The organism is Adhaeribacter aerolatus (assembly GCF_007991635.1).
Classification (GTDB): domain Bacteria; phylum Bacteroidota; class Bacteroidia; order Cytophagales; family Hymenobacteraceae; genus Adhaeribacter; species Adhaeribacter aerolatus.
The window spans coordinates 1-57,671 of sequence record NZ_BJYS01000048.1 but is presented as its reverse complement, the minus strand read 5'-3'; the positions used below and the strand labels follow the sequence as shown (position 1 = coordinate 57,671).

The window sequence follows — 57,671 nt, the reverse complement described above, 5'->3', positions numbered from 1 at the left end:
AATCCAGATTTGTTTTAAATCCAGAAGCCCTTTGCTCTCAGAGCGAAGGGCTTTTTAATTGTCGGGGGCTGAAGCGTAAATCAGCTTACTTTAACTACCCCTGGCTTTTAAGCCCTCCATGTTAACCCCAAGAAGACGTTGTTTAAACTTATATTTTATTTAAATTTTTAAATTAGCATATTTGCAGCCCTTACGCCAACTTCAGGGTAATCAATTGAAGGCCTATGTATTATCAGCTAAAAACAGAGCGATAACATTACTTTCCTGGCAGGTTGCTTTGTTAATTTTATTCTACCGCTTGGCAAAAAAGCTAGGAGCCACCAAAAATTACCGGTATCTTTTCAAGAATAAATTGGAGTAACAACCGTTATAAATGCATCTATGCTGTACACTAATACCAACAAGTCACTTTATAATCCGACCCAGGAATTGGACCTGGAAAGTTGTACGGTATTAATTTACGGTCATCTCTCGTTTATGCAGGTGCTTTGGAACGATAGGGCTTCGGAAAAAGATTATAAAGCGAATGTTCTGCAGGTGCTCCAGATAGTAACGCGGCTTAAAATAAAATACATTCTCAGCGACGCGCACCGGCTCCAACACACCGACAACAATTATTGGTTTCTGCAGGTTTGTGTGCCCATTCTGGTAAAATCTAGCATAAGTAAAGTTGCCCGCATTGTGCCTTATAACCCAACGGCCATTACCCAAAATCAGAAGTTGGTAGAGGAAAAAGAGTTCAGGGCCCGCAGCCGGCCATTGGCTTTCGATTTCGAGGTATTCACCGATTTAGATGATGCCTTTCATTGGCTGGAAATAAAGCTACCCGCTCGCCTGGTTAATTACTAGGTTATTTTTTCTAACTGTTACGCTTACACTGCTCAAATTATAGCCCACTCCTAAATAAACATGCATCAGGCACCGGAACAATTTCTACTTTTACGGATTTAGGTTGCCAAATTGTTTAAAGCTGATCCTTTAGAATTTCCGGCCATCCAGCGGAAATAGTTTACCCGGCCTATTCCCATCGGGTTCCAAGTTTCCTTAAATTTCAAAAGTTCTTTTGCAAAAACAATTCGCCGCAGGCTTCCCAATGAGGTTTTTGGGTAAGATTATTTTGAATATAGTAAGTAGAAAGCTATAAGAAATAAGTTTTAAGTATATAAAATATTGAAATAGAGCACTCTATAAAAATTTGTATATCAAAGTAATTTTGTCCCTTTACTATTATACGAATATTAGGTGGTTTATGCGCTTCAAATATGGGGGTCATGTTAAGCTTGTCGAAATAGCTGAATCCACTTTTTATAATGGTAATAGTTCCTCCTTTCCAATGTTCAGGACAGTAGTATGCTTATAAGCGCTAATCCTGTTTTATAGTGGTATTACTTACGGATTAAGGCCTACCGCTTCCGGTTAAATCTGGCCCCAAACCTATTTGTTATCCAAATTCAAATCTGCGGTTTGCAACGATTATTTTAAAACAACCCACCCCTTAACTCTCGAATTGAGGCAAGCAGGCAACTGCTCCTTTAACGCCTAACTTTCTGTCACTTTCAGTTGCACCTTGCTTTTAAATATTTATTTCTCAGTAGAATAGCCACGCTCCCAAGTGCCACGCTAAGTCAGAATTCCGGTCCGTCTTCTATTCTATTTCCGGTACCCTTAAATAAAAATAAGGTCTTAATCTTAACTGCCAATCAAATTTCCCGTTTATACAGGGAGGTAACGGTAACTTTGGTTTACCAATATAGTTCAATTTTAAAGAAAAGACTATGAATAGAAGAGATGAGGAGAATAACCGCCGCGACCGGGAGAACCGGGGCGGTAACCGGAATATGGGCCAGGATCAGGAATCTATGTATAGAGGCGCTTACCGTTTCGACGACCACCGCACCACCCGCGACCAACACGGCGACCGCTACGATAACCATCGCGACGACCGGGGCCAGGCCAACCAGCGGAATACTTATGGTCACTCTAATAATTACGGCAATATGGGCAGCTATGGCGGGGCGCAGGGCTTTGGCTCTTCCCGGGGTGGCAATGGTCACCGCGAAGAAAACCGGTCCGGCTTCGATTCTACCAGCGGTCACGGCCGCCATACGGTACCGGGTAATAGCCGCCAGATATACGGCGCTTATTGGGATAAAAACAGCTTTAGCGACCGCGACCACGACCGCTTTTCGGAAGAGCACCGGGAACACCGGCAAGATCCTAACCGCGATTTACGCCGCGACGATAACAACCAGGAAGACAATAGCCGGTACGAAATATACGATACCAACCAGAGTTTTTATAACTCCATGCCCGAGCAAACTTCTATCAGTTACAATATAAACCACCGGATCGACGAGGACTTCCGGCGCGACGACGAGCGCAACTATGGTTCGCACCAGCGTCCGCGTAACCGGCAAGGCAGCGGCAACGATCAGGACCGCCATTACAGCACCGACTACAACGACAAGAACCAAGGAAACATGGCCGGTTCGCTAAGCTGGGGTTACGATGGCCACCGGGGCTACGGCGATGAAGACCGTCCCCGCCACTACGATCCCATGAGCGGCAGCGTTAACCGCGATCCCAGCCGCCGGAATGATCGCGATAATCGGGATGAGCGGAACCGACCACGGGGTGGTTACGATGGCAATAACCGCCACCGCAACGAGCGGGATGATAACCGGTAAAAACTTATAAAAAGAAGGGGCCTTGGTTTAATTAAATCAGGGCTCCTTCTCTTTTATATCCGATAGCCTAATTCCGAAAATATATACAATTTGAGGCAGAGCGCCTGTTTTTCCTAATTCCCGTCACGAAAAACCTAAACTTCAACTAACCGATTATTTATAAACGCTTTTCCCTTAAAATTTTCCCGCTTTTTCTGCACTCCCTGCACTCCCACCAATTTAATCTTTTTATACGTAGTGTCGTATGGCAACTAAAGTTAACTAAAATAATATGCAGGAAGAAAGACATATTTACGGCCAGAACGAAGATGAAGTATGGCAGCAGCTTGCCCAGGATTTAAACCAGAACCCAGATTTATTGCAATACCAGGCTATTATTCATCAGCAGAATAAAGAAATTACCCTGGATATAGACATAGACCTGGGCGGCGGATTTGAAGGCGGATTTGCCACTACCATATTCAGCGCTCCTTTCCGAAACCCCGATGGCTTTCGGTTTGCCTTACACGAAGAAAGCTTTTTCGATGACCTGGGTAAATTCTTCGGGATGCAGGACGTGGAAATTGGCTACCCAGAATTTGATGAACGCATTATTGTTAAGACCACCGACGAATCGCGGGTACGCACTATTCTAACCGACGATACGACCCGCAGCACCTTAGCTGGTCTTAAGGATTTCACCTTTGAGATAGTGTTGCCCGACGATGGCGATACCGAGGGCAGCGATTCGCGATTGGAATTAATTATTGAAGAAGGCATCACAGACCCGGTCCGTTTACGCCAGCTTTATCATATTTTCTTCGGCACCTTAAACCTGATAGATCCATTCAGCTTGTAAAATGCTGATGGCTTAATTAGTTAAAGGACTAATTTATAGCTCTTCTATTTCATACCTGAAAATATTAGCCGCAGTTATAAAGTTAATATTATCATAACGCCACCGCTCTCCTGCTTTCTAAACAAACAAGCATGTAGCCTCTCTACGCTACGCCTATGGCTTATTGCCTGGTGAGAGCAATTTAGCATGGGGCAGAAAAAGCTATCTAAAATGTTTCTCAAATTTTACAATCACATTACCGATGTTTCGCTATAGTTCGGGAAGCTGAACTTCTGATATCTCCAATTCAAACCGGTTATTTAGGAGGAAGCTTGTTTATTACCTGCAAACAAGTTTCCTCTTGCATGACTGTGGTAGTTTCCCTTAACCAATAATGATTCAACGCTTGCGCGACTACAGCTAATAATATGAGTAATATTTTTGTTAAAGTATTTATATGATATATATTACTAAAAATTTTAGCTTTAACAAAGACTTATTTTAGCAAAATCCCGTATATTTACCCCATGGGAACAGGAGAACAATATCTGAAAGGCCGGGGTGCGCAGTTTAATCCGGTTAATCCTTACCTAAAAAATATCTACGTAACAGAGCACCCGGAAGGACTGGATGAACCCTTCCTTCAGAATTCTCCGACCGAATTTTTTAAGGAACATCCTCGAAAAATAGTAAACTCTGTCGAAAGCCCTGACCTGGGTTTATCTTATTCCATGAACCCATACCAAGGTTGCGAGCATGGTTGTATTTATTGTTATGCCCGCAATACGCATCATTATTGGGGGTACGGTGCCGGTCTGGATTTTGAACGGAAAATTATTATAAAAGAAAACGCGCCGGCCGTGCTGGCGCAGCAACTCGAAAACCCCAAGTGGGAAGTACGGCCGATTATGCTAGCCGGTAACACCGATTGCTACCAACCCATCGAGCAAAAAATGAAGCTGACCCGCAGCTTGCTGGAGGTTTTGTACAGATACCGGCACCCTGTTAGCATAATTACGAAGAACACCTTAATTCTGCGGGATATTGACATTTTACAAAAACTGAATGCGCTGGATTTAGTACACGTTAATATTTCGGTAACAACCCTGGACGAAGGGTTGCGGCAGAAACTGGAACCGCGTACAGCCACCGCTACCCGTCGCCTGGAAGTAATCCGGCAGTTAGCTAATGTGGGTATTCCGGTAAATGTAATGGTTGCGCCTATTATTCCGGGCCTTACCGACCACGAAATCCCTCAGATTTTAGAAGCTGCGGCTGCGAACGGGGCCTCTTCGGCCGCCTACACAATTGTACGTTTAAACGGGGCTATTGGGGGTATTTTTACTGATTGGATAAACAAGACTTATCCCGACCGGGCTGGAAAAGTGTTAAAACAGATTGCTTCCTGCCACGGCGGCAACCTGAACGATAGTACTTATGGCCGTCGCATGACCGGCGAGGGCAAATTAGCCGAAGTAATTCATAATTTATTCCGGTTAAGCCGCCACAAGTATTTCAAAAACCGGGAAATGAAACCGTATCGGTACGATCTATTCTGTCCCCGGCGCGGCAATCAATTATCCCTATTTTAACGATTTTAAGATAAATCAAATAACCGGAATAGCAGATGCAGATTAATCCTGGGCATCAGTTTGCTCCATGTATTCCCAAACCCACTCCTCGCTGGCCCCAATTACTACGGCATAAACCAGCATAATGGTATAAACCACCGCCAGAATAATGCTCAACGGAATATTAAACAGGAAGGCGAATACAGTTGTTCTTACCGGATGAAGCTTGTTTTTCATCTTGGTAGAAGCATACAGGAAAAACAAAAGATTAAAGGCTATTGCTACCGCTACAAAATTTATCAGGTCTAACATGCGTTTAAAAAATGGTGTCTGCCGATTAATTATTTATCTTATTATGTTCAAGAGTTTGGAACTGGATAAACCTTTGATACTGCTTAACTAACCAAATATAAAAAATAAAAGTTTATAATATCAAGCTTTCGCTGAAACAAAATAAAAATTAAAACGTAACACGGTGAAAATCTATCAATTATAAAAACAATATATAGTATAATTAACTACAAACAAAAAGCCAGACTGTAAATAATCTGGCTTTTCTATAACTATATCTCTAGCGTAAAATATAAATCTTACCGTAATCTTTCTTAAAAGCCTTATCACCGGCTGTATTCCGATGCTTAAACTCTTCGGTGCCCGTATCCATTACTACCCGGTATAAGTAAACGCCATTGGCTAACCGGTCGCCAAATTCATCGGTTCCGTCCCAGGCAAATTCGCTTATATTATTGCCAATTTTCAATGGCCCCAGTTCATCTTTCATAATTTCGCGCACTACCTTACCCGTAACGGTCATTATCTGGATTTTCATATCCTGCGGAATGGTACTACCGGTTAAAGTAAAAACAAACCTGGTTTTGCTGGAAAACGGATTCGGGTACGGGTAAAAATGAGAAACTGCGGCTTCGTTAATTACCTCAAAGTTGATGGTATAAGGCTCAAAACCGGATTTGTTTTCGGCCGCATCCCGGCCCTGCACCCGTAGGGTATATACGCCATCAGGCAAGTTCTTCGGATTATATTCGAGCCGGAAATCGTTGTTTTTATCCGCCGCGAAATATTTTATGTCGTTGCCGGCCAGGTTAACCACCGTAAAATCAGAAGCACCGGGCGCTTTCACATACACTTCCATGTGACTCGGATCTTTCAGGAATGTATATTTATCTTCGTCCTTCAGCGTCATGCTAATTAACGGATTCGGCGAAACAATATCCCCATCGAGAATATGCCGGCCATCAAATACCACATCCAATACAGGGTGCAAATTAGCAGTTAAGGCAAATGGTACTTCCAGCGTATTATTAAAATAATATTGTTCCGGCCGCAGCATCGGGTTTTCCGCTACCGGGTTCACAGTTACCCGCAAGGTATAATTGCCGCTTAGGTTATTTGTGGGGAAAGTATATGGAATGACTACCGTTTCGTCTTTTACTACGGCTTTCAGTTTTACATCTTTGCTAAAGCCATTGGCGCCAATTAAGGTTACCCGGGCCAGTAACGAATCGGTAAAGCTATGGTTAGAAATATTCTGGAACGCAATTTCCGCATCAATTTTACCTTTCTGGGCCTGCGCTGCAAAACTGTTATATTTCTCCAATCCTACTACCTCGGGTCTTACCACACCTTCGGGCACGCCGGTATAATGCACCCGCCATTCTTCCAATTGTGGGGCGGTGGCCTCCACACTATCGGCGAGGGTTAAACTCAGTTGCAGGTACGGAAATACTTTCGCATCAATCGCCGAAAGGTCTAAAGTCCGGTCTTTTACATTTGCATAAATTACCTGTTCGTTTTTACCTTCTATATTCAGGCCGGTTACTTTAAGCGTATACTTGTCGCGGCCCCCGCCATTATTCCTAACGGTATGAAACAGCGTTTGCCAGTTGGCTGCCGGGCCAATAAGCGTAGAAGTAATCGTGCCATGGTTTCCGAAGCCGGTAAGGCTGTAATCCAGTTGTATACTTTCGGTCAGGTCCTCACCCGAGGCCGTTACTTCCTGCGCCGTTCCGGCAGCAGCGCCTTTTCTGCCGATTAAAGCAAACGGTGAACCGGTTTTTAAATCATCAATTAATTTTGACCCTACTGAACGAAAAGCATTTTTCAAATTCTCCTGAAAATCGGCAAAGGGCACCTGATTAAGCGTTAAGGCTGCTACATAGTAACCGGAGGGAACCGCTTCCAGAAACGTACGCAGGTATTCCCGATTCTGGGGTTGCCGCAAATCGCCGAAATAATACAAAGATTGCGGTGCCTCGCCGCAAAGGGTAGGTGCCAGATTAGCCGGCATTTTATGTGCTTCTAAGGTTTTATCATTAAATACCGCTATTAATATATTAGGGATGTTTAAAATACAAGAACCGTTGTTAGCGTTGAAAGTATTTATAAATATGCCGTAGCGCAGAAAATCAGTGGTAATATTGCCGCCAGCGGTTCGCAAGCTTAAATTCTTCTGAATAGGCGCAAACTCCCACTGGCGGTTCTGCTCATTGAGGGCTATCAGGTTCGTGCGGGCTTTGGTAAATTGCCCAGGCTGACTCTGGGACCATCCTTCGGGGCTGGCTGGTATATAACGGAACGAGCTTTCGCCCCAAATGGTATCTTCGCTGGCAACTACATCTTTAGGGCGGAAACGCCAGTAGTAAACCAAGCTATCTTTAGGCGCGGCATTGGGTAGTAAATTCACCGTCCAAGTAGGCAGCGAGCTAGCATTTACTTCTTTGGTTTGTTTAGCCGGGCTGTTAAACGTACGGGTTGTATCGAGTTCAAAAGTATACAACCGGCTCGCCTGCAAAATATTACTGGCCTGTCCGATTAACTTAACTTCCTGCGTATTTACAATTGCATACTCGTATGGCATTAAAGGACGGGAGCCAGTGGCCGGGAAATTATATACAAACTGAACTGTATTATTCGCCTCATCCAGTTCAGCAATCGCATTCTCCGAATCTACCATAATTTTGAAGGTATTAATACCCGCTACCCGGCCTTCGGTAGAAGAAAATACAAACGTTAAAGTATCCTGGCTAAAAACAGGGGGATAAAGTTCAGAAATTACTTCTACCTGTTCGTTGCGCGTCACTTTTATTTTAAACGGTTCCTGCGTCGCCTTTCCTAAGTTTTTAACCGGTATCAATATTCTAAAGCTCTCGGAATTGGCGGTTACAGGCTCCTGATCATTCATGGGAGCTATATTAATGCTGTTCGCTTTTATGGTATAATCCGGCTTATCGGGCCCAATTAAAACCACCGCCGGGTCCGCCTGCATTACCATTTCTATCGCCGTGGCTACCAACTGTTCGTTGCCCGACAGGGCAGTCCGTTTTACTACTTCCTGATTAATAGTACCCAATGATTTTCCGTAAAAATTGGGATCGGTGAAGGTTAGCGCATAATAATTACGACTATAAATATTTAATGGTGTTGTATAACCAGTTGCCGAATGGGCTATGAAACCGATAGCGCCTTTCTGCGGGGATAAAACCCAATCTTCGCCAAAAGACCGGGTAGTAGAAGAACTAAAGGCATTACCCGAAAAGCAACCATTGAGTAAGATCATCGGGTATTTACCCGGGTTGTTGTAGTTATTTACAGGGTTAGAAGCATAACCTATATCTATATCCAGCACACTTGGCGATGAGTGCCCAAAAAAAGTAATGAGGGACAATCCATTATTTACCTGACTGGAAACATTGATGTTACTGGTAGAAGAAGTGGCGCCGGTGCGGGAAATACTTTCGACGATAGCCCCGTATAGCGGGTTCTCGGCCATATTTTCGTAAGACCGCAAATAATTTTTAAACAGATTCTGTTCCTGCAGGTTAATGCCGCCACCTAGGTGAAGAATATTTTTTCGCCATTCGGCATTTTGGGGCGTAGTCTCATGCTGCTTTACTTTATCTAAATAAGCAGCTACTTCAGCAGCATTCACAGCCGAAACCCGACCCGTAGGTACTTTAGGGAAGAAAGATCGGTTTTGAAAATCAGCCGTAAAAATAATATCCGACCCGGGTGCACCGCCGGTTGGTACCAGGTCCTGCACCGGGTAAGCGTTAGGATTCTTTCGGAAATTACCGCCTCCAAAATCAGTCTCAATGCCTTTACCCAATAAAAATAAATACTGCGGACTACCATTAGCCATCAAAAACTGCATTAGCCGACGGATAGCAACCGGTGACCGGTCTCCGTAATGAAACTGATCGTAAATTTGGTCGGTGTACAAAACCAAGGTATCGTATTTACCTCCGGCTGCCGAGGCCCGGTAATCGGCATAGGCTTTTACCGGATTAGGATAATTGGCAACGGGTTTGGTTAATATTTTATGGCTTACAATAATAAACCCGGCTTTGGCAGCATTAACCTGCTTAAACATTCTGCGCCCTGCTCCCAGTGGCGTAACAAATTTACCTTCGGTAGTAATTAAGATTTTTCGCTGTTTGCCCGGCGAGCCGTTGATGATGAACCCGCGCTGACTACCTGCGGTGATTGCTGCGGTGCGGATAACATTAGCTTTATCTGTTATATCGTAGGCAATACTATTAGCCGCCAGGTTGTCGAATACCAGGAAAGAAGGGGTTGTTTTGTTTGAATCGGCTAATGAAATTAAAAAATCTTTAGTGGGGATAATATTCTTCCTGGGGTAACGCACTTTCACGTAGGCCACTCTTATTAAATCTGATATCCCCCCAGCAGGAACCTGGGTATTCACCTTTATCTGAATGGTTAAGACTCCGTTCGAGCCAATTTCATTAAACTGAACCGGATAATTTAGCTTTACATGATCGAAGGGGCCAAACTTGTGATTAGCTACCAATATCCTTTCGGCTCCCGATGGAGCTATCACCGATACGGTAACATCGTGGTCGGTGTAATAGGTACCCACCAGGGCAATTTCGGCGGTAGGCATTGGCCCTGTCGGCTCCAGGTTAAACAAAGAATCAACCCTTACCTGATATGGATTGAGCCGGTTCCGATTGCCTCCCTGCACACCAAAGAATTCCGAGAAAAAACCTTCGGCTTTATCCCCCCACGACATGGCGCTTTCGCCCCAGGCAATACCACGGGAATAGTTGGTTACAAAAAGGTTCATCCGGGTCTGATGGTGCCAGATTTCGGGCGTAAGGTTATCGGGGCCTACATTCTGGTTAGCCATTCTTTTGCCGTTTGCAGCCGATACTGTCAAAAAATACGCAGCCGTATCGGTATACAGGCTGTAATAATCGTGCACTTTATAGGCTGGGCTCTGGTACAGCTCCACGTCGGTTTTGCCATCGTTGCGCTCACCATAAAACTCTACGTAATCTCCGGTATCTAAACGCCCGTCGGCTTCGCCGTTTACCACTATGGCTACTTCTTTGCCGCTTCTGAACAACTGCAATTTTTGCGGATTGGCGGCAGACAGGCCGGCATTGTTCAGGAAATTATAATCGAGCCGATGAATGCCGTTGCGGGTGACCTTAATTTTATAATACGCTTGTGAATAATTAACCCATTCGTTGCCAAAGGTTTGCCCCTGGCCCTGCGCCACCCCAGCCAAACCCAGCAGCAGAAAAATGAAAAAATTTATTTTAATCTTATTCGTAACAGTGTTCATATACACTTAAAATATTAATCGAAAGAATAACCCAAGGACACAATTACAGACGAGAGCCGGGCATTACTGGAAAAGTTATTCGTAGGCGTGGTGTCAGCAATGCGGGTAAGCGCCAAGTCCAGGTTTAAACCGTTAGAGGCAATACCTACCCCAAAATTCGGCTGAAACTTCCAGCTTTGGGTATAATCAAAGTTTCTTACTTGCTGCACATTATTCAGGCCGGCCCGCACAAATACCAGATGGTTGTAATTAACTTCCATTCCTAAATGCGGATCTATTGATAGCACGTCAGAACCCACCAAAACGTTACGTTGCCCGTCAAAAGTAAAATCCAGGTCCATAGCCACCAGAGCACCTACTTTATCGGTAAACTGAATGCGGCGCGCCAAACCCATTATGAGGCGGGGCAACGTTATTTCTACGCTGCTTTTAACCAGCAGGGTGTCGCCGGTAATGGCTGCTACTTCCCGGAACTCATCGGGGTTATGCACCCAGGCATTAAAAGTGGTGGTAATATCTTTGGCCATTAAACCAAATTGCCAGCCTTGTCGCTCCAGTTGGGCCCCTATATCCAAACCAAAACCATAAGCATTAGCAAACTGGCCCACATTCCGGTAAATTACTTTGGCCGAACCACCTAGCCGCAAACCTTTTATTAAATTGCTTTTACGGGCATAGGAAAGGAGCAAGGCATAATCGGATACCGAAAACAAACGGATATTATCGTAATTAATATAACCATACTCGTTTACCAGATTGCGGGTATCGGCAATATCATCTACCCCGGTACGGATTACGGAAACGGCAAAAGCGCTGGAAGAATCTAAAGGTGCGGCGTAAGTAGCAAAATCGTTTTTTACAATTCCGGCAAACAGCTCGGAGTGCATTAGCGCCACATTGTGCTTTTTGGGAAGTTGCAAAAGACCGGCCGGATTCCAGAACCCGGCAGTAGCATCATTGACAACGGCCGACTGCACATTGCCCATACCTAAGGCACGCCCTCCTACTCCAATATTCAAAAATTCGTTGCTGTATTTAGGGGCCTGAACCTGCGCGTTTGCTTGCAAACAAGCGAGACCTAACAAAACACAGCAAAGCCTGGCAATTTTGTAAAACATAGAAGGTGTAAAAAATAAAATACTAATGCTCCTTTTTAGAAGTTTTTCAGCCGGCAAATTACGAATAATTTTTTAAAGTAATAAAGAGCAGTTCCAGAAATTATCCAATATTTTTTCAAACTTTAATAATAAATAACAGGTGCTAATCCCCTTATATCCAACCTCCGCCCATTTTCCCAGCAATTACCCTCTTTAACCTCTTCTATTTTTTTTGCAAAATTTTACCAATTTTTTCTTTTGAGATAATACTCAACAAAAAAATATTTACATCTAGTACCTTGCTTTACATAGTACCTTCTATTATATTTGTCTCGATCTTAAAATCAAAACCAGCATGAAAGTAGAAAACACACAAGTACAAATGCGGAAGGGAATCCTCGAATTCTGCATTTTGGAGATAATCTCCCGGGGTGAAGTCTATGCTTCAGATATGCTTGATGAGTTAACGGCAGCCAAAATGATTGTGGTTGAGGGTACCCTTTATCCGTTGCTAACCCGGCTTAAAAACGCAGGACTTCTGGACTATACATGGGTCGAATCTACATCGGGCCCCCCGCGCAAATATTATACGCTTACAGAGGTTGGCAAAGAGTTTTTAGAACAGCTCCGGCAAACGTGGCTGGAAGTGGTAGCCTCTATCGAACATATTACCCAAAAAAATAAAGCATCCTAAAGAAATGAAAAAGAATATCAGCATCAATTTACAAGGCATGATTTTTCATATTGAGGAAGATGGCTATGAACAGCTCAGCCAGTACCTGGCGGCTATAAAGGCTTATTTCTCGGCCTATGCCGGGCACGAAGAAATAATTGCGGATATAGAAGCCCGGATTGCCGAAATATTTTTCGCGAAGTTATCGCCCACCAAGCAGGTTATAACCCGCGAAGATGTACAGGCCCTGGTAGCCCAGATGGGCAGCGTAAAAGATTTCCAGACCCTGGAAGAAGATGAGGCCGACTTTGCTACCAATGCGACTGATCAGCAGCAAAATACCTATTCTTCCGCTAACGGCCCAACCGCCGAACCAACCGCTGCTAAGCGCATTTACCGCGATGAAAACCGCAAAGTATTGGGCGGTGTAGCAGCCGGTATTGCCAATTACCTGAACCTGGACCCACTCTGGATACGGTTAGCATTTGTATTCCTGACCTTACTATTTGCTATTCCGGGAGGGGCGCCAGCCGGCATTATTATAGTGGCTTACGTTCTTTGCTGGGTAGCTTTCCCGAAGAACTACAACTTACCCGAAACCAAATCCAGAAAATTATTCCGTAACCCCGACGATAAAAAACTGGGCGGCGTAGCCAGCGGAATAGCGCTATTCTTTGGCATGGATGTGGCAGTGGTCCGGTTGTTATTTTTAATCTCTTTCTTTTTAGGCGGTTTTGGCTTCGTGGCATATATTATCCTTTGGATAATATTGCCCGAGGCAAACTCGATTACCGACCGCGTACAAATGCAGGGAAATCCGGTTACGCTTTCCAGCATTGAAGAATCTTTAAAAACCAGTTTGCGCATGCGCGATGAAGACGGGCGTGAAAGTAACCTGGCCCGGGCGGTTTTATTTCCGGTACGGCTGGTGGCGCAGGTATTTGGCGTTTTAGCTCGTGTGTTGGGCCCTTTAATTAGTTTCTTAGTTACCCTAATTCGTATACTGGCGGGTGTTTTGCTCATTATAATTGCCGGTACCCTTATATTTGGTTTAATCTTAATGACCTTTACCGCTTTAGGTCTGATTGATGGTTCTGATTTTATTGGTTCTGATGTTCCTTTCGCCCTATTTACTAACACCTATCCCGCTTACGGATTAATTGCCGGCTTTTTCGCTGGTTTGATACCCGCTATTCTTCTTTTAGTATTGGCTCTGGGCCTGCTGCTCAAACGCTTTTACCTCCGCCCCGCGGTTGGCTGGTCCCTCTTCGGCATCTGGATTCTGAGCATTTTTGTCCTGGTGCTGTCTATTATTCAGTTCCGCAATAATTTCCGAGAGTCCGGCGAATACGTGGTACAAAAAGATTTTCCGGTAACAGCTTATCCTACTATTTTGCTTAAAGCCCGCGATACCGATTCGTTTCGGAATGGATATGCTGATATAGAGGTGCAAAGTTACCCCGGCAACACCGTAAAATTGGTGCAGGAATTCCGGGCCAAAGGCAAAACCGAGGCCGAAGCTGCGCGCAATGCTACCATGATAACTTACCGCACCACCCAGCAAGACTCTTCTATTACTTTTGATTATAACTATAAATTTAAGCCTAGTGCTATTTACCGGGAACAGAATTTATTTTTAAGATTATTATTACCCGAAAACAAGACATTCCGGGTTTCCGAAAGTTTTGCCAGAATGCTGCCTTCATCGGCCTTCGACCGCGATTTAAATAACGAAGAAAAAAGCAATTACCTGTGGCAGGTAAAAAAGAACAGCTTTGTTTGCCTCGATTGTCCCGCCATCGACTCTACTGCCCTTAAAAATAATGCAGACGAGGAGGAATGGGAAGAAGAGGGTCAGGCTAACCTGGATTCGCCGTTACGCAACGAAAATGATTACGGCGATGATAACCGTACTTTTGAATACACCGATTTTCAGCGGGTACAGGTAAGCGGTATTTACCACGTTAAAATCCGGCGGGGCGATTCTTATGCGGTAACCGCCCGGGGTAATAACGATGAACTGCGGGAAATAGAAATAACCAAAGATGGCGACCGTCTCGAAATTAAACCCCGTCGTAACCGTTTCCGCTTCTCGCTCGGCGACCACGACCCGGTGCTGGTAATTATTCAAATGCCGGAGCTGAAAGATCTGAATTTGTCCGGCGCCGTAAAAGCAGATGCCAGTGGCTTCACCACCGATGAGTTCCGGGTAAACCAGTCCGGGGCCGTGCAAAGCGCCTTATCGGTTAAGTGCGATATTTTAGATATTGATTTAAGCGGCGCCAGTGAGACTTCGGTAGTTGGCAGCGGCGAACAAATCAGGGTAGAGGCATCCGGCGCTTGCCAGGTACGGGCCAGCGGGTTTAAAGCAACCAATGCCGATGTCGCTCTAGCCGGAGCCAGCAGCGGCCGGGTATTTGTAACCAACCACTTAAGAGCTAACGTTTCCGGCCCCAGCAACTTAACTTATAAAGGCAATCCCCAAACCGTAGATTCCGACCAATCTGGTATGGGTACTATCGAAGAAGATTAAGCAAACGAGTACAAAAATATAGTAAGCCAGTCTGAATAAAACTATGAAAATACTTAGCCTGTTAGCTCTTGTGGCCTGATGCAGCCATAGGAGTTAACAGGCTTGAGTTTTAATAAGCAGTATGAAATGCAACATTTAAATTAATTTTACCAGTGTAAAACCCAACTTTTCCCCTAAAAGAAAAGGCTTCCTCGTATTTGTTCCGGATTTCACCTTCCAAAATAGCTTCAGTGATGGCTTCATTTAAATCAACGGCTGGAAATTGCGTAGTTTTCTTCTACTCTCTAAAGCTTCTGCCAAATTTGAAAAATCACTAATAGCTTCTTAATAATGAGGCTTAACCAGATACCTTTTAATAACCTATCAAGGAATATATTTTAACAAAATCGTTCTGATACATTTCTTCACCTAAAACCAGGTTTTGCTCCTTTACCTGGCTTCTATTCGATTTTGGCAGAACTATATAATCATACTCCAGTTCGGCTATCTTAACCGAATAGATGCCACAGTTTAGATTAGCTATTTTAAAATAATGATTTAAATATAGTTTATACATGGGATCCAGTACTATAATATTATCAGGCTTATATTGCTTTAACCAAAGGAAGGCTTCTTTCCGCTGTTCCTCTTCTATTAAGCCGCTAATAAGAGACTTTTGTACATGATAAACCTGAACACTACTGTATAATATTATTCCAAAGCCGGCTAAACCCAAGGCAAACTTTTTACTAACATTTGTTATATCTAACAGCCACAGAAATAAAGCACTTAAAACGACATACAAATAAATAGATTTGTAGAATAGCGCTCTTTCCGGCAAATAAACCCTTTGGATTACCATAAATAAGTAAGGCGAAAGAACCATTACCAGTAAGGGTAGTTCAAATTTCAAAAACTGTTTTAATCGATCAAAATAAATTATTCTTACTACTGACAGTAACAGAACACCACTTATAATAAATTTCCCTAACCTTTCCAGGCCGAATAATAAGCCTTCGGCATACGAGAAATAGTAAATAAACCCGGACCAAAAAGATGTAAATGCTTTGGGCTGCACATATTTATTGTTAATTAATGATTCAATTCCGGAAATGAAGATAAGTGGAAGATACAGAGCAACACAACCCAGTCCAACCAGCACGCCGCTTGTAATTAACGCTATAATTTTATTCTTATCTCTTTTAAACAAGAAGTCCAACAAACCAATCAGGCAGGTAGCGGCAAAAGGGTAGAGAAAAGTAGGTACGGTAAAAAATCCGGAAATTCCGGATAATATAAATAAAAGCCAGTACAAATTATGTTTGCCGGGATGATACATAATACTGAGCATTGAAAAGAAGTTTATAAAAGCCATTAGTAAGATTAAAAAGTAACCTCTGCCGGCAATAGAATAGAACATGCCCATCTCAGAAAAACTCAAAAAAACTATACTAAGGATTGCAATAGCATGGCCATGAAACCGCAAAAGCACTACATAAATTACCAATGTACCCACTAAACTTACCAGAAAGGTAGGCATACGCATTACAAACAACGGGTCCGTATGCACCTGGTAGTAAAGGAGACTAAGAAAATTATTTAGTATATGGTTATTAGGGAAAGGGTAAAAGCTAACTACGGCCAGCGGGCCTTCCATGACAAACAAGTCAAAGGAAGCTACCTCATCCGTTGTAAAAACTTGCCGGCACAAATAATAACCTCTAATCAGAACGATCAAAATTATTACTGATACCAATATACCCTTCTCTGTTTTTGAAAGCTGTTGCAAAAGTTGGAGCGTTCTTCGCAATAAAAACACAAATTCAAAAAATACTTTAATCAACTCCTGTTTTACCCAGTTACTTCTAATAAAGCAGAAGGCAATCAGGAGAGAGGTCAGTAAATAACCCCCCCGAAGAATATTTATAGAAAAAGTATAAAAGCCTTTTTCTAGCGTGTTAGTAAATTTGAAAGAAGTGGCATACTGATAATTGATTTGCTCAAGCAGGAGCACATCGTTGTAGTCGGTTAAATAAAAGATAACATTTAAGAAACTACCGATAAGCCAGAAAATAAGCAGAAAAGCCGACAGAAAAAACTTAAAATTCTTCATCAAAATTTCAGAAAGATGTCCCTTAACCGGTTACTGCTGTTTTTATATGAACCTATTTTAAGAAACTAATTACTAATCCTTTAAAAGTTTCTATTAGAAACTCTTTCGGTAAATTAAGCACCAGCGATACTGAAAAAAGCAAAGAAATATATTTGAAGGACCCTTTGGATTTATTGGAATTATCCGGGTGAACCAGGCCCAGGATTATTGCTGTAAAAATACAGATGCTAAATGGCGCTAAGATTCGGTAATCAAAGGGATCAAAAGGAGAAAAAGCCCGGACAACGATTATGATTAAAAGGTAGCTAAAGCCAATTACAAAATATAATCTGCTGAGGCTATTTTCGGGCAGGTAGGAAATCTTTTCCCCTTTTAAATATTTAAAATAAATAAAAGCCATTAGTAACACCTGGAAGCAAGCAGTTACCAGAAAAAGCGCATCCGGAACACCGCCGCGCCAGTAATAATTTCTTATAATAAAGAATTCATTAAACAGGCCCACGATTAAAAACCAGGTAAAAAGGCCAATGCTCTCCCGGTCTGGGTATAACCTTTCGCCACCCGTCAGGAAACCGGTTTGAAGATAATTGTTATAAAAATACAACCCGGCTATAATGCCAAGCAGCGCTGTAATAAAAAGTAGCTTAAACGCAGGGTTTACTTTCCGCTGCAACAGAAACCATAAACTTAGACAACCCAGAATGAGGAAGCTAAAGCCGCCAATGTACCTTATCAAAAACAAAAACAAAGCGCTTACAAATAGTTGCAGGAGATATACATTGTTACCATCGCGTAAATAATGAAAAAGCGCGTACCCAAACCAAAGTAATCCGAAAACAAACGGTGCCTCCGACCAGGTATAAGAAAAAATTTCGAGGAAGGTAAAAGAGCATAAGCCCAGCGAAAGCAAATAAGCATACTCCCGGTTCATTTTCCGGAACAGTAGACAACACAAACCAATAAAAAATATATTTACCAGTTTTGATGCCCAAAAAACCGGCAAAGAAAAAAGAAAAGAAAAGCCCGCAATAAGAAGGGGGTAACCTACCGGCCAAACAGCAAAATAAATCTGATTCTCAAGTGTTTTTATTTCCGGTATGGGGTATTCATTGGAGTGATAAAACCCGTTTCCGTCGAGTATATTTTGGGCACATTCTAAGTAATACCAGGAATCCGGGCTCCGGTAGCCGGTACTTTCTATTTTTACTCTCAATACAATAACGGCCGCTATCAAAGCGAATAAAGCCAATAATTTATAATCTGGTGTAGACACTCGTTTTGCTAAAGATTAATTCTAAAGGTGTTAGTATATATTTAATGTGTAATTCTTATAAATACTATCCCGGTCCATAATTATCAAATGACTATTAAACAGGCTGCTTTGCCACCCCTATAACTACCTACTGAATAAAAGTTAAATCAAAGAACTGGTGAACTGCAGCTATTTACCCATCAACTTGGTAGTCTTTTCCTTAAGAACAGGATGCATGGTTTTTCAAAAATATAATACACCATAACAGCTGTTATCCAAAGCAGAATGAAACCATTGTCTGGAAAAGGATTAATTCTTTGGATTTTATATTGCACCCAACTATTGTGCATGAGGTAGAAACCATAGGCGCCATTTCCTAACCAAACCATCCACTGATAGGAAAAGAATTTACTTACCATCGATCTTCCCTGGATTAAACCCGATAAAAAGTAAGCAACGCCAAAGGGCAATAACAAGTGCAAGCTTATCAAAGACAGCGTTGTATGATACCGGAAAGAAGCGTTATCAAAATAATAAACCAGTAAACAACAGATTATAATTAATAAAACTCCGGCATAAAGGCTTTTAGATTTAGTCAAAAATAAAAAGCGTTGGTCAGGGAAATAGTAGATTAACCGGGCTAGTAACATACCGGCGTAAAAATCGGTAACCCTGCCAAAAAAGGTAATGTTTAAGGTGAAATATATATCAGAAAAAAAGCCAAATGGATTGGCCTCAATAGAGTTAAGATATTGTCCGGAAAGCGTAAGGAAAAGCCCAGTTGTTACGAGTAAAAAGTAACTAATCAGAATTGATTTTCTGGTTCGAAAATACTTCAGAATGAAAGGCGCAAAAAGATAGAAAGTGATTTCGGTGGTTAGTGACCAGGCTGGTCCTATGCCGGTAAAAAGGAGTTTTTCAAAGAAACCTTTGGTTAAAGTAATATTGGTAATAAATACCGGCCAGGCTGGAATACCCACATGAATATATGGAACAACAATTAAAAATAAATACAACGGCAGTAACCTGATTAATCTGGACAATATAAAATTCAGGTACTGCTTTCCGGACAGTGGTAATTTAGATAATAGAGAATAAGCTATGACGAAACCGCTTAACACAAAGAAAAAGGTCATCCGGTACCGGAGAACAACCAATATTTGACTTAGCGTTAGATCATAATTACCTAAACCAGAGTAATGGTAAACAAATACCATACTTGCCAAAAACACCCTTAATCCATTTAATGCGGGGAAATAGCCGGTTTTTTCTTGCTTCATTATCTAAAGCGGGAGGAGTAGAGATTGATTGAAACGTGTTTACAGAACAAATTAATTTTCAGTTATTGTAAAACCCATTTTTTTCCCTTTCTCCACCAAAAAAGCAAAAGCCTCCTCGTATTCGTTCCGGATTTCCCCTTCCAATATTGCCTCCGTAATAGCCTCTTTTAAAATACCTACTTCGCGGGAAGGCTTCAACCCAAAAGTCTCCATAATTATTTCGCCGGTAATTACGGGCTGGAAATTGCGCAATTTATCGCTTTCCTCAACCTGCCTTAATTTCTCTTCGACTTTGGCAAAATTTTGCAAATAACGCTTTACGCGGTTATGATCTTTCGAGGTGATATCAGCTTTACACAATTGCATCAGTGCATCAATATCTTCGCCGGCCTCAAATAATAAGCGACGTACCGCCGAATCGGTAACCGTTTCTTTAACCAGGGCAATGGGCCGCAGGTGCAGTCGTACCAGTTTCTGCACAAACTTCATGTGTTCGTTTAGCGGCAATTTAAGCTCCTGGAATAGCCGGGGCACCATGCGGGCACCTTTGTCTTCGTGTCCGTGAAAAGTCCAGCCTACTTTGGGATGGTACCGCTTGGTATCGGGTTTGGCAATATCGTGCATAATAGCCGCCCATCGCAACCACAAGTCCTTTGATACTTTGGCTACATTATCCAGCACCTGTAGCGTGTGGTAAAAATTATCTTTATGCGTATTGCCATTAACGGTATCAATGCCTTGCAAAGCCGCCATCTTTGGAAAGATCAATTGCAGCAAACCCGATTGAAATAATAATTTAAAACCGTACGAGGGGGTATCAGCCAGAATAATTTTATTCAATTCATCCGCAATCCGCTCTTTCGACACAATTTCTATCCGGTGTTTATGTGCAATAATAGCATCAAAAGTATCGGGCTCTATATCGAAATGCAATTGCGTAGCGAACCGGACGGCCCGCATCATACGCAACGGATCATCTGAGAAAGTAATGCCGGGCTCCAGCGGCGTACGAATAGTTTTGCGCTTAATATCCTGCATCCCCCCAAACATATCTACTAGTTGGCCAAAATCGGCTTTATTCAGGCTAATGCCTAACGCATTAATGGTAAAGTCGCGCCTTTTAAGATCGTCTTCCAGCGTACCAGCTTCTACTTCGGGTTTGCGCGAATGTCGCTGGTAAGATTCTTTCCGGGCACCTACAAACTCAACTTCCAGATCGCCGGCGCGCAACATGGCGGTACCAAAATTCTTGAAAACAGTTACCTTGGGTTTACCGGGCAAAGCTTGGGCAACCGCTTCAGCCAGTTTCATGCCATCTCCTACACAAACCACATCAATATCTTTAGAAGGGCGCTTTAAAATCAGGTCGCGCACAAAACCGCCGATAACATAGGCAGGCATTTTCAGCGCTGTGGCAGTATCGGCAACTAGCTCAAATATTTTATGGTCGGGTAGCTGAACAGGATTCATGAAAAAGAAGAAACCAATTAGTTTCGGGTATATTATATTGGCTTAGACTACAAAAGTAGACGATAAACTTTAAAAGTCTACTTTATTTCCTGGCACAACTCTATCAGAACGCCATTGGCGCTTTTCGGATGCACAAAACAAACTAGCTTGTTATCGGCACCCGGCTTTGGCATATCACTTAATAAACGAAACCCTTCTTTTTTTAACCGTTCCATTTCGGCCAGGATGTCTTCTACCGCAAAAGCAATATGATGAATACCTTCGCCGTGTTTTTCCAGATATTTTGCAATGGGGCTATCGTCATTCAGGGCTTCCAACAATTCTATCTTGGAATCACCAATCCGGAAGAAGGAAGTTGAGACCTGCTCCGACTCTACCACCTCGGTTTTATAAGGCTCCTGACCTAGTAATTTATAATATAAACCGTTGGCGGCACTAAAATCATTTACGGCAATGCCAATGTGCTCTATGTTCTTCATTTTGATTTATTCTAAATAAGTCTATATTTTTAGCTGAATATTCCGTATTTTTGCGCGTAAAATAAAACTATTACGCGCATAAAGGTGTTTTTAAAATACCCTATTACGCTACTAATTTTAAGAAGATACTATGCTAAAATTACCAATATACCTCGATAACAACGCAACCACGCCAATGGATCCGCGAGTACTGGAAGCTATGATTCCGTACATGACCGAGCATTTCGGGAATGCGGCTTCCCGTAATCACCCTTTTGGGTGGGCGGCCGAAGAGGCCGTTGATTATGCCCGCGACCAGATTGCGGCCCTGATTAATTGTAATCCAAAAGAAATTATTTTTACCTCTGGTGCTACCGAATCAGACAACCTGGCCATTAAAGGGGTGTTTGAGATGTATGCCTCCAAAGGAAATCATATTATTACGGCTACTACCGAACACAAAGCAGTTCTGGATACTTGCAAACACATCGAGAAACTGGGTGGCAAGGTAACTTACCTGCCCGTTGATGCCGAAGGTTTAATTAACCTGCAGGACCTGGAAGCCGCTATTACCGATAAAACCATTTTAATTGCCATCATGTACGGCAATAACGAAGTGGGCGTTCTGCAACCTATCCGCGAAATTTCGGCTATGGCCAAAAAACGCGGTATTTTGTTTATGACTGATGGTACGCAAGCGGTAGGTAAAATTCCGGTAGACGTAGAAGCTGATGGCATTGACCTGATGGCCTTTACTGCGCATAAAATGTACGGCCCGAAAGGTGTAGGCGCTTTGTATGTGCGCCGGAAAAACCCACGCGTTAAAGTTACTGCCCAAATGGATGGCGGTGGCCACGAGCGCGGTATGCGTTCTGGCACGCTGAACGTACCGGGTATTGTGGGTTTAGGTAAAGCCTGTGAATTGGCCCGCCTGGAAATGCAGCGCGATATTGAGCATACTTCCCGCCTGCGCGACCGCCTGGAAAAGGAGCTGTTGAAAATAGAAGAATCTTATGTTAACGGTTCGCGCGAACACCGCTTACCGCATGTTACCAATATTTCTTTTAAATACGTGGAAGGCGAAGGCCTCATGATGGGCGTGAAAGACTTAGCCGTTTCTTCCGGTTCGGCTTGTACGTCGGCCTCTTTGGAACCTTCTTACGTGTTAAAAGCTTTAGGCTTAAGCGATGACCTGGCACACTCTTCGTTGCGCTTTGGTTTAAGCCGCTTTACCACCGACGAGCAGATTGATTACGCCATCAGCCACGTAACCGAAGCGGTTAACAAACTGCGCGAAATGTCGCCGTTGTGGGAAATGTTTAAAGAAGGCATCGACCTGAACTCAATTGAGTGGGCTGAGCACTAATATTTAAACAGACATTAAGAACTAGAAATTAGAAACGCTGCTGGATTATTAACTTAATATATTCATCAGCAATAATTTAAATAAATCATTCTAATTTTTAATTCGTAATTATAAGTAATACATAATTTTAATTTGTAATTCATAATTTAATATAGAAATGGCTTATTCAGATAAAGTAATTGATCATTACAGCAACCCACGTAACGTAGGTACGCTGGATAAATCTAAAGCCAATGTTGGTACTGGCTTAGTTGGCGCCCCTGAGTGTGGCGACGTAATGCGTTTGCAAATTGAAGTAGACGAAAACCAGGTTATTACCGACGCTAAATTCAAAACTTTTGGTTGTGGTTCTGCCATTGCGTCATCTTCTCTGGCCACCGAATGGTTAAAAGGTAAATCTATTGATGATGCCTTGTCCATTGATAACATGGAAATTGTAGAAGAATTGGCTTTACCGCCGGTAAAAATTCACTGCTCGGTATTAGCCGAAGATGCAATTAAAGCCGCTATTAACGACTATCGGGTAAAAAATGGCTTACCAGCCCTGGAAGAAGCGAAAGCGCATCACTAATAATAATCAATAACCCACCCGGGTTATTAAACGCAAGAAGCAGACTAGCCCCTCATCGGAATTTGGTCTGCTTTTTGCAATTAATATTTTAAAGAAAGAAGCGGTAATTCTGACATTAATGTAGTCAGAAACTGCTTCCTAAAATTGCAAAGCCATGATAACAGTATCAGATTTAGCCAAAGAAAAAGTAGAAAAGCTAAAAGCCGATGCCCAACTGACCGATAACTTTCGTTTGCGCGCTTCGGTGGCTGGCGGTGGCTGCTCTGGCTTATCGTACAAACTCGATTTCGACGACGAAGTAAAACCAATGGATCAGGAGTTTGAAGACAAAGGAGTAAAAATAGTAGTAGATATGAAAAGCTTTTTGTACCTGGCTGGCACCGAACTTAAGTTCTCAGATGGCCTGAACGGTAAAGGCTTTTACTTCGATAACCCGAATGCCTCGCGTACCTGCGGTTGCGGCGACAGTTTCTCGGTATAACTTTTATTTAAGAAAATATTTTTGTAGTAATATAGGTTTAAAGTTTTAAGAAAAGCTCTGGTCTTTTAAAAGGCTGGAGCTTTTCTTTTTTGGTGCTTGGTGTTACGAAAGTTTAAGCAATAAAAAAGCTGCTCCTGAAATCAAGAGCAGCTTTTTAAAAAAGTTTAACTAAATATTAAAAAGTACAAAGCGAGGCAATATAATCTTTACTGCCATCCGTAACCCAGGCATCTAGTTGTGCCGGGTCTTTCATTTGCTGACCCCGTAAACGTGGCACCGCAATATAGCCGCATTGGATATCAGTTAAGCCTGACATATCGCTCCAGAGTTTTTCGATTTGAGCAACCGGGTAAATATCTTCCTGGCCGTGGCCCCAGCGATATTTCACATCTTTAATGGTTACATAAGTCGGCATCCGGTGCGCTACTTTGCGTACAGCTTTAGCCAGCAACGCCGCATCACCTTTTAAATCCTGCCGGGTAAGCCCAAACAAAGCTAATAACGGATCAACCTGAATCCAGGTAGTCATGGTATTGTAATAGCTCAGGTTCAACTCGTCTTCTTCGCGCGGCTGCGCTAAACCTTCGAGCAGACGTACGTGGCCGTTTACGCGGGCTAACCCGCCGCCCCGGTCCTCGATGCGACGCGGCACTACTTCAAACGTCAGCACATTGCCCGAGGCCAGGTGATGCCCCAAAGCAGCCGGATTTATGTCGGCACCAAGGGTATCAATATTATGCAGCATAATGGTTTCTACCTGTGGGTTTTCTTCGAGCAATTGGGCTAAGGTACCATTGCGCAATAGGTTCGATACTTCGTACCAGTGGCCCAGTGGAGAGAAACGTTGCGATGCAATATTATCAACGTAATCGGTACCTTCACCTTTACCTCTGGCCCAATTAATCATCGACTGCCTTACCGATTCCCGAACTTTTTGCTTGTTTTCGTCAAGGGTTTCCTGCGGCATTTCTTCCCACATAAAGCGTAAATCACGCTCCATCGGCACAAAGCGTTGCCCAATAGAACGGCCCGGCGATAAATAGACCGGACCATTGTATCCGAAATTATCCGTTTGGCTCAGCTTCTTCTCAATAGGCTTGTGCGTGAGGTAACTGGTCGCAACCAGATGTGGAATAACGGCCTGATATTTTTCGCCTACCGTGCGGGTTTTAGCCAAATGAATTTCCAGGAAACTCCGGTGTACACCATCTATTTCAACAAACGGGTTCAGTGCTTTGATTACCCCAGCTCCTTTTGTCCAGCGACTGCCCACCCCGGCGGCCAAACTTAATACGCCTACTTTGCCGGCCTTGATGGCCTCTTCACCAATATTTGATTCGGCTGTTAATGCTTCCAGTTGCACCACATCGGTTGGGCGCACATCTTCAATGGTGGTTTCGGCGTGCAAGCGATTACGCGATAGGCCAATGCGGCCTTTCTGCAGCTCTTCTCTTATTTCTTCGTGCTGAATAAAATCGAAACCATTTTCTTTTTTAATGCGGTCAGCTTTTTCGTTTTCGTCGCTGCGGTTGCTTTGCGAGGACGGATCAGATACTTTAAACAGGTTACTGACAATGGTACGTAGCAGCGGATACGCCAGGTGATGCTGCTCGGCTAAAGTCGTAAAATGGTCAATTTCAGCCCGCCGGATGTAAGAAATGGCATTAGGATCTTTGCGGACCAGTTCCGACACATGGATACCGTAATATTGCTCCGGCATTAGCGCTTCGGCGCCTTCATGCAACGACGACCAAGTACCCCGCTGGTTAATGCGCCAGTTATACACTACCGGTTCCATGGCAAAAGGCAGCGCATCCGATAGTTCAGCTTTGGTGGTACGCAATAAATCCAGCACCCGCATCTTGTAATGCTCATACTTTTCCGGGTTCACAAACATACCCATACCGCCACCCGACATACCGCCCAGCATCAGGAAGCCGTAGTAGTCAGGGCCAAATTCTTTTTTAGCTTTGGCAATAATTTGTTCGGTAAAGTAAGTGGAAGCCCACGGAATAATGGTTTTAATCGGGTATTCCCAATTGCGAGCGGTGTTGGCACCCAGCTTCTGAATATCGCCTTCTTTTAGCGCCCCGAGAATATTATCAAAAATTTGGTTGGTTTGCTGGCGGGCTTCCCATTCTTTATCACCGCGGAGCAGGTATTTTTCGGTTACCATCTCCAGAATTGGGCCCACGTTAGAGGCCATGCCCCCGTGCATCAGCACCAAAGAATTGGTAATTTTATCGGAGATTTCCGGGTGAATAGCCTCGCATTGTAATACCCTATGACGCGGTAATAAAGTACCGCGGCTGATACCGGCTTCCGGATCGCCTTCCTGGGCAAATGTACCCGTAATGGCTTTGATGCCGGGCCAAACACCACCGGAATCCTGCCAGCCACCACCCGAACCACCAATCCACTCGCCCAGAATAGCGCGGGAGGCTACTAAACGGCGCTCACTTTCTTCCAGGCCACCCACCAGGTTTTTCGTCTGGCCGGTTGCCCGCATCAGTAAGCTGATAATGGAACCTAATAAATTGGTAGAAACGGCAAAACGCGAACCCTTCGGAATATCGTTTACCTTAGTTACCACCTCAATGCCCATTCCGGGCGCTACCATGCGGGATAATATTTTTTCCAGCGATTGGTTGGTCCCTTCAAAAGAAGGCGGAATTAAGCCCGAAGCAATTACGCCGGCTTTTACCAGACTCAGGTAATCATTACCGAAGTTAAATAAATCGGCCAGGTCGTGGATGTCCTTGGTGGTATTCAGGTCGATGCTGGTGAGGCGGAGCACCGGCTCTTCGATAACCCGGATGTAGGTTTGCAAAGGCGGTTTAATGTCTTTGTCGCGGCCAAATACGCCTAAATCAATCGAAATATTTATAACCCGTGCGCCCTCCGGGTAATCCATACCCAAAAAGAAAATATCGGACCAACCACTATGCGTTAAGTCCATGCGCACCGAAGTCTGTTCTTCCAGCACCGGGTAAAACAAACTGTTTTCAGCCCGTTGCAGCAATTTCGGGTGGATCTTGATGGGGTGCTCATCCTGGTGACCTACCCGGAACATCCACTGGTTGCCTTTGCTGGAGCGCACACTTTTGCGCACCTGGTCGGCCAGAATCTGGAAAGACAAATGATGATAGCTATCGGCCAAGCCACTAAACAAGGTAGCGTTGGGGCCGTGCAGATTTACCTCTTGTAAAAAAGTGGCAATGGCCTGCTCAAAACGCCGACCTAATAAATCTTCGAAGCCGGCGTAAGGAATTTTGCCGGTAGCCGGTACATCCTTTGCTTCCATCAGGAAGAACCGGTAACCGGAGTATAGGAACAGAATGGCCCGTACTTTCTCGTATAAGTTAGGGGTATTTTTCCGAAATTCATCCAACTCCTGCAGGGCCCGGAATAATTCCGCGGAAGAAAATGCCTGAGCCATTTGGTGGAAAGAGCGGTTTCTAACTTCCGGATCGGGTGAAGTAATGGTATTTATAAAAATATTCATGCAGCCTTAATTCTTAAACATGCCGGAACAGGTACAGCTATTCTAGTAACTACTCTGTTTTTGCCGGCACTAAATATTTTTAGTTAAGTTGACGCAAATTGGCTTCGGCCAACAATTCTACCAGGGTAGTAAGAGTTTCGTCGTGGGCTTCGCCGGCCAAACCCAACGCAATCTGGGCTTGCAACATGCCTAACTTTTTACTTAAATCGTAGCGGTTACCTTTTACTTCCAAGGCCAGGTATTTATCGGTGGCGGCTAGTTCCTGCAAGGCCGGTGTTAACTGAATATTGGTTTCGCCGGTATGCAGGTGTTTTTCCAGGATTTCGAAAACGGCTGGCACTAAAACATGCATCCCGAAGAAGCATAAATAATAGCCCATGCGCAATCCCGGTGTTTGCAGTTCCAGTTCGGCCACACTCAGCGACGGCTTCTCAATTATTTTATCTATCTGGTAAACACCGGGCTGGTTGGGCAGGTGTTTGCCGGTTAAAGTACCGTAGCGGCTAATCTGGTGTTCGATGGTCGGGTTTACCGCCGATACCGAACAATTTTCCTGTAGCGCAATTTCTATTAACTGAGCGGCACAACGCTTTTCGCGCAGGTTAGAAACATATAAATAATCGCCGAGCAACAGCAAGAAAGGTTCGTTATTTACAAAATTTCTGGCGCAGTAAACGGCTTGTCCATAACCTAATGGCTCAGTTTGTTCTACAAACTGCAAACGGCCGGCTAACTGGTCAATTTTATCGGCTTCTTCGCGAGCCCATTGCACGCCTTTATAAGACTGAAGTAAATTATTCCGGAGCGAAGTAAAAGCTTCCTGGTACCGCGGGCCGTCGCCGGGCGCACAAACCACGCAGATCTCTTCAATGCCGCTGGCAAAAGCTTCTTCACAAATAATCTGGATAGCCGGTTTATGCAAACCATCAATATCAATTACAGGCAACATCGCCTTCTGAACCGTATCGGCTACCGGGTAAAGTCTTTCGCCCCGGGCCGCGGCGGTAATTACAGCTTTTTTTATTTTCATAATAGGTTGACCAAATTCATCAAAAACGGCACGAAGTTACAGAACATTTAAATAAACTAATATTTTACCGGAATATATATTGTTAAAAATCAAGCAATGAACGAGGTTTTGCTACTATTATTCAGCCAAAATAATCCTAATCCGGTTCAATGATGGAGCAACTTTTAGTTCAAAAATGCTACCGGGCACCAAACTCTAATTTCTACCGTTATTTATTCTTACCCGAATGTGATTCTTATGTGTTGCAAACACAAGCCTTTAGGCACTCAAAAACGTTTTACAGGTTCTAGGCCTTATATTTACCCCATTCTTTGTGCCTGCATATCATTCTTAACCAATAGCCTGGATTATTCCGGTTGCTGGATTAAAAACTTTCATTTGCAACCTATTTATAATAATTGTACTTTTGACAATAACTATAACAAAGTCTTTAACTCAGAGCCTTTGTATCGTATCTTAAAGCTATTAACCACCCTCCACCAAAACGCAACATGCTTAAAAACTTAAAACTGAAAAAAGCCCTGCTTGCCTTAACCGTTCCGGCTATATTAGCAACCGCCTGCGAGCAAAAAAGGCCAACCGCCGAAACAACCGCTACTACGGATCAACCGACGGACACCACCACCCAAAGCTCGGATTCTGATTCTACCGGCCAAAAATTCTTAAACAAACCGTTGATTTCTGAAATCTACACAGCCGACCCTTCAGCGCACGTGTTTAACGGCCGCATTTACATTTATCCTTCGCACGATATTGAAGCGGGCATTCCGCAGAACGACAACGGCGACCACTTTGCCATGCGCGATTACCATATTTTATCTATGGACAGCATTAACGGCAAAGTTACCGACCACGGTGTAGCGCTGGATGTTAAAGATATTCCGTGGGCCGGACGCCAATTGTGGGCTCCCGATGCCGCCTTTAAAAATGGCACTTATTACCTGTATTTCCCGGTAAAAGACAAGCAGGATATTTTCCGGATTGGGGTAGCCACGAGCAAATCACCAACCGGGCCGTTTAAAGCCCAACCACAGCCAATGGCGAACAGCTACAGCATGGACCCGGCCGTATTTACCGATACCGATGGCACTTCTTATATGTATTTTGGCGGTATTTGGGGCGGACAATTACAGCGCTGGAGTAGCGGCAAATACAACCCCAAAGACGAATATCCTGCCGATGATCAGCCAGCTTTAACGCCGAAGGTAGCCCGCCTGAGCAAAAATATGCTGGAGTTTGACGAACCCGTTAAAAACGTACAAATATTAGGTAAAGACGGCAAGCCTTTGTTGGCCAAAGAAAATGACAAGCGCTTTTTTGAAGCGGCCTGGCTGCACAAGTACAACGGCAAATATTACTTCTCCTACTCTACCGGCGACACCCATAATATTGCCTACGCTATCGGCGATAGCCCTTATGGCCCATTCACGTACCAGGGCGTAATCCTGAACCCGGTTCTGGGCTGGACCAACCATCACTCTATCGTACAAGTTAAAGACAAGTGGTATTTGTTCTACCACGACACCGAACTATCGAAAGGTCAGACGCACCTGCGGAACGTAAAAGTTACCGAGCTTACCCACCGTCCGGATGGTACCATCGAAACCATAACGGCGCACCAAGAATAATTAAAAGTTAATAAAGTTAAAAAGCCAGCTTTTGTTCTAAAACAAGGGCTGGCTTTTCTGTTTTTATTTCCACCAAATGAAACCATTAGAATTATTCCCTACGCTTTAACGCATTAATAATAATTGATTACCTAAAACGATTAGGTTTCCCATAACTGCACGAAGAATACTTCAAGCACTCACTTACTTAATGAGTGATATACTGCGGCGAAATTCCTGTCTACCTATCTGCTATACAAACACTTACACCCAAATCATACATTACCAACAGGTTTTCTCCTGATGTAATAAGTTTAACGCTAAAGTCAAACCCGGTTTTCAGGCATTCAGCCGATACCTTAAGCCATTCAGCAAACTAAAATTTTAATGGGCTGAGGCGCACTCCATCTTTGTATCGCAACCGGAAGAAAAAGGCTGACTCGAGGCTTATTTGTGCGAACGACAACGGCCTCTTTCTTAATCTGTTTGCCAGACAAATTTTACGCCCTGATAAACTAACACAACTATGAAAAAAATTTACTTACTGCTGTTATCCTGCATTCTAATCTGGCAGAGCAGCCTGGCCAAAGAGGTACCCGTAGCTGACGCCCAACAAGTAGCCAGCAACTTCTTAACCAATGTTATGCCCCAGCGGGCCAATGGCCGCAGCGCCCTGACCTTAACCTTGGTACACCGTGAAATAGCGAAAGCCGCTGCCGGTAATGCCTCCCAAAAACCTCTGCCTTTTTATTATGTGTTCGCAGCTAAAGAAACCGGCGGAACCGTATTTGTATCGGCCGATGACCGGGTTGCGCCGGTGTTGGGTTATACCCTGAAAGGTGGCTATGATCCCGCCCAGATGCCGCCCACCTTAATAAAATGGCTCGAAAACTACAAAAACGAAATCCGTTTTGCCGGCAAGCAAACTACTGTAAACAAACCCGCCCAAGATGCATGGCAGGCACTCAAAACCGGAAACAAGATCAGTTACAGTTCTGACTTAACCACCGCCGAAGCAGTAAATCCTTTACTCTCTACTACCTGGAACCAATCGCCGTACTACAATGAATTATGCCCTTACGATAATGCAGCTGGCCAAAAAGCCGTAACTGGCTGCGTGGCCACGGCCATGGCCCAGATAATGCGTTTCTGGAAATATCCGGCCAAAGGCAGCGGCTTTCATTCTTATAACCACGAAAAGTACGGCACTTTATCGGCTAACTTTAGTAATACTACTTACGATTGGAACAACATGCCCAACCGGCTTACCGGCCCCAATGCGGCCGTTGCCACCCTGATGCAAAATATTGGGGTAAGTGTTGATATGAACTACGACGTAGCGGCCAACGGTGGCAGCGGCGCTTATGTTATTTCGTCGGCCAGCCCGGTGCAGCATTGCTCCGAATATGCCTTAAAAACCTACTTTGGCTACACCGAAGTAAAAGGCGTTAAGCGGGCCGATTATACCCTTGCTGCCTGGATTGAACTTCTGAAAAATGAGTTAAGCGAAGGCCGGCCCATCTTGTACGCTGGTTTTGGTGGCGGCGGCGGTCACGCGTTTGTGTGCGACGGCTTCGACCAGAACAATATGTTTCATATCAACTGGGGCTGGGATGGCGCTTACGATGGCTTTTTTGCCATTTCGGCCCTGAACCCGAGTGGGGTTGGCACCGGCGGCGGCACCGGTGGTTTTAACAGCAACCAGCAAGCTGTTATAAATATTAAAGCGCCCACTAAGACGCCATCCGAGCAAACTGCCAGGCTGGAACTTTACGACAACGTAACCATCAATACCAACACCATTAATTTCGGCGGGGCCTTTACGGTGCATACCGATATTATTAACCGCGGTACCGGAACATTCCAGGGCGATTACGGGGCAGCTATTTTTGATGAAACCGGCACCTTCATCGAATTTGTACAAACCTTTACCGGTAACGAATTGCAATCGAACTACCACTACACCGATGGCATCGATTTTAAAACCGACGGCATGGTTTCTTTGCTGCCCGGCAATTACAATATTTATATCTACGCCCGTAAAACCGGTGGCCAGTGGGAACAAGTTAAAGGCGGTTCTTTTACCGCGGGCGTTACCCTGAAAGTAGTTAATAACAGCAGCATCGATTTATTCGCCGCATTTACCACCCCGGACCCCAATGCAATATACCAGGGCAAGAAAATTATAATTACCTCGGCCATTAAAAATAACAGCGACGCTGCTTTCAGCGGGGTAATAGACGTAAGCTTATATAATTTGGATGGCGAACATGCCTTTACCATTGAGCAGAAACAGGTAAATCAGTTGTGTAAATCCTGCAACACCAACGCCGTTACCTTCACCAACGAAAACCTGGATATCCAGCCCGGCACCTATTTGCTGGCCATGCAACACCATACCGATGCCGATGGCTGGAAATTAACCGGTTCAGCCAAATATGCCAACCCCGTGAAAGTGGTGGTACAAGTAGCGCCCATCAGCGGCGATCAGTACGAAGATAATAATACGGTTAACAAGGCTTATACCCTGCCGCTTAGTTTTGCCGGTACCACGGCCCACGTAACTACTACCAACGCCAATATTCACGTGGGCACCGACTACGATTATTTTAAGTTTAATTTGCCAGCCGGTAAAAAATACGAACTCACCGTACGGGTTCACGACTCTTACGCCGCTACAGATAATAAAACGTACACCAACGATGTGCTTTTTTCCCTGTCGGATGATGGCAAGAAGTGGACCGATGCTTTTGACGATGAGATGGAAACAGTAGAAGTCGAGGGCGGCAACACCATTTACGCTTATGTGTCGCCATACTTTCAGGGTGAAACTGGTACCTATATGCTGGATATTACAGTTAAAGAAATGGTTACCACCGGCATAGAAGATGATTTGGAAGATTTGGCGGTACAAGCTTACCCCAATCCTACTACCGGCATCCTGAACCTGCAGCAGAAAAAAGATTTTCAGCAATATTCCTTGGTTTCCCTTACCGGTCAGGTACTCCTGGAAGTACCGAAAAACAGTTCCCGGTTAGATATTTCGCACTTGCCCAGCGGCATTTACCTGCTGCGCATACAAACTAAAGAGGGCTACCAGGTACAAAAAATTCTGAAGAAATAATCATGAATAAATATTTAACTTGCTGGTGCCTGCTGGCCTTACTGGCCGGCAGTTGCCGAAATTCAAAAATAAGTATGGCTACACCTCAAGCGTTAGAAGCACTGGATTTTTCTGCCGGCCCGCCTACTATTGTGTATAAAACCAAACGCGACTACACCAATAAAGTAGCTGTAATATTTAACGCTGATAAAACCGCTATTGTGGCTTACCCGCACCCACAGGATATCGCTAAAAAAGGAGAGAGGGTAAAACCCACAATGCTCGCCCAAGGCTACCTACTTGATAACCAAGGCTTAAACGAAAACGCAGCCTTTACCCAATACACCTTTGAAGAGTATGCCGCGTTAGCCAAAGCTCCTACCCTAGCCGAACTAAAAGCCAGCATAATTGATAAAGACCCATTTATGGAGCTATGCCACTGCGGTAACCGCAACCAGTTTAGAGCCATCGAAGCCGAGCTAAACCAACTGATTATCCGTAAATTAATTCCCTGTCTGGCCACCGCTACCAACTTCCGGCATAAATTAAAATAATTTGTAATTCAGCAATTTAGACATAAAAGCAGCCCCGAAGCTGCTTTTATGTTTTTATACCGGCCGGGGAAACGGAAAATTCGGTTATTGAAAGAACTGCCAACAAGGGCATATAAATGCTCTTTTATAGAAAGTATACAGCTCTCAACCAGATTAAAAAGAGTTGCCTGAAGCAGATAATCTTTTCAAAAAATATACTAAACGCTATTTTAAAAGTGCCGTAAAAAGTTCGGATTTTAAATTGGTTAAGGAGTTATTACCAGTACAGTTTATTTGAAATATTACCTGCGCTAAGGAAAATTTTTATATACTAATACCTAGATATATGATTTTGGCATAGTGTTTGGAATTACCTTCTGAAACTGAGAAAGAGTTTATCAACTTAAAAGATTTTGTTATGAAAAAGGTTAGTTTAATATTCAGCCTGATTTTATTAGTAGCAATCGTAATTACCGCTGTTGAGGTGCAAGCGCAGGAAAAAAGAGGCTGGAGCCCTCAGGCCAAAGGAACTGTAATTGGCGCGGGTACTGGGGCAGCGGCGGGTGCTATTATTCATAAGCGGAACCGGGTAGCTGGTGGTGTGGTAGGTGGTGTAGTAGGTGGTGCAGCCGGCTATGCCATTGGAAAACATAAAGACAACAAAAACAAAGAGGCGGCCCGCGTAGCTGCTGCTAACCGCGCCGCTGCCGAACGAGCTGCTACCGCCAACCGGGCTGCTAAGCGCGAAGCAGTAGCCGCCAAAAAATCCAGTGCCCCGGCTAAACAAGCCATTGCGGCTAATCAGCCGGCGGCAACACCCTTGGCCAACGGCTTTAATGCGGCCAATGCTACCGGCATGTACGCGGCAGCTAACAATGCTGATTTAGCCCGTATTTTAGCGGCCGGTTACTTACCCAACGACCATTACGGCGATACTTCTAAACCTTACCACACTTCTGAGTATCGCAGAAAGAGCTGGTAATAAATTTTACATTTTTCTTAAAGTAAAACCCAGGCCACTTCGCCTGGGTTTTTTAATAACCCAAACGCCTTTAAATAAGTAAGGGTATCTATATTTAAAATTTACTATAATTAAATATCTTGTTTTATGAAAACATTCATTTATAGCTTAATATTTACTTTTCTGTTTACCGCTTGTGCCAAGTCCGGCGAAACAGTTAATGTGCAGGCTCTCAATCAGCAATTTATAGGTGCCTGGAATAATAAAGATGCGGATAAAATAATTTCTTTACTAGCCGAAGATGTACATTTTCTGCAAGGCGAAGTTCATTTTAACGGTAAATCCGAAGTAGCCGACAAGTGGGTACGGGCTACGATTGGGACCATTGCAGATTTAAAAACCAATGTGGTTAGTTCGGCTACGGATAGCGAGATAGCCTACGAAGCCGGTACTTTTTCGGTGGATGTTTTACCCGAAGGGCCAAACCAGCCCCATGGTTACGGCGAAGGTAATTTTATGCTGCTCTGGAAAAAAGATAAAGAGGGTAACTGGAAACTAAGCTACGCGCAACTGGAAGATTTACCTGTAGAAGCCAGAAACCAGTAAGAAAATTTAACTATTTAACTGTCATAATATTTTATTTAGTAGAACTGAAAGTGAAGCTGTTTAGCATAGTATAAATTGCCTGAACCGCTGAGACATTAGCAAATAGTTTGGCAGAATATTTAAATTTTAAACAACAATGAAAACCTTGAAAAATATTCTAAGTGTTATTTTCATTGTTTACACTGGATTATTAATTATAGTGTATTTTGGTTCTCTCTATGAGAAGATAGTCAGACCTGAATATAAAAATTTGGATTTTGAAGGATTCTTCCTACTTGGTTTGGTAGTCCTTTTTCTCTTGTTTATTGATGTTATATTAGTTAAACGGCTAATCATGAGAATAAAATCAAAAGAACAAAAATAAACATTAACTAAGATAACTTTATATATTTTAGTTGAAGCTAAACCAAGTTATCTCCCCAAGATTAAAACAAAAGCCCCGCTCATAACAGGCGGGGCTTTTTTGGCTATAAAAGAAAACAGGAAAATTAATGGGCAAAGCCTTCGCCGTCGTGGTCGTAATCTACTTTGGGGTACAGCTCCTGCAATTCGGCTAGTTTCTTTTTACCGTAGGCAAAGCGGGTAATTACCATAAACAATACCGGCACGACAAATAAGGCCAGGAACGTAGCCGAGAGCATCCCTCCTACCACCGTCCAGCCGATGGTTTGGCGGGCAACCGCCCCGGCCCCCGAAGCAAAAGCCAGCGGCAACACACCTAAAATAAAGGCCAGCGAGGTCATAATAATCGGGCGAAGACGCAGTTTAACAGCTTCCAGGGTAGCGGTTAATATTTCTACGCCGTGGTCCACGCGCTCTTTGGCAAACTCCACAATCAGAATCGCATTTTTCGCCGCCAAACCAATCAGCGTAATCAAACCAATCTGGGCGTAAATATTATTCGAGAGTTTGGGCAGGAAAATCAGCGCAACAATAGCACCAAAGGCCCCTAAAGGCACCGCTAACAGAACCGAGAACGGTACCGACCAGCTTTCGTAAAGCGCCGCTAATAACAAAAATACCAGCGTAATCGATAAAGCAAATATATAAATGGTGCTGTTCCCCGACGATAATTCTTCGCGGCTTAAGCCGGAGAACTCATAACCGTAACCTGCCGGCAACACCTGCGCCGCCACTTCTTCCAAGGCCTGAATAGCTTGACCGGAGCTATAACCCGGCGCGGCATTTCCGTTTATTTCTGTAGACCGGAACAAATTATAGTGCGATACCACCGGGGCATTCTCGGTAACTTTATACGACACCAACGCACTTAAAGGCACCTGCTGTCCTTGTCGATTGAGGACGTAATATTGCTGTAAATCCCGGATATTGTCGCGGAAAGCCGTATCGGCCTGGGCCACTACCCGGAAATTACGGCCGTACATGGTAAAATCGTTGATATACTGGCTACCCATGTACGTACTCATGGTCGAGAAAACATCGGTGAGTGAAACACCCAGTTTTTTAACTTTCTCACGGTCTACATTCAACTGATAACCCGGTGTGCGGGCCGTAAAGAACGAGAAGGCGCCGGCTATCTCGGGCCGCTTGCGTACCTCCGCCAGAAAGTTCATTACTACGCCTTCAAAAGCTTTAATATCGTCGGTGCTTTCGCGCTGCTGCAGCATAAAACTAAAACCACCGGTAGCACCCAAACCCGGAATTGCCGGCGGCGGTACCACCACAATATTGGCATCCTTAATTTTGGCAAACCGCTGTTGCAGCGTCGGGATAATGCCGGCTAACTGCTGGGCCGCTTCCTTCCGCTCTTTCCAGGGCTTGAGTTGCACAAAGATGGTACCGCTGTTAGACTTAATAGAGAAGTTCAGAATATTAAGCCCGGCAATGGCCGAGTAATTATTAATGCCCGGCGTGGTGCGCAGTTCTTCCGAAATTTGTTTTAATACGGCCACCGTACGGGTACTGGAAGCTGCCTGGGGTAATTCAAACGTTACAAATAGCCGGCCTTCGTCCTCCGTCGGAATAAAGCCGGTAGGCTTCATCTGGAATAAACCTACGGTACCCACATAAATACAAGCCAGCAATATAAGCACCAGCGGGGCGGCTTTTATGCTCCGGCGCACGCCTTTGGAATAAGAGTTGGTAACACGGGCAAACCATTGGTTAAACTTGTAGAAGAACTTGTTCAGGCCGCGCGAGTTTTCATCGAGCTTCATGGGCTTCAGCATGAGCGAGCACAAAGCCGGGGTTAAAGTAAGGGCCACAAAGGCCGAAATTAATACCGAAATAGCGATGGTAATGGCAAACTGCTGGTACAACCGCCCCACAATACCCGGTATAAAACCTACCGGAATAAATACCGCCGCCAGAATTAAGGCAATGGCAATAACCGGCCCGGTAATATCTTTCATGGCTTTGCGGGTTGCTTCTTTCGCCGATAGCCCTTCGTGATCAATATAATGCTGCACCGCTTCAACCACCACAATGGCATCATCTACCACAATACCAATAGCTAGCACAAACCCGAATAAGGTAAGCGTATTAATGGTAAAATCCAGCGGGATAAAGAAAATAAAAGTACCCACAATAGAAACTGGAATGGCCAGGATGGGGATGAGCGTAGCCCGCCAGTTCTGCAGGAACAAAAATACCACCAGAATTACCAGAATTAACGCTTCTGCCAGGGTTTTCACCACCTCGTCAATAGACACTTGCACCACCGATACCGACTCGAAAGATACTTTATAGTCCATATCGTTCGGAAAAGACTTCTTCAGGTTGGCCAAAGCGGCGTAAACCCCGTCGGCAGTAGCAATGGCATTACTGCCCGGCGATTGGTATACCAGCAAGAAGGTAGCGGGCTTGCCGTTTACGAAAGCCTGGCGGGTGTAATTAAAGCTGCCCAATTCTACCCGGGCCACATCGCGCAGATAAACCAGCGAACCGTCCTCGGGCCGCGTCCGGACCACAATATTTTCGAATTGCTCCTGCCCGGTTAATTTACCATTTATGGTTAACGGGTATTCAAAAGCCTGGGTAGAAAACTGGGGCGCGCCACCCACCGAACCGGCGGCTACCTGTACGTTCTGTTCCCGCAGGGCGGCGGCCACCTCTGTCGGGGCTACGCCCATTTGAGCCAGCTTATCGGGCCGTAACCAAACGCGCATACTAAATTCTTCGCCTACGGTATTAATATCACCTACCCCCGGCACCCGCAAAATAGCGTCGCGGATGTAAATATTGGTGTAGTTGTCGAGGAATTTAATATCGTGGGTGCCATTGGGCGAGTAAAAAGTTACCACCATCATAATGGTCGGGTTCCGTTTCCGAACGGTTAAACCCAACCGGCGCACTTCTTCCGGCAAACGTGGTTCGGCAATACTTACCCGGTTCTGTACATCCAGCGTGGCAATGTCTATATCGGTGCCTACTTCAAAGTTTACGTTCATCGACATCTGCCCCGTACTGGTACTGTTCGACGACATATAGGTCATGCCGGGCGTACCGTTTACCTGGGTTTCCACGGGCGTTGCCACCGTTTGCTCCACCGTCTGAGCATCGGCCCCTGTATAGTTACCGTTAATAGATACTACTGGCGGAGTAATATTGGGGTATTGACTCACCGGCAGGTTTAAAATGGCCAGCGTACCCACCAGCATAATTACCAGCGAGATAACAATGGCGGTAACCGGCCTTCTTATAAATACTTCTGATATCATATGGGGTTAAATGTTAAAAGCTGCAGGTTACAAGTTGATTTATAATATTCTACCGGAACCTTCCCAATCTTTTATGAATTTTAAAGCGATGCTGTTCAGGATAAGTCCGGCTGATTTAACAAAAGATTAAACCTGAACCTTCCTAAAAAAAGCTAATCACTAACAACTAAATACTAAAATACTATCTGCCGGCGGCGGGCCCGGCGGGCGGTTGCGGTGTACCCAGGGTAATTTTGGCGCCCGGCCGTAATTTCTGAGTACCTTCCACCACAATTTTATCGCCGTCTTTCAAGCCTTCGCGCACCACAATTTTATCGGCCACGCGGGTGCCCAGGCTTAGCTTGTTCTGCAGAACCGAATCGCCGCTGATAACATAGGCGTAAAACTCACCCATCTGTTCGGTAACTGCTTTATGCGGAATAACCAACTGGCGGCCAATATCTTCGTTCCGCACCCGCAAAACTACTGTCATGCCGGGTATTAAGGCCCGCTCTGCGTTAGGGAAGCTTACCCGCACCGTAATGGTACCGGTCTGCGGATTAATGGCCCGGTCGATGGCTTGGATTTTACCCGCATGCGGATAAACGCTGCCATCGGAATATTGAATGGTAAAAGTTGAGTCGGCAGCAGATTTTTTCTGTAACCGCACAAAGCGGGGTACTTCGGTTTCGTTAATTACAATATCCACCGCAATCGGGTTATCGGCCGAAATGGTATTGATGAGTGTTTGGCCCGGCGACACCTGGCTACCCACTTTAACCTGGGAAATGCCAATGCGGCCACTCATAGGCGCCGTAATAACGGAATAACGCAAATTGGTAGAGGCCCCCGAAACCCCCGCCTGAGCCGCTGCTACCTGGGCTTGTGCGGTACTTAGTTCGGCGCGGGCGTAATCTACGCGTTGCCGGGCAATAGCATCCTGCTTCGCCAGGTTTTCGTAGCGTTCGGCATCCTGCCGTACTCTTTCGAGGTTAGCCTGGGCACTGCGCAGATTGGCCTGGGCCTGGTTGTAAGTAGCCTGGTATTGGGTGCGATCGATTTCGTATAATTTCTGGCCTTTGGTTACCAGCTGGCCATCCTGCACATACATATTTGTAATGTAGCCGCTTACCTGCGGGCGCAATTCTACTTCGTTCAGGGGAACTACAGTGCCGGGATAGGTATCGGTACCCACCACCTGCTCCTGCGAAACGGTGTAAGCATTAACCGGCACCGGGGCATTCATCGGATTCTGGGCCGGCGCGTTGGGCGATTTACCGCAGGCAGTTACCAGCAGCGTGCCGGTTACCAAAGCGGTCAGCGTTAATAAATTATTTTTCATATAACTAAAATATTCCTTCTGTTTAGGATTAATCTACTCTGATGGCACCCTGGGCGCGCTGCACATCCAGCTTGCTGGCCAGCACCCGGTAAAGAGCATTAAAATAATTCAGCTGCGTTACCCGCAGGTCGGTTTCGGCGGTTATTAAATCCAGATAAGTTTTAATGCCTTCATTGTATTGCAGCTTAATAATGCGATACACATCTTCGGCCAGGGCCACGTTGTTTTTGGTGGTTTGCCATTCGGTCAGGTCGCTTTTGTAATTAGCCAGTGCCTGGTCGTATTCCGAGGTGATGCGGTTGCGTAAATCCAGCATGTCCAGGTCTAAACGCTGATCGAGCAACTGGGCCCGGCGTAAATTCTGAATGCGGCGCGTACCCTGAAATATTGGCAAGGCTACACTCAGCCCTGCCAGGGAGTTTGGATAAGACTGATTAAATAACTCGTTGAACTGGTTATTTTGATAAACCAGGTTATAATTGGCAAAAGCGGAAACCGTGGGCAGAAAACCCCAGCGGAAATAATTAATATTTAAGTTTTGCAGTTGCTTCTGGGTTTGCAGTTGCTGATACTCAATGCGGTTGGCAAAAGTAATATTTTGGGTAGTATCTACGGAAATATTACCTTCCATCTGGCTTGGGTTAAAAGCTAATTTTAAAGGCTTTTCCGGAGCCAGACCCATTAATTCTTTTAAATAGGTGTGTTTAAACCGCACCGATTCCAAAGCCCGTTTGCGATCGCTGAGAATATTGCCCAGCGTAATGCTAGCCCGCTGAAAATCGGTTTTATCTACCAGTCCTTGCTCGTACTGCGCCTTGGCATCCTGCAATTGCTTCTCCTGTCGGGTGATGGCTTCGTTTAAAATGCGGAGTTGCTCCTGGGTAAGCAGCACATCGTAAAAAGCTTTGCTAACTGTTACAACTGTATTTATTTTGGTATTGATGGTGTTCTGGTCGTCTTGCAACCGCACAAAACGCGCGGCCCGGCTCGCCTGCAGCACATCGTTGCTGTAAAGGGTCTGGTTAGCCTGTAGCAATACGTTAGAGGTATTGGCTACACCGATGGTGCGGGGCGTAGGCACCCCGGCATCGTTCGGGAACAACGTAATCGGCATTTTTAAATAATGCTGCAGGTTATACTGGGCATTCAGCTGTGGCAACCAACCCGCTAAACTCGCCCTGATTTCGCGCTCCCCAATTCGTTCGTCGAGCTGGGCCTGCTGCACTACGGGTCGGTTCGCCAACGCAAAAGCGAGGCATTGTTCCAGCGTCAGGCCGCCGGCTACGCTATCCGTTCTGACCTGCGCTGCGGTTTCCAGCGGAAACCACAGTAAACCCACCGCCAGGCACCAAAGCAATCGTACTCGTTTCATATTAAGTTTACTAATTATTTAAATATTCATTTACCGGTTATCGGCTTACCGATTTTACCGTACATTCCTAGCTGGTGGCAGCGCCATTAGGTTGCTGGTGCATGCCATCCCAAATTACCTCCACTATCTGCTGCAACTCGGCTTCGCCAATTACAACCCGCTGACACAGGTGCATTTTAGCCACGTTTACAATAGTACCATGAATCAGGGCGCTCAGAATTAAATGGTCGATGGGTTTTAACAACCCCGTCTCCACGCCGGCTTTTATCAGGTCGCGGAAAGTGTTCTGAAAGCGTTCGTTTTCCTGCAGCGGGTCGCGGTTGCTATAGGGCGAATTCACGAATTGCTCCATAAAGAAGAGCGCATTGGGGTTTTTAACGTAAAAGTGGCAATGGCTAATCCAGAAATTAAAGAACCGGTCTTTGTAATCCATGGCTTCATTATCCAGTTGCAGCATGGCTTCCAGCATTTTATCCCGGATGTAAGTATATAATTCCAGAATAAGGGTTTCCTTGCTATCGAAATGGTGGTAAATAGTACCGGCTGCTACCCCGGCGTTTTTGGCAATCTGGCTCATGGGCGTACCATGAAATCCTTTTTCCTTGATTAACACCAGCGTACTTTCGAATATGGCCCTTTTCTTATCTGCTATATTTTCCAATCCTACCTCTTCTGCTTTCCAAATGAACGTTCATTCGGGCGGCAAAGGTAAAGTACTTTGTTTAATTACAAAGGCTTTTTATTCAAAAAAAGCCATCTTTAACCTAATTTGTTTAAATTAATCCTAATAAAATGAGGTAGCCGCCGCAGAGAATATCTAAGTAAATCCCTGTAGGAAGCTCATAGATAGGGCCATCAGCAATACAGTTAATGGTCTATAAACTATAAACCGAGAGAAGAAAAATATTTGAATGATTTGTTGTAGGGGAAAACGCCTGGTATTGCCGGCCAGTTTAACTAGCTAAGAAGCTTTAGGATGTACGCATATTTTTGGAGGACCTCACCCTAAATCCCTCTCCTGAAAAAGGAGAGGGACTTTGATTAGTATTACAACTAGTGCAATAATGCTGTTTTATTTCTTAAGGAAGCTTTTAAAGAGAATGGGAAAACTAATGCTGGTATTCCATAAGTAGTAACATAGGTTAAAGCAGTTTAGAGGAATTTACTTTAGTCGCTAATTTATAGAATCCACCATAGGATACACTACAATATTTCATCTGTTATTAGAAGCGTTTCACTTAAAAGAAGCGTTACCGGAGCTCCCCTTCGCCCGGAGGAGAAGGGGTTGGGGGATGAGGTACCTCCGCCTAACTCCGGCTTTTAGATTTACAGTGTACTAATCTCCGAAATCAGTCAGCAGTAGTTATATAAAGCAAAATCCCCATAAGCAGGTGCTTACGGGGATTTGGTTAGCAAAGTCGTTTAAAATAATTTCTCGTTAGGTGGTTTAATACCTTTCAGGCGAATGTAAACGGTAGTCTGACCGCGGTGATGGGTTTGGTGCTCAAAAGCTTTCTCGTAAGCTAACCCTTTTGATAACTCCTGGTTAAATAACTTCATATTCTCGTTTAACTGGGCATCAGTTGTTCCGTTGATGGCATCCGTCACAAAATCATAACTTTCCAGCACTACTTTAGCCAGGGCTGCTTTGGTTCTGTATTCGGGTAGCTTTTCCAGATTTTTACCCTGGTACGGATTGGCCTTACCCGAAGCTGTAGCGGCAAACATAAAATTCGCGTTGGCTAAGTGGAGCATCTGTTCGGCAAAGCTGCGCATTTCCGGTGTAGGTTTAAAACCCAAACCTTCTTCCGGCATGGCATCTAAATATTCTTTGGTATATGCTTTGGCCCGCTGCCAATCGGCGGCCATCTGGCTTTTGGTGGGGGGCTGGGGATTGGCCGCTATGCTAGCTGCCGTGTTTATCAAAAAGCAAACCAGTATAAGCATCAGGTTAAAAGGCGATAATATTCTTCTCATAGTAATTTTGTTTAGGGTATAACTAAGTATCAGGCCTGAAGTTATAAATATTTTGCTGATAGCATTTTATTTAACAGAATATTTTTCAAGCCCTTACCAACTCCTGCGCCAGGCCATTTTGCTCTTAGCCGTCGTAAAAAATTTAGCTAAACCACCCTGCTTATTCTTATTACATTAACTCATCAAGCCTTCAACACAAAGGTATAACCAGCCTGCATTTGGCTGGCCGTTTGTTTTACATCCATTACCAGCACCGGTTTAAATATACCATCGCGCCGGTTACCCGGTTCGTCAGGAAAATACAACTGGGTGGTTAATATTGGCTTGCCGGGCGCCTGTACTTTCACGTGCAGGTGGCGGGTACGGCCCGGGTACAAACCCGGCACAATGGTTTCGAGCCGGAAATTACCTAGCTTATCGGTAAAATGGTGCCCACGTAAAGTAAAGCCCTCGTTGTCATAGTGGCCGGCATCATCGCAGTGCCACCAGTCCAGCAAGGCGCGGCTTACCGGCTTGCAATCCGTATTCAGGACCTGCCCTGTTAAAACCAGTACCGTGCCTTTCAGGCCTTTTTCGCGCAGATTACTTCTTTCCGGCGAGTTGGGCGTAAAATAAGGGCCTTCGGTCTGGGGCGGGGTGGGTTCATCATGATCGTCGCAGGCCGGGGTAGGTTCCAGGGTTTTTCCGGCAAGGCGCAACGATATTCCCGACAACAAGCCTATTAAAGGCAGGCCGGCCAGGAAAGCAAAAAAACGGCGTCGGGTAAGTTTCATTATTAAATATTTAAGGTGGTTAATTAAAAAGGCAATTTCAAAACCTGATTCCCGAACAGCACCCGGAAGTAAGTCTGATTTCTATAGTTAATTTAAATATTTTACACCAGCAATCCAATACCCTTGTTACCAAACACCAGGACAATATTAAATTCGGGATGGCCGGGTTAGTGACAGGAAACCGATAAGTACTTATATTTGCAATTATGTTCGAAAAAGTAAATAAAGTAACCCAGGAAGTTGAAGCTTTTGTTATTCAAAACAAAGAGGCTTTAGAGCAATTTCGGATTTCGTATACGGGTCGTAAAGGCCAGATTGCCGATTTATTCGACGATATTAAAAATATAGCGCCGGATCAACGGAAAGCTTATGGCCAGGAAGTAAACCGGCTGAAAGAATTGGCGCAGGCTAAATTTAACCAGATGCAGGAACAACTGGAAGCCAGCAGCAACGGCCAGGAAAAATTAAATATTGATTTTACCTTGCCGCCGGTACCCAGCACTTTGGGTACCCGCCACCCCTTAACGGTGGTGCGCGAAGAAATAATCCGCATTTTCGAGCGCATTGGTTTTAACTTATCTGAAGGCCCCGAGATTGAAGATGACTGGCATAACTTTACGGCCCTGAACTTTCCCGAAAACCACCCGGCCCGCGACATGCAGGACACGTTTTTCGTGGAAGGCAATATGCTGCTGCGCACCCATACATCCAGTGTGCAGGTGCGGGTAATGGAAAACCAGAAACCGCCCATCCGGACGCTATCGCCGGGCCGCGTTTTCCGGAATGAGGCCATCTCGGCGCGGGCGCACTGCGTGTTTCACCAGGTAGAAGGTTTATTTATTGACGAGAACGTAAGCTTTGCCGACCTGAAGCAAACGCTTTATTATTTTGTGCAGGAAATGTTCGGACCCGAAACCAAAATCCGGTTCCGCCCCTCGTTCTTCCCGTTTACGGAGCCCAGCGCCGAAATTGATATTTCGTGCCTGATTTGCAAAGGCACCGGCTGTAATATTTGCAAGCACAGCGGCTGGGTAGAAATTGGCGGTTCGGGCATGATAGATCCGGAAGTACTCCGCAACTGCGGCATCGACCCCGAAAAATATTCCGGCTTTGCCTTTGGTATGGGCATCGAACGTATTACCATGCTGAAGTACCAGATAAAAGATTTGCGCCTGTTCACCGAAAACGATATGCGGTTCCTGCGCCAGTTTCAATCGCTTTAATCGTTATTCGTTGCTCGTTAATCGTTGTTCGTTATCAGGAGAAGGCTGTTCTTAGTTCTGGTTAAACCTAAAAAGAATTATTTTTGAAAAGGTGATATCCAATGGCGGCTATCCGTAGAACGAATAACGATTAACGAGCAACGAAAGCATGCCAGAGATAAAAACCATTGGCGTAGTGGGCGCAGGCACCATGGGCCACGGCATTGCGCAGGTGTGCGCCCAGGCCGGCTTCCGCACCATTCTTTTTGATATTAATGCCGCAGCTTTAGATAACGCCCAAACCACCATTACGCAGAACCTGCACCTAAGCCGGGAAAAAGGCAAACTAACCGAGGAGCAGGTGCAAGCCACTTTGACTAATCTTAAATTTACCCTGGATACCCTGGACTTAATCGTAGATTTAGTAATTGAGGCTGTAGTCGAGAAACTGGAGGTAAAGCAGGGCATTTTCAAAGAACTTATCACTATCAATACACCTGCCTGTATTCTGGCCTCCAACACCTCTTCGCTCTCAATTACCCGCCTAGCCGCCGGTCTAGAAAACCCGGCGCGGCTGATTGGGATGCACTTTTTTAATCCGGCACCGCTGATGCCGTTGGTAGAAGTAGTAGCAGGAGTAGCTACCTCTACTCAAACCATGCAGGTAGTAACCGATTTAGTCCGGCAGTTAAATAAAACCCCGGTGCAGTTGCAAGATTCGCCGGGATTTATCGTTAACCGGGTAGCCCGGCATTATTACCTGGAGTCGCTGAAACTGTTGGAAGAACAGGTAGCCGACCAACAAATCATTGATAAGCTACTGGAAGCTACGGGCTTTAAAATGGGGCCTTTCCGGCTAATGGATTTAATTGGCAATGATGTAAACCTGGCGGTAACTACCTCGTTGTTTAAAGCATTTAACTTTGAGGCGCGGTTTCGACCCAGCAGAATACAGGAAAAGAAAGTGGATGCGGGCCACCTCGGAAGAAAAACGGGTAAAGGATTTTATGACTATTCGTAATTATATAATTGCAGGGCTATTTTTGTCTCTCGCCAGCTGCGAGGACAATACCGAGGCGCCGCTTATTCCTAACGTAATCGTAAACGAGCAGCTTAACCTCACCAATATTCAGTACAACCGGCTGCGCCAGGATAACGGCTACGTGTACCTGAATGCGGGCGTACGGGGCATTATTGTTATCCGCGAAAATGCTAACCGCTACCGAGCCATCGAACGCAACTGCCCATATAAACCCGAAGATGCCTGCGGCATTGTAGAGGTAGATGCTTCTAATTTATTTCTGAAAGATCCCTGCTGCGGCTCCCAGTTCGACCTCTCTGGCCAGGTTACCGGCGGACCGGCTACTTATCCCCTGCGGCAGTACGGTACTACCCTGCAAGGTAATTTCCTGTATATCACTAACTAATATTTTAACGAAGCATACAGCATAAAAAAAGAATAAATTTTTCTAAAAAAGGCTTGCATCGTAGCGTAAAGCGCCGTAATATTGCATCCGAATTCGACACCAATCGAATCCCAAACTCCTCCTTAGCTCAGTTGGTTAGAGCACATGACTGTTAATCATGGGGTCCTTGGTTCAAGCCCAAGAGGGGGAGCTTAAAAATTAGCCACTTACGAGATAAAACTTGTAAGTGGCTTTTTTGTTTGCACACAAATTACATACTAGCTACTTACATCTTGAATACCCCATCTATTTATTCGAAAAACCAGAATGAGCTAAAAAGCTGTTTTCTCCTATAGCCCTTTACCTAATAGCCTTACACTGGCGAGCAGGTCTGGGAATTCAAGAGCGGTAATTATTTACATTGATAGGTATATTCGTAAACGAAAGAGGCAGGGTCGTTTTTCAGGCCGTCTTGATTAACATCGTCGGTAAAGGTAGTTAACTTCGTAGGATAACCCTTATCATTATATTCATAGGTATAGCTGGCGTAGAATACAGTTGGACCACCAGTCTCCTTTAAGTTTATTTTCTTTATCATATTTTTCGAAGGTGTCCAGATATTCCCAAAGCCATAGGAAGAAAACCCAACGTGCATCGTTTCTTCAAATTTCGCCAGTTTATTTTCTCTGCTGGTATCGTATTCGAATACAAAAGAGGTACCATGCCGGTTAGCGTCGTCAATATATTTTAGTTCAGCTAAGTTCCCATTGGTGTATTCGTAAGCATAACTCCACTGCCGTTTACCATCTTTGAAGAAATTAATCATGGTCCGGTTGCCATTAGCATCATACTCATACGTTCTTTCGGTTTTATTTATATCCCCTGTTTCGGCATAAGTAATTTTTGACCATTGTCCTTTTGCATTATATTCTATCTGCTCAGTTGCAACAACATTTGCTTCATTAAAGTCAAAGTAATAGTTTATTTTAATTAACCTGTTGTTGGCATCGTACACAAATTTTATGGGGTAATTATAAGGGTCAATAAAGTTGCTGAGCTTATCTTTAGCATCATACTGGTACAAATATTCTCTCCCGTTAGTGCTAACCTTTGTTGGATAACAGACCGGCTGAGTAGGGGCTGCAATCTCTTTATTATCCTTCTTGCAGCCAAGAAGACACAGCAGCATTAACATAGCTAGTAAAGCCTTTTTCATATTTATTTTTCCAGACAATATTTGGCCATCATTTCTCCTTAAATATATTTATATAAATAAATATTAAAAGAAAAAACAGTTGAAATCTATCAACTTTTAACTGTTCTCCGATAAAGGCCAGTTCAGATGATAAAGCCGGAGAAACTTGGTCTAAAGTAACTAGCTTTAATCAGGTAGTAACTGGTACTAATTTCATTTTCAGAAAACATAAAACCAGGTAGTTTTAAGCTGATAACGTGACCCTTATTTAATATTTTTATGGGAAGAAAATGATAACGGATCAACTTGTAAGCTACAGGTAAATTCTTTGCTGAGGTACAGTACAATGGAGAAATAAATGGCATTAAGCAAGTAAGGGGCTTTAGAGTACCTCTTACTTGGCCCCTTACCTGAAGTGGATAAAAATAAGTGGAATAATCTCTTGGGCAGTTCAGCAATTTATAGCCTACTACACGCAAAAGAAGCCCACCCTGTTACCAGAATTGGCTCCTTTAATCTTTATGGTTGTTGAGTACGGAAAGAAGGAGTCGTTAATAACTGAGCACATTAGTATTAACTTGTCCCTCTTAAGCATGTGCTTGCTTACCGCGGGTTTTAACAAAATCTTTCCGAGTGTGCTATTAGCGACCCTTCGGTTGCTAAGAATTATCACCAGTACCGCTCTTCTGCGATTTTGTTAAAACAATTATGCATTAATATTTACTTTACCTATTCCGCTGCGCTGGCTATTACTGCAATTTTACTTAACAAGTAATGCCAAAAAATAATATGCTGCGGCAGGGGTATCAGGAACACCAGCGGAAGCCTTACGGGGCTAGCAGCACTGGTAAGAAGCCTTACGGGGCTAACCCTCTGGAGCAGTTAAAAGCAGTTCGGGAGAAAGTTGTTGGCTTACGGGCTAAAGACTTTCTTTAAACTTACCGGTTTACTTTTTGGCTATGACCTGGTAAGTTGCCGGTTTTTTGGGTTGCGCCAGCTCTGCCGTGAGCACGTAACCTACTTGCCCGTCCACAGTCACGATGCTCCAGCTACTGTTGTAGCGCCGCACCACTACGATCTCGTCGGCGCTTTTCAAGGCTTTCAGCACTTCGGTAGAAGTACCGGGCTGGCGGTACATTTTGCTGTTTTCGTAACGCGTGCTGGCGGTTACGGCTTGGCGGTCAGTAGCAAAACCAAAGACGGTTGGTGCCAGCAGAACCAGGGTTAAGATAATCTTTTTCATAGTTTTATGGTGTTTGTAGGGTCAGTGTTCTTTATTGTTTTAGCAACCGGCTTTCTTTTTATGTGGTTGCCTTACAAATATGCATCAGGATTTAAGCGGATGAAAATTAGTTTGAATGAAACCCGGAAGTCACTGGATGAATGCCTAAAATAAGCAGATAAAAGCCGCTGCACCATCCAACAAAACATAGGTACCAGCTACTGGTAAATGATTGAAGAATAATTGGTTCTTGTAGAGCTTTCCTCCTATAACACAGCTTCAGAAAATAATGAAGCTTTTTAGCCTATTAATAATTGGTTAATTAGCAACCCTTTATAGGTATTTTTACCGGCAGGTAGTCGGGCGAAGGCTTTAAAATTGGCTTTAATAACGCCACCAATGGCGGCCATCCCTGCTTTTAATTTAAATACGAAACAGCTTCAATTCAAACTTGCATACACCTTGATATAGTTCCAATATATTTTAGCGCACACACTTGTAAGATTGAGATTAGGCCAATAACACCTCCTGCCTGAAATTACTATACTACCAGAAGCCTCTTTCCAAACTAATCTATAAAATAACCATTTCATAAACAAGCTTGTATGACTTTCTTGCATCTACCCAAAGGCGTATTTCTGGTTCAAATTTATAAGCCGTTTTCATCACCTTTAAAACCATGTAAACGTATATATATAGATAAAACCTACCTGGTTTAAGCCTATAAATAATCCAATAATGTTAGTTATTAAACACCGTCCCACCCATGAGGACAGGAAAGAGAAGAAGCGTGGGTTTGCGTGGAAGTGGATTTGGCTAGGATTGTTGCTCCTGGGTATTATGGCCGTGCTGGCTGCCGTAGCTTACGAAATGCAGACTTCAAAAATACAGGCCCGGAAAATATCGGACTATGCAGCTAATCTGCGTTATAACCTGAAGGCCGGCCCAAGCGATACCATTGTTTATCCAGCTAGCGGGCCCTATGACCAGCGCCTTGGCTATTCCAAGTTACCGCAGCTACTAGCGCGGTTACAAGCACGGGGTATGGCGATCCAATACCAGACCCGTTTCTCTCCTGACCTGGTCGAATATATCTCGCAGGGATTCTTTACCCCGTATCGGGAAAAGCACCAGGCGGGGCTAAATATTATGGACTGCCGGGGCGAATCTGTTTATCAATCGCTTTACCCCAGGCGCGTATTTACCCGTTTCGAAGCTGTTTCCCCCCTTATTATACAATCCCTGTTATTTGTAGAGAACCGAAAGTTACTAGACACCACTAAAGTTTACATGAACCCATCGGTTGACTGGGTACGTTTTGGCAGGGCCATTGTGCACGAGGGCGCTCAGGTTATTGGCCTTGATTACAAACGGATGGGCGGCAGCACCCTTGCCACGCAGATTGAAAAATATCGCCATTCACCAGGAGGAATTACTGCTGACCACCACGGCAAACTGCAGCAAATGATTTCGGCAAGCGTGCGGATTTACCAGCACGGGCCGGAGACCCTCCCGGCGCGCCAGGGACTGGTGCTTACTTATTTGAACTCGGTGCCACTCTCGGCCGCTCCGGGGTACGGCGAAGTACACGGCTTGGGAGATGGCTTATGGGTTTGGTTAGGGGCAGATTTCGAACAGGTGAACAGATTGTTGCACCTCCCGGATCCGCAGGGGGATACGCTGCTGGCCCAGGGACTAGCGCTGCGGCAGGTAATTTCCTTGATAATTGCTCAGCGCCGACCGTATTATTTTTTAGGGACGGATGGGCGGGCGGAACTGAGCGCCCGGACCGAAAGCTACCTTCGGCTGATGGCAAATAATGGTTATATCAGGGCTGAACTGCGGGATGCCGCTCTATCTCAGGAAGTAACTTTCCGCGACTTCAACAAAGATGCCCCAGAAGCGCCGAAGGAAACTGATAAGGGTATTCTGATGGTACGCACTTATCTATCCGAACTGCTGGGTACTACCTTGTATGACCTCGACCGGATGGACGTTACCGCTTCTACTACCCTGCACCAGGAACTGCAGGAACAGGTTAGCGCTTACCTTAATCAACTCAGTAACCCCGAATTTGCCCGGAACTCGGGTATCCTGGGAGAACGCATGCTAACCTCAGAACAAACCCGACAGGTACGCTACAGCTTCACCTTATTTCAAAGCACGCCCCAGGGTAACCTGGTACGTGTTCACACCGATAATACAGATCAGCCCTTTGATATAAATGAAGGCAGCAAACTGGAATTAGGCTCTACTGCCAAGTTGCGGGTATTTGTCCACTATCTGGATGTTGTCGCCGAAATTTATAAACGCTATGCCAATCAGCCGCCAAAAGCTTTGCGCCAGGCCTTAGCAGAACCGCAGGATAACCTGAGCCGGTGGGCACTGGCGTATTTGCTCCGGGCAGAAGAGAAGAGCCTGCCGGCAATTCTCCGGGCAGCCACGGAGCGGCGTTACGCGGCCAGCCCACGGGAAGTCTTTTTTACTGGCGGCGGCCTCCATACCTTCCATAACTTCCGCGGCGAAGGTAACAGGAGTAATCCTACGGTGCGGGAGGCTTTGCTAAAATCGATTAACCTGCCATTTATCCGGTTGATGCGGGACCTGGTGCGTTACAGCACCTACCACACAACCGGCAGCCCGGTGGCATTGCTCCGTAACGACCACGACCCGCGCCGCCGGGAATACCTGACCCGGTTTGCCGACCGGGAAGGTAAAAAATTCTTGCTGCGCTTCTGGCGCAAGTACAAAGATAGGCTGGAGGAAGAGCGGATTAACCTGTTTCTGAGTGGGCTGCGGCAGCATTCGGTACGGCTGGCTGCCGTGCACCGCTACTTGTACCCCGAAACGGACTCGGTGAGTTTCAGTAAGTTTCTGCGCCAGCGCTTGCCCCAGGAGAAGCTCATGCATAAAAGAATTATGGAACTGTACCACAGGTATGGCCCTTATGCCTATAACCTACCGGATCAGGGCTACATTGCCGGCGTTCATCCGCTGGAGTTGTGGCTGCTAGATTACCTGCGACGGCACCCCCATGCTGGTTGGACCGAAGTGGTGGAAGCTAGCCAGCACCAACGCCAGGAAGTATATGCCTGGCTGTTCCGCACACGCTTTAAGCAGGCCCGCGATTCCCGCATCCGTATTATCCTGGAGTTAGATGCTTTTGAAGATATTCAGCAAAGATGGAAAAGGCTTGGTTATCCTTTTGAACACCTGGTGCCTTCTTATGCTACTGCTCTGGGCTCCTCCGGCGATCGGCCGGCGGCGCTGGCAGAACTGATGGGTATTATTTTAAACAAAGGGGTTCATAAAGAAAAAGTTCGCATCGAAAAATTACATTTTGCAGCAAATACCCCTTACGAAACCATTGTAAAGTCTTCGCCGGTGGCGGGAGAACAGGTAATAGCCCCGGAAGTAGCGGCAGCAGTGCTGGAGGCCTTGTCAGGGGTGGTGGAAACCGGAACTGCGCGCCGCCTGCAGGGTGGTTTTACCAAGGCTGATGGTAGCGCGCTAGCGATGGGGGGTAAAACCGGCACTGGCGATAACCGCCTGATAACCGTTAGCGCCAGTGGGTACCGCCTGACATCCCGCGTAGTGAACCGCACAGCCACTTTTGTGTTTTTCCTCGGCAACAGCCACTTTGGCACCCTCACTACTTTTGTGCCGGGCCGGGAGGCAGCAGATTTTAGCTTTACCTCATCGTTACCCGTACAAGTCTTACGGGGAATGGCTCCAATTCTGGAACCTTATCTGGAGCCAGACGGTGAAACCCAATGTACTACTGAAGCAAATGTACCCCAGGTGCAGGCGGGGCTAAATTATTAGGGAATTGGTTCGATAAAAACACACTTTCAAAGCTTAAATCAGCCGCTTACGAGATAAAACTAGTCAGGGGCTTTTTTATCTTTTACAAACTACATGCTTTATAGCTTGGCTACCTCAGATAATTCCGAAACAAGTGAAAGGAGGATTATGCAAGACCAATGAGGGGCGGTACCCGATTTTTAGGCTCGCTGCATGTATTTCCAATTTTTATAAAAGGCCCAAAGTAGTTCATCACACTGCTATAAACGCTGGCAGATAATAGGTTTTAGATATAAATGCTGATCGCCTCGCCCGGCATAGGTAGCCTTAGGTATTTCTAATGGCATGCTAGCAGTGCGTTACTGGAATTAAAATAATTTACTTAGACTTTTAACATTTCAAGCCGGGCATTCAGCCTGCTAAAACAGCCATTCAGTTAATATTATTTTCAGGCTCCTTTTATGTTGCACATCTTTGCTTAAGTAAACCCATCATTTAAAGGAACTTAGCTATTTGAAAGCTATAAATATTGGGTAAACGGTTAAAGTAAGAATAACGAAAACTAATGTCTTATGAAAATATTTAACGCTTTATACCTGATGCTGTTAGTTGGCTGGCTAACTACCGGCTGCATTACTGAACCAGAGCCGCAGCCACAGCCCGATTTAGCAGAAGAGAAAGGCTATGCCACGGGCGTAGCTACCGATACGAAAGGCAACCCGCTTGCCAACGCAGCAATAGTCGTTAACAACACCCAATTCTTTAACCATAATATTCTTGGCAGCACCAATGCAAATGGCTATTATAAATTAAAACTTAGCCCCGGTTCCTGGTACGTGCGCGGAACCATAAGCCTACAACATAACGACCAGTCTTATACTTTTGACCTGCACCCCGAAACAGAAGGGGCTTTTGCCGGTACTGAAGGAGCCGTGCGAAACTTAAGGTGGAAATTATCGGGGCCTAAACCTACTGAATTTGGAGGAGGCGGTTATTACGGGGGACTGGTAGAAGTATACGGCGATATGGTTGGAGGCTTTTTCGATACGGAACAAGTGGAACTGACCCTGGAACCGGTTGGCCCGCTGGTGGACGGCAGTACCGGACAGATTATTAAACGGCAATTAACCGGGGGAATTATCGGGCAAACCCAGGACGTACCCATTGGCCGTTACCGTATTTCTGCCAGGTATTTACCAACAAATCAGGTTCTGAATATTCGGTTACGGAACAAAGGGCAGTATAGCACTAGTATTACCAATAGCTTCGAACCGGCTTATGCAGGTGCTACCGGTAGTTACAAACTTACCCTGGAAGCCAGATTACAAAATTAATAATAACAAAATATTAGATTTTTTCGGCTGTTTAATAGACCTATATGTAATAAACAGTAAAGCCAAGCTAAATCTTCCGCAGATTGGCCCGATAACAAAACACTTTAGAAAGCTTAAAAGAAGCCGCTTACAAGGTGAAACTTGGTAGCGGTTTTTTATTTCTTATGAACCATCTTTAATTTCCTTTCTCCGGATTTGATTTAAATACTATTATATTGTTGGTCGGCTTCTGTAAAACCTAAGATCCATACCTATTGCTTAAATCATTAAATCTTCGCTCAAAACTTACAACCAAGTACTCCCGGCGAAACCCAATATCTTTACACTGCGCGCATCAAGATAGGTATTTAGAATAAAACTGAGAAAACAGAACAAAGCAATTGGATTTTATTCTAACTCCTTTTTACCGGAGGAAACTTTCACAAATCACACTCGCATAACAATAACAATAAAAAATATTAAAATATATATTTTAAAGTTTTGTTAATTTAAAATTCAGTTTCTATATTTAGAGCATAACCTCTTCTGAATTATCATCTTAAGAAAAAAAGCACTAAGGATAAGGTAAGTTCAGAAAAGTGTAATTCAGTTTTAATTTTATTCTTTTAAAATCATAACTGAATTATGCTTTTCTACATCAGAACGAGGAATTCGCCGACCATAACACCCTAATAAACAGCGCATTTAAATCAGTATACCAGAAAATTGCACAATCACGCGCTGTTTGGTTCACAATTTCTGTTTGTAATAATCTCTTTAAATCGAAACTAATATTTTTTTTACCAAAAGCCAGCGTTATATGAAGAACTACTTTTACTTTCTTTTCAGGCCGGTTGGTCGGCTCTTTATTTTTCTGATTACGCTTCCCCTCCTCTCCTTCGGCCAAGGATTTGGTCCTAAAACCGAAGCCCGGCTGCAAGCTGCCATTGACGCGATACAGAACGACCCGAATAAACCATTTGTGGGTGGTATGGCAGTGGCCATAAAAGTAGACGAAATAGCCGAGTGGCAGGGAGCTACCGGTTATGCTGCCCGCAACATCGATCCGCAAAACAACTTATTACCGGGCGGCATTCCTTTTACACCCAATACACTGTCGTATATGTATAGTGTAACCAAAACATTTACGGCAGCCTTGGTTCTGGAACTGGTGCAGGAAGGTGTGTTTGGCCTGGATGATCCGGTTAGTAAATACCTGCCGCTGAACCAAATTAATCCTCGGTTAAATAGCGCCGCTACCATCCGGCAACTACTCGCCCACGAGAGCGGGTTTTCTGACTATACCATCGAGCCACAACTAGCCATACTGGTAGCCGCCCAGCCAACCCGCGTTTGGACGGCCGCTGAAGCCATTTCTTTTACCAACCAGCTTTTCCCGACGGGTAGCAACCGCCGCTACTCCAGCACCAACTATATTATTTTGGGAGCTATGATAGAGGCCGTCACCCAGAAACGCCTGGAGCAGCATTACCGCGAGAGATTTTTCAACCCGCTTGGGTTAGAATCTATGTACATGGGTATCCGGGAACCGCATGGCAATCGTGGCTTATTAGCCTCTCCGCACGATAACCTGAGTCCTTTTAACCCGGTGTTTATTCAAACCGGCCAACCCATTTTCCCGAATGCTTACACCAATATTTCCCGGTTTCCTTTAACGGGTCTTGTTTCACTGGCTTTTTCCGGGGGCGGCCTGGTTTCTGATGCCAAAGACTTAGCCGAATGGGGTTCTGCCCTTTTCGGGGGCCGGGCCACGAGCAAAGCTACCTTGGACCTGATGTTAAACTCTTTTAACACAACGCCCGATGTTAACGGAAATTACCTGGGCTATGGTATCAAAATTATACCCCATATCAGCAGTACGGAGAAGTTTCTGGGTCATAATGGCGATGCTCCTGGTTACCGTTCAGTTATGGTTCATCAGCCGGAGCGAAAAGTAACCCTGGCCGTACTCAGTAACTTTGGCGGCGCTGATCCTTATGCCATCGCCAGGGCACTTTACCAAGCCTTGGCACCTACTATTACTTCTTTTTCACCCGCCGCAGGTGCGCCGGGCACCACCGTTACCATCCAGGGTGAAGGATTAAGCACTACTACTCATGTTATATTTAATGGCATAGGCGCTACTTTTAATATTATCAGCGAAGATAAAATTGAAGCCGTAGTACCAGCTACTGCTGACAGTGGCAGTGGCAAAATAATTTTGTTAACTGCCGGTGGTAGTGTAGAAAGCAATAATGACTTTACCGTGCTGAAGAGACCTCAGACCATTACATTCCCGGCTATAGGTGATACATTCTTTGGAAGTGGCCCCATTTTCTTACGAGCTCTCGCCAGTTCCGGGCTGCGGGTTTTCTACCAGGTAGTTTCAGGTCCGGCTGTCATAGGGGGTAGTACACTTATGGTTACCGGGGCAGGCAAAATTGTAGTCAGAGCCACCCAGCCCGGCACTGACGCCATGCAGCCCGGCGTTGAATATGCCCCCGCTGATCCAGTCGAGCGAAGCTTTATAGCTGAGAAAGCCTCACAGTATATTATGTTTACACCCATTCCGGATAAAATCCTGGGAGACGCTCCGTTTGCAATTGAAGCCATTGTTAGTTCCCAAGCCACTGTTAGTTACCCTTTACCAGTTACATATAGCATTGTATCGGGTCCGGCCACCATATCGGGCAATATGGTTACTTTAACGGGAATAGGACCAGTAACTGTAAGAGCAACCCAGGCCGGCGATGCTAATTTTAACCCGGCAACCACTGAAATAACCTTTAATGTAACCGATGGTCCAGTTGTAACAGGCTGCAACTTAGCGTTAACCACGCGGGTAGTACAAGCCGAGCCGTGGTACGGCATGTGGGGCGCACTCAACGGGGCAGGTGCCATTGACTTGAGTGTACAAGGCGGCACGGCTCCTTACACTTACCGCTGGAACGCCGGACCGGCTACCCAGGACATCTCGGCCGCTTCGCCGGGCTTCTACTCGGTTACCGTAACCGATGCCACCGGCTGCTCGGGCATGACTACCGTGTACGTGGGCCGCAAAAACGATTTCCTGCGCGTGCTCTCTTCCCACCAGGATGCTTCCGC

Annotated in this window: 39 protein-coding genes and 1 tRNA gene; 22 read left to right on the top strand and 18 right to left on the bottom strand. The window is 44.9% G+C overall.

The features are described from left to right. Nucleotides 1-381 precede the first annotated feature (381 nt). The 4 genes from AAE02nite_RS23600 to AAE02nite_RS23585 all read left to right on the top strand — a co-directional run bounded on the left by AAE02nite_RS23600 (nt 382) and on the right by AAE02nite_RS23585 (nt 5,096). Nucleotides 382-849 carry a hypothetical protein gene (locus AAE02nite_RS23600; protein ID WP_146904320.1) on the top strand — a complete coding sequence of 156 codons (468 nt, stop codon included), beginning with the start codon at nt 382-384 and terminating at the stop codon, nt 847-849. Between the two features lie 926 nt (nt 850-1,775). Next, nucleotides 1,776-2,687 carry a hypothetical protein gene (locus AAE02nite_RS23595; protein ID WP_146904317.1) on the top strand — a complete coding sequence of 304 codons (912 nt, stop codon included), beginning with the start codon at nt 1,776-1,778 and terminating at the stop codon, nt 2,685-2,687. Between the two features lie 271 nt (nt 2,688-2,958). Next, nucleotides 2,959-3,525 carry a hypothetical protein gene (locus tag AAE02nite_RS23590; RefSeq protein WP_146904313.1) on the top strand — a complete coding sequence of 189 codons (567 nt, stop codon included), beginning with the start codon at nt 2,959-2,961 and terminating at the stop codon, nt 3,523-3,525. 506 nt (nt 3,526-4,031) lie between these two features. Continuing rightward, nucleotides 4,032-5,096 carry a PA0069 family radical SAM protein gene (locus tag AAE02nite_RS23585; RefSeq protein ID WP_146904309.1) on the top strand — a complete coding sequence of 355 codons (1,065 nt, stop codon included), beginning with the start codon at nt 4,032-4,034 and terminating at the stop codon, nt 5,094-5,096. Nucleotides 5,097-5,138: 42 nt separating this feature from the next. Here the strand turns inward: AAE02nite_RS23585 and AAE02nite_RS23580 are convergent, their stop codons facing one another. The 3 genes from AAE02nite_RS23580 to AAE02nite_RS23570 form a co-directional block, all read right to left on the bottom strand. Continuing rightward, nucleotides 5,139-5,387 carry a hypothetical protein gene (locus tag AAE02nite_RS23580; protein ID WP_146904306.1) on the bottom strand — a complete coding sequence of 83 codons (249 nt, stop codon included), beginning with the start codon at nt 5,385-5,387 and terminating at the stop codon, nt 5,139-5,141. Nucleotides 5,388-5,646: 259 nt separating this feature from the next. Next, on the bottom strand, nt 5,647-10,683 hold the full coding sequence (gene porU2, locus AAE02nite_RS23575) for a putative type IX secretion system sortase PorU2 (RefSeq protein WP_146904300.1): 5,037 nt from the start codon (nt 10,681-10,683) through the stop codon (nt 5,647-5,649). 14 nt (nt 10,684-10,697) lie between these two features. Next, nucleotides 10,698-11,801 (bottom strand): putative type IX sorting system protein PorV2, encoded by a 1,104-nt coding sequence (locus tag AAE02nite_RS23570; protein ID WP_146904297.1) that lies wholly within the window; start codon nt 11,799-11,801, stop codon nt 10,698-10,700. 334 nt (nt 11,802-12,135) lie between these two features. Here AAE02nite_RS23570 and AAE02nite_RS23565 point away from each other — a divergent pair, with 334 nt between their 5' ends. Next, on the top strand, nt 12,136-12,474 hold the full coding sequence (locus AAE02nite_RS23565) for a PadR family transcriptional regulator (protein ID WP_146904294.1): 339 nt from the start codon (nt 12,136-12,138) through the stop codon (nt 12,472-12,474). Between the two features lie 4 nt (nt 12,475-12,478). Then, entirely contained in the window at nt 12,479-14,986 is a 2,508-nt protein-coding gene (locus AAE02nite_RS23560; RefSeq protein WP_146904290.1) for a PspC domain-containing protein, read from the top strand. A 352-nt stretch (nt 14,987-15,338) separates the two neighbouring features. On the opposite strand, the gene AAE02nite_RS23555 is transcribed toward AAE02nite_RS23560, so the two are convergent. The 5 genes from AAE02nite_RS23555 to mce all read right to left on the bottom strand — a co-directional run bounded on the left by AAE02nite_RS23555 (nt 15,339) and on the right by mce (nt 21,559). Then, nucleotides 15,339-16,175, bottom strand: coding sequence for a hypothetical protein (locus AAE02nite_RS23555; RefSeq protein ID WP_146904287.1), 837 nt, complete (start codon nt 16,173-16,175; stop codon nt 15,339-15,341). A gap of 955 nt (nt 16,176-17,130) precedes the next feature. After that, nucleotides 17,131-18,351, bottom strand: coding sequence for a glycosyltransferase family protein (locus tag AAE02nite_RS23550; RefSeq protein ID WP_146904285.1), 1,221 nt, complete (start codon nt 18,349-18,351; stop codon nt 17,131-17,133). A 179-nt stretch (nt 18,352-18,530) separates the two neighbouring features. After that, nucleotides 18,531-19,610 carry an acyltransferase family protein gene (locus AAE02nite_RS23545; RefSeq protein ID WP_146904281.1) on the bottom strand — a complete coding sequence of 360 codons (1,080 nt, stop codon included), beginning with the start codon at nt 19,608-19,610 and terminating at the stop codon, nt 18,531-18,533. Between the two features lie 51 nt (nt 19,611-19,661). Then, complete coding sequence (locus AAE02nite_RS23540) at nt 19,662-21,080, bottom strand: CCA tRNA nucleotidyltransferase (protein WP_146904277.1); 1,419 nt, start codon at nt 21,078-21,080, stop codon at nt 19,662-19,664. A 77-nt stretch (nt 21,081-21,157) separates the two neighbouring features. Further along, a complete protein-coding gene (mce, locus tag AAE02nite_RS23535) occupies nt 21,158-21,559 on the bottom strand; it encodes a methylmalonyl-CoA epimerase (protein ID WP_146904274.1) in 402 nt (133 codons plus the stop codon). Between the two features lie 130 nt (nt 21,560-21,689). On the opposite strand from mce, the gene AAE02nite_RS23530 reads away from it, so the two are divergent. The 3 genes from AAE02nite_RS23530 (at nt 21,690) to AAE02nite_RS23520 (ending at nt 23,956) form a co-directional block, all read left to right on the top strand. Continuing rightward, nucleotides 21,690-22,904, top strand: a complete 1,215-nt coding sequence (locus tag AAE02nite_RS23530) for an IscS subfamily cysteine desulfurase (protein ID WP_146904271.1) — start codon at nt 21,690-21,692, stop codon at nt 22,902-22,904. Between the two features lie 157 nt (nt 22,905-23,061). Continuing rightward, nucleotides 23,062-23,475: a Fe-S cluster assembly scaffold IscU gene (iscU, locus tag AAE02nite_RS23525; protein ID WP_146904268.1), complete on the top strand. Its 414-nt coding sequence runs from the start codon at nt 23,062-23,064 to the stop codon at nt 23,473-23,475. 154 nt (nt 23,476-23,629) lie between these two features. Continuing rightward, nucleotides 23,630-23,956: a HesB/IscA family protein gene (locus tag AAE02nite_RS23520; RefSeq protein WP_146904265.1), complete on the top strand. Its 327-nt coding sequence runs from the start codon at nt 23,630-23,632 to the stop codon at nt 23,954-23,956. 175 nt (nt 23,957-24,131) lie between these two features. On the opposite strand, the gene AAE02nite_RS23515 is transcribed toward AAE02nite_RS23520, so the two are convergent. Beyond that, nucleotides 24,132-27,461: a UTP--glucose-1-phosphate uridylyltransferase gene (locus AAE02nite_RS23515; RefSeq protein WP_146904261.1), complete on the bottom strand. Its 3,330-nt coding sequence runs from the start codon at nt 27,459-27,461 to the stop codon at nt 24,132-24,134. Between the two features lie 79 nt (nt 27,462-27,540). Continuing rightward, a complete protein-coding gene (locus tag AAE02nite_RS23510; RefSeq protein ID WP_146904258.1) occupies nt 27,541-28,491 on the bottom strand; it encodes a UTP--glucose-1-phosphate uridylyltransferase in 951 nt (316 codons plus the stop codon). A gap of 491 nt (nt 28,492-28,982) precedes the next feature. On the opposite strand from AAE02nite_RS23510, the gene AAE02nite_RS23505 reads away from it, so the two are divergent. The 5 genes from AAE02nite_RS23505 (at nt 28,983) to AAE02nite_RS23485 (ending at nt 35,301) form a co-directional block, all read left to right on the top strand. Next, entirely contained in the window at nt 28,983-30,119 is a 1,137-nt protein-coding gene (locus AAE02nite_RS23505; RefSeq protein ID WP_146904255.1) for a glycoside hydrolase family 43 protein, read from the top strand. Nucleotides 30,120-30,624: 505 nt separating this feature from the next. Further along, nucleotides 30,625-33,222, top strand: coding sequence for a C10 family peptidase (locus AAE02nite_RS23500; RefSeq protein WP_146904252.1), 2,598 nt, complete (start codon nt 30,625-30,627; stop codon nt 33,220-33,222). 2 nt (nt 33,223-33,224) lie between these two features. Next, on the top strand, nt 33,225-33,755 hold the full coding sequence (locus AAE02nite_RS23495) for a hypothetical protein (RefSeq protein WP_146904249.1): 531 nt from the start codon (nt 33,225-33,227) through the stop codon (nt 33,753-33,755). Between the two features lie 397 nt (nt 33,756-34,152). Beyond that, nucleotides 34,153-34,716 carry a YMGG-like glycine zipper-containing protein gene (locus AAE02nite_RS23490; RefSeq protein WP_146904246.1) on the top strand — a complete coding sequence of 188 codons (564 nt, stop codon included), beginning with the start codon at nt 34,153-34,155 and terminating at the stop codon, nt 34,714-34,716. A gap of 126 nt (nt 34,717-34,842) precedes the next feature. Beyond that, nucleotides 34,843-35,301: a YybH family protein gene (locus AAE02nite_RS23485; protein ID WP_146904243.1), complete on the top strand. Its 459-nt coding sequence runs from the start codon at nt 34,843-34,845 to the stop codon at nt 35,299-35,301. Nucleotides 35,302-35,789: 488 nt separating this feature from the next. Here AAE02nite_RS23485 and AAE02nite_RS23480 read toward each other — a convergent pair whose 3' ends face one another. The 6 genes from AAE02nite_RS23480 to AAE02nite_RS23455 all read right to left on the bottom strand — a co-directional run bounded on the left by AAE02nite_RS23480 (nt 35,790) and on the right by AAE02nite_RS23455 (nt 44,424). After that, nucleotides 35,790-38,981, bottom strand: coding sequence for an efflux RND transporter permease subunit (locus tag AAE02nite_RS23480; protein WP_146904240.1), 3,192 nt, complete (start codon nt 38,979-38,981; stop codon nt 35,790-35,792). A gap of 181 nt (nt 38,982-39,162) precedes the next feature. Next, entirely contained in the window at nt 39,163-40,302 is a 1,140-nt protein-coding gene (locus tag AAE02nite_RS23475) for an efflux RND transporter periplasmic adaptor subunit (protein ID WP_146904237.1), read from the bottom strand. Between the two features lie 28 nt (nt 40,303-40,330). Then, nucleotides 40,331-41,674 (bottom strand): TolC family protein, encoded by a 1,344-nt coding sequence (locus AAE02nite_RS23470; RefSeq protein ID WP_146904234.1) that lies wholly within the window; start codon nt 41,672-41,674, stop codon nt 40,331-40,333. 67 nt (nt 41,675-41,741) lie between these two features. Further along, a complete protein-coding gene (locus AAE02nite_RS23465; protein ID WP_146904231.1) occupies nt 41,742-42,335 on the bottom strand; it encodes a TetR/AcrR family transcriptional regulator in 594 nt (197 codons plus the stop codon). A 761-nt stretch (nt 42,336-43,096) separates the two neighbouring features. Then, entirely contained in the window at nt 43,097-43,651 is a 555-nt protein-coding gene (locus tag AAE02nite_RS23460) for a DinB family protein (protein WP_146904228.1), read from the bottom strand. Nucleotides 43,652-43,833: 182 nt separating this feature from the next. Further along, entirely contained in the window at nt 43,834-44,424 is a 591-nt protein-coding gene (locus tag AAE02nite_RS23455) for a dioxygenase family protein (protein WP_146904225.1), read from the bottom strand. A 206-nt stretch (nt 44,425-44,630) separates the two neighbouring features. Between AAE02nite_RS23455 and pheS the strand changes: the two genes are divergently transcribed. From pheS to AAE02nite_RS23435, 4 genes are all read left to right on the top strand, one after another. Continuing rightward, nucleotides 44,631-45,647, top strand: a complete 1,017-nt coding sequence (pheS, locus tag AAE02nite_RS23450; protein WP_146904223.1) for a phenylalanine--tRNA ligase subunit alpha — start codon at nt 44,631-44,633, stop codon at nt 45,645-45,647. Between the two features lie 148 nt (nt 45,648-45,795). After that, complete coding sequence (locus tag AAE02nite_RS23445) at nt 45,796-46,647, top strand: 3-hydroxyacyl-CoA dehydrogenase NAD-binding domain-containing protein (RefSeq protein WP_146904220.1); 852 nt, start codon at nt 45,796-45,798, stop codon at nt 46,645-46,647. 22 nt (nt 46,648-46,669) lie between these two features. Beyond that, on the top strand, nt 46,670-47,053 hold the full coding sequence (locus tag AAE02nite_RS23440) for a Rieske (2Fe-2S) protein (RefSeq protein WP_146904327.1): 384 nt from the start codon (nt 46,670-46,672) through the stop codon (nt 47,051-47,053). A gap of 116 nt (nt 47,054-47,169) precedes the next feature. Continuing rightward, nucleotides 47,170-47,243: transfer RNA gene (locus AAE02nite_RS23435), tRNA-Asn, on the top strand. A 201-nt stretch (nt 47,244-47,444) separates the two neighbouring features. On the opposite strand, the gene AAE02nite_RS23430 is transcribed toward AAE02nite_RS23435, so the two are convergent. Beyond that, a complete protein-coding gene (locus tag AAE02nite_RS23430; RefSeq protein ID WP_146904217.1) occupies nt 47,445-48,116 on the bottom strand; it encodes a hypothetical protein in 672 nt (223 codons plus the stop codon). 885 nt (nt 48,117-49,001) lie between these two features. Here AAE02nite_RS23430 and AAE02nite_RS26435 point away from each other — a divergent pair. Next, complete coding sequence (locus AAE02nite_RS26435; protein WP_170252678.1) at nt 49,002-49,163, top strand: hypothetical protein; 162 nt, start codon at nt 49,002-49,004, stop codon at nt 49,161-49,163. A gap of 10 nt (nt 49,164-49,173) precedes the next feature. Here the strand turns inward: AAE02nite_RS26435 and AAE02nite_RS23425 are convergent, their stop codons facing one another. Further along, on the bottom strand, nt 49,174-49,470 hold the full coding sequence (locus AAE02nite_RS23425; RefSeq protein WP_146904214.1) for an SH3 domain-containing protein: 297 nt from the start codon (nt 49,468-49,470) through the stop codon (nt 49,174-49,176). A 717-nt stretch (nt 49,471-50,187) separates the two neighbouring features. Between AAE02nite_RS23425 and AAE02nite_RS23420 the strand changes: the two genes are divergently transcribed. The 3 genes from AAE02nite_RS23420 to AAE02nite_RS23410 form a co-directional block, all read left to right on the top strand. Next, a complete protein-coding gene (locus AAE02nite_RS23420) occupies nt 50,188-53,274 on the top strand; it encodes a transglycosylase domain-containing protein (protein ID WP_146904211.1) in 3,087 nt (1,028 codons plus the stop codon). 551 nt (nt 53,275-53,825) lie between these two features. Next, nucleotides 53,826-54,587 (top strand): peptidase associated/transthyretin-like domain-containing protein, encoded by a 762-nt coding sequence (locus AAE02nite_RS23415; RefSeq protein ID WP_146904208.1) that lies wholly within the window; start codon nt 53,826-53,828, stop codon nt 54,585-54,587. Between the two features lie 799 nt (nt 54,588-55,386). Next, nucleotides 55,387-57,671, top strand: a 2,285-nt coding sequence (locus tag AAE02nite_RS23410; protein WP_146904205.1) for a serine hydrolase, incomplete at its 3' end; no start/stop codon positions are given.

Coding starts and splice junctions, on each gene's coding strand:
- AAE02nite_RS23425 (WP_146904214.1), bottom strand. CDS start 49,470: ATGAAAAAGATTATCTTAACCCTGGTTCTGCTGGCACCAACCGTCTTT.
- AAE02nite_RS23570 (WP_146904297.1), bottom strand. CDS start 11,801: ATGTTTTACAAAATTGCCAGGCTTTGCTGTGTTTTGTTAGGTCTCGCT.
- mce (WP_146904274.1), bottom strand. CDS start 21,559: ATGAAGAACATAGAGCACATTGGCATTGCCGTAAATGATTTTAGTGCC.
- AAE02nite_RS23490 (WP_146904246.1), top strand. CDS start 34,153: ATGAAAAAGGTTAGTTTAATATTCAGCCTGATTTTATTAGTAGCAATC.
- AAE02nite_RS23460 (WP_146904228.1), bottom strand. CDS start 43,651: ATGAGAAGAATATTATCGCCTTTTAACCTGATGCTTATACTGGTTTGC.
- AAE02nite_RS23505 (WP_146904255.1), top strand. CDS start 28,983: ATGCTTAAAAACTTAAAACTGAAAAAAGCCCTGCTTGCCTTAACCGTT.
- AAE02nite_RS23415 (WP_146904208.1), top strand. CDS start 53,826: ATGAAAATATTTAACGCTTTATACCTGATGCTGTTAGTTGGCTGGCTA.
- AAE02nite_RS23420 (WP_146904211.1), top strand. CDS start 50,188: ATGTTAGTTATTAAACACCGTCCCACCCATGAGGACAGGAAAGAGAAG.
- AAE02nite_RS23530 (WP_146904271.1), top strand. CDS start 21,690: ATGCTAAAATTACCAATATACCTCGATAACAACGCAACCACGCCAATG.
- AAE02nite_RS23595 (WP_146904317.1), top strand. CDS start 1,776: ATGAATAGAAGAGATGAGGAGAATAACCGCCGCGACCGGGAGAACCGG.
- porU2 (WP_146904300.1), bottom strand. CDS start 10,683: ATGAACACTGTTACGAATAAGATTAAAATAAATTTTTTCATTTTTCTG.
- AAE02nite_RS26435 (WP_170252678.1), top strand. CDS start 49,002: ATGCCAAAAAATAATATGCTGCGGCAGGGGTATCAGGAACACCAGCGG.
- AAE02nite_RS23520 (WP_146904265.1), top strand. CDS start 23,630: ATGATAACAGTATCAGATTTAGCCAAAGAAAAAGTAGAAAAGCTAAAA.
- AAE02nite_RS23500 (WP_146904252.1), top strand. CDS start 30,625: ATGAAAAAAATTTACTTACTGCTGTTATCCTGCATTCTAATCTGGCAG.
- pheS (WP_146904223.1), top strand. CDS start 44,631: ATGTTCGAAAAAGTAAATAAAGTAACCCAGGAAGTTGAAGCTTTTGTT.
- AAE02nite_RS23560 (WP_146904290.1), top strand. CDS start 12,479: ATGAAAAAGAATATCAGCATCAATTTACAAGGCATGATTTTTCATATT.
- AAE02nite_RS23580 (WP_146904306.1), bottom strand. CDS start 5,387: ATGTTAGACCTGATAAATTTTGTAGCGGTAGCAATAGCCTTTAATCTT.
- AAE02nite_RS23565 (WP_146904294.1), top strand. CDS start 12,136: ATGAAAGTAGAAAACACACAAGTACAAATGCGGAAGGGAATCCTCGAA.
- AAE02nite_RS23600 (WP_146904320.1), top strand. CDS start 382: ATGCTGTACACTAATACCAACAAGTCACTTTATAATCCGACCCAGGAA.
- AAE02nite_RS23470 (WP_146904234.1), bottom strand. CDS start 41,674: ATGAAACGAGTACGATTGCTTTGGTGCCTGGCGGTGGGTTTACTGTGG.
- AAE02nite_RS23475 (WP_146904237.1), bottom strand. CDS start 40,302: ATGAAAAATAATTTATTAACGCTGACCGCTTTGGTAACCGGCACGCTG.
- AAE02nite_RS23480 (WP_146904240.1), bottom strand. CDS start 38,981: ATGATATCAGAAGTATTTATAAGAAGGCCGGTTACCGCCATTGTTATC.
- iscU (WP_146904268.1), top strand. CDS start 23,062: ATGGCTTATTCAGATAAAGTAATTGATCATTACAGCAACCCACGTAAC.
- AAE02nite_RS23485 (WP_146904243.1), top strand. CDS start 34,843: ATGAAAACATTCATTTATAGCTTAATATTTACTTTTCTGTTTACCGCT.
- AAE02nite_RS23495 (WP_146904249.1), top strand. CDS start 33,225: ATGAATAAATATTTAACTTGCTGGTGCCTGCTGGCCTTACTGGCCGGC.
- AAE02nite_RS23545 (WP_146904281.1), bottom strand. CDS start 19,610: ATGAAGCAAGAAAAAACCGGCTATTTCCCCGCATTAAATGGATTAAGG.
- AAE02nite_RS23585 (WP_146904309.1), top strand. CDS start 4,032: ATGGGAACAGGAGAACAATATCTGAAAGGCCGGGGTGCGCAGTTTAAT.
- AAE02nite_RS23445 (WP_146904220.1), top strand. CDS start 45,796: ATGCCAGAGATAAAAACCATTGGCGTAGTGGGCGCAGGCACCATGGGC.
- AAE02nite_RS23455 (WP_146904225.1), bottom strand. CDS start 44,424: ATGAAACTTACCCGACGCCGTTTTTTTGCTTTCCTGGCCGGCCTGCCT.
- AAE02nite_RS23540 (WP_146904277.1), bottom strand. CDS start 21,080: ATGAATCCTGTTCAGCTACCCGACCATAAAATATTTGAGCTAGTTGCC.
- AAE02nite_RS23515 (WP_146904261.1), bottom strand. CDS start 27,461: ATGAATATTTTTATAAATACCATTACTTCACCCGATCCGGAAGTTAGA.
- AAE02nite_RS23510 (WP_146904258.1), bottom strand. CDS start 28,491: ATGAAAATAAAAAAAGCTGTAATTACCGCCGCGGCCCGGGGCGAAAGA.
- AAE02nite_RS23590 (WP_146904313.1), top strand. CDS start 2,959: ATGCAGGAAGAAAGACATATTTACGGCCAGAACGAAGATGAAGTATGG.